The organism is Turicibacter sp. St.80E1 (assembly GCF_059728495.1).
This window is the reverse complement of sequence record NZ_AP039386.1, coordinates 1,577,501-1,635,171: the sequence shown is the minus strand read 5'-3', so window position 1 is coordinate 1,635,171 and position 57,671 is coordinate 1,577,501. Positions and strand designations below refer to the sequence as shown.

The following is a 57,671-nucleotide window of genomic DNA, read 5'->3' as shown; positions in this document are numbered from 1 at the left end:
GGGGCACGTAATATGCAGAACTTTTCCCTGCTAAAAGCATTAGGGCATATTAACAAACCGGTTTTATTAAAGCGCGGATTAAGTGCAACCATTGAAGAGTTTGTCAATGCTGCGGAATATATTGCGATGCATGGAAATCCAAATGTGATGTTATGCGAACGTGGAATTCGTACATATGAAAAGGCAACACGTAATACATTAGATATTTCAGCAGTGCCTATTTTAAAACGTGAAACGCATTTACCTGTTTTTGTTGATATTACCCACTCAACAGGACGTAAGGATATTTTATTACCGATTGCAAAGGCGGCTTTAGCGGTTGGAGCTGATGGAATTATGGCTGAGGTACATCCAAACCCAATGTTGGCGTTATCGGATGCTAATCAGCAAATGAGTTTAGAAGAATTTGATTTATTTTACAAAAAACTACGCAACTAGAATAAGTTAAACATTTCCTGTCCATACTAAAAATAAGTAGAAAAAGCAAGCGATTTAAAAATGAAAATTTTCATTAAAATGTTGATAAATAAGTACAATTCTTATAAAATGGTAGAGAGAGTTGAATAAACAGACAATATTAGTGCTTACAATGTCGATAATTGTGAGTAATCAAAATAAAAAAGTGCAGGAAATTTTAAAGCAGTAGGAGTGTATGATATGTCTAAAGTAACCATTTATGACGTGGCACGTGTTGCAGATGTTTCATTAGCGACCGTTTCACGCGTGTTAAATAACCCTGAAAAGGTAAAACCAAAAACACGTGAGCGTGTTTTAACAGCAATTAAGGAGTTGGGATATCGTCCTAATGCGATTGCACGAGGATTAGCGAGTCGCCGTTCAACTAATGTTGGACTGATTGTCCCAACATGTTCACGTGCATCAGCATCGGAAATGATCGATGGGGTAGCTGATATTGCGGATAAATATCGCTATTCTGTGTTCTTAAATGTCACACATAATGAAAATGATATTGCGAATAATGCGTGGCAAAATATGATTGCTTCTCAGGTTGATGGTGTTTTAATGATGGCCGATAAATTAACAGATGATGAGGTTGAGCGATTAGCTACGGACACGGTTCCAACTGTATTATTATCAGTTAAAGATTTAGAAGGTCGTTTACCCGCTGTTTTAATTGATTATGAATTAGCTGCTTATGAAGCAACTAAAAAGTTAATTGAAAACGGAAATAAAGATATCGCGTTTATTACTTCAAGTTCACACCATGCGATGAACGATTTAAAAGAACAAGGGTATCGTCGAGCATTAGAGGAAGCGGGATTAGAACCTCGTGTCTTAGGTTTATATACTAAATTTGAAAGTTCATTAAATGCGTTTAAAGAGTTTTTTGATAATAATAAAGCGCCAGAAGCAGCTTTAGCGGTTCGTGATTCGGTAGCTGTCATGTTTATGAATGCGGCCATTGATCATGGAATTAATGTTCCTCAAGATTTAGAAATTATCGGATTCCAAAATACAAAATATGCGATTATGTCACGCCCACAATTAAGTACAATTAACATTCCGACTTATGATATTGGGGCTGTTGCCATGCGCTTATTAACTAAATTGATGAAAGAGGAAGAAATTACGGAAACTCAAATTACGTTACCTCACTCATTTGTTTGGCGTCAAACGACTCGATAATCTTGACAGTATAAGATATAATTTGTTATAATCCAAACGTTAATAATAATGCAATGATAAGACACAAGTAATGATTATTAAAGGGCAGTGACAGAGACTTAGTGATTGGTGAGAACTAAGGCCGTGATAATCACGAATTACATTCTTGGAGCATGTTCGTTAGAACCGGTTTTTACCGTTATCAACTTGAGTGGTTAAATAGACGATATTTAACAAGTAGGGTGGTACCGCGACATTTCGTCCCTTCATGATGTTTTTAAACATCTGAAGGGTTTTTTTTATGGCGCGAAGAAGAGGTTCGAATCTAGCATGCTTTAAGGAAGTGAATGATCTAAAAATGATTAAATGAGGTGAACCTATGAAGAATGAATTTTTAAAAGAATTACAGTGGCGTGGTTTAATTAACGACTGTACAGATTTAGAAGCATTAGATGCATTAATGGAAGAAGGAAATATTAAACTTTATTGTGGATTTGACCCAACGGCAGATAGTTTACATATTGGATCATTACTTCCTATTTTAACGTTAAAGAGATTTCAACGAGCAGGGCATAAGCCACTTCCACTTGTAGGAGGGGCTACAGGATTAATTGGAGACCCAACAGGACGTTCAGCAGAACGCCAAGAAAATAGCCATGAGACGGTTATTAAATGGTCAGAAAGTATTAAACGTCAGTTGTCGCAGTTTCTTGAGTTTGGTGATCAATCAAACGCGGCTGAGTTAGTAAATAACTATGATTGGACATCAAATTTAAGTATGATTGAATTTTTACGTGACTTCGGAAAATACTTTAATATTAATTATATTTTGGCGAAAGATACGGTATGCTCTCGTTTAGATCACGGAATGACATTTACCGAGTTTTCATACACAATTTTACAAGGGATGGATTTTAAACACTTATACGAGACTAAAAAATGTGTTCTTCAAATTGGTGGATCAGATCAATGGGGGAATATTACATCAGGGTTAGAATTAATCCGTAAAACGATGGGCCATGAGGCGAAAGCAGTTGGGTTAACGATGCCATTAGTGACAAAGTCTGATGGAACAAAATTCGGAAAAACTGCTGGTGGAGCGATTTGGCTAGATCGTACGAAAACAACTCCTTATGAAATGTATCAGTTTTTAATTAATACGGCGGATGAAGATGCGATTAAATTCTTAAAATATTTTACTTTCTTATCACAGGAAGAAATTAATGCGATTGAAGAAGCATTTACAGCGGCACCACATGAACGTTTAGCACAAAAGGCATTAGCGAAAGAAGTGGTGACACTTGTTCACGGGTACGAGGCTTATGAGCAAGCTTTAAAAATTACTCAAGCATTATTTAGCGGGAATTTATCAGATCTATCAGCTGAAGAGATTGAAGTTGGGTTTAAAGATGTGCCTTCAGTTGAATTAGCAGAAGATTTAAACTTAGTTGATGCCCTTGTTTTTGCGAAAGCAGCAAGCTCAAAACGTGAATCACGTGAGTTCATTAATAATAACTCAATTTCTATTAACGGTGAAAAGGTGAAGGACTTAGACTATGTAGTTTCTAAAGAACAAGCCATTGGTGGTAAATTTACAGTTATTCGTCGTGGAAAGAAAAAATATTTCTTAATTAAACATGTTTAAAAGGAAAGATAAATTCTTTCCTTTTTTTATTGAATTGAATAAAAAAAAGACTTCGATTGCTCGAAGTCTTTTTTACCGTTAGATTAAAGATTAACGGCTGTAGAACTCTACGATTAAGTTTTCGTGGATATCAGCGAATACTTCAGAACGTTCTGGTAAACGTACGAATGTTCCAGTCATTGTAGCTTCATCGAATGATACGAAGTCTGGACGGTGAACAGTTCCTTCTAAAGCAGCTTTGATAATAGCTAAGTTAGCTGATTTTTCACGAACGCTGATTGTTTGTCCTGGTTTTACTGAGTAAGATGGGATATCAACGCGTTGTCCATCTACTAAGATGTGACCATGGTTAACTAACTGACGTGCTTGACGACGAGTGTTAGCTAATCCTAAACGGTATACTAAGTTATCAAGACGAGATTCTAATAAGTATAAGAAGTTCTCACCATGTTTACCTTGTAATTTACCAGCGCGGTCGTATGTACGACGGAATTGACGCTCAGTCATTCCATATGCATGACGTAATTTTTGTTTTTCTTGTAATTGTAATCCGTATTCAGAGATTTTTTTACGTGCTTGTCCGTGTTGCCCAGGTGCATAAGGGCGTTTTTGTAATTCTTTACCGTTTTCTAAGATTGAGTATCCTAAACGACGAGAAATTTTCCAGCTTGGTCCAGTATAACGAGCCATGCTATGACCTCCTTTTAATTTGTCAGAATTTTGATTTTGCATATCAAAAAAGGAGAAAATTTATCCGATACTATAAGTTAGATTAAAATCCCATATCCTCGCCTTTGCAGCCAAAAGGTTATACGATATGCCATCAATTCCTTTAAAGGGAATATTGAGGTTTAATCTAATCATCACAGTTAGATAAAAAGCTGCCTTTCATCAACGCACTCCAGTATAATATCAAGATTCAATATTATTGTCAACAAAAAATCAAAGTTCTAAACAATTTCTAAAAATTTCATCATAAATTCTATCAATTTGAATGGTTTCGACAATTAGTTGCAGAAAGTGTTGCTATAAATGTGTTTTAATGTCTTCAAGATGGAGATTGTGTTTTCCAAATCCCTCTCGTTTTGGGTATTTCGTGAAAGTTTTCTATCTTCGGGTCTAATATAAGAAGTGAAGAGACCGAGGATGAGTCGACCTATAGGGGTTGGATAGGATAAGAAAAGCAATCATTTTCTTCATTTAGAAAAGAAAAAAATGAGAGGTTAATGATCAGTGTCGTTTCTTAAAAAGTCAGTAGAAAACCGTAGAAAGCATAGGATTTTTTATCAAATTATGATATGATTATTTAACAATAACTCATTTATAAAACATGGTGGGAGGATACTATGATAGATTTTAAATTACTTATTTTGATCCTAATGATTGTTATATTGGCCATTGTATTAATTTATTCAGTCATTATTGTCTCAAAGAAGAAGCAATATTATGCGAAAATTGATGATTTAGATTATATGAAACATGAGATTTCTAATCAGACCGTTCCATTTGAATTAGCTAAGCTTCGCAGTACTAAAAAGAGTGAGCGAATTGTCAAATTGGTTCAACAATGGGAACGTCGTTGGGGAAAATTAGAGTCAGATTTTATTATGGTAACCGAACAAATTATTTATACGGAGGAACTCGTTGCAGATAAAAGCTTCTCAGAAGCCGATGAGCAATTAATGGAGTTACAACAAACGCTTGATGGATTAAAAGAAGAAGTTGAACAATTAATTGAAGAAATTAAAGCGTTAAAGAAATCAGAAGAGCGTAATCGTTCAAATGTCATCGCTTTAAAAGATTCTTTTGAACAACTTAAATTTCGCTATGAAACGGAAGAGGAAAAATACTCTGATTTTAAAGAAGAAATGAAGACCTTATTTAAAGATGTTGAAGTTTTCTTTTTGAAATTTAATGAATGTATGGATGATTGCAACTACGATTTGGCAGATGAAACATTAGAATTAATTAAATCACATATCGAAACAATTACTTATATGTTTGAACGGGCGCCTCTTTACAAGGAAACATTGACAAATGAGTTAAAACCTTTATTAAGAGAAGTATTAAAAAGTTATGAAACGATTATTTCATCTGGAGTTTACCTCAAGCATTTACAGATAAAAGAAACGATTTCTTATTATCATGGTCAGTTAGAAGAGATTCCTCAGTGGATTAAACGTTTTGATTTTGAAAGAATTGAAGCGACGTTATTAGAGATTCATGATAATGCAAAGCAAATGATTGAATTTATGAAAAAAGAGTACGATCTTCAAACGACGATCAAAGAAATGGTCATGAAGATGAAGGTGACCATGCAACAGATTAAGGAGCAAGGAGAAACATTAAACGCTCGTTACGAAAATATAAAGGATAATTATCGTCTTCCAGAGGAGGAAGAGCAACAATTTAATTTACTTTTAAATGAGCTGAAAATTGTAAATAATGAGTTTACTTATTTACTGGGTCGAATAGAGGAAAATCAAACGGCTAATTCAACACTTGTTCGAGAACTCACATCAATGGGGCAACAAGGCATTGAATTAAAAGAGCAATTACGATTATTTGATGGTGAGATTGAAGGACTTTATGCAGGGGAAAAGGAATGTCGTCAAAAAGCGTTAATGTTGTTAAAGACGTTTAATCAGTTAAAAGGGATGTATCATCAAGTTCGTTTTCCAATTGAGAATGAAGAAACAGTAGAGCTAATTAAACGAGCGAATTTTTCTGTTCAATTGCTTTTTGATACGATCGGTCGTCTTCCGATTAATATTGCGGAAATTGATAAACAATTGACGCTTGTTCAGGCATCGATTGATGAGCTTTCAACGCGTGTAGAGACAGAGGTTTTAGAGGCACAACTTGCGGAACGATTAATGATTTATGGTCATCGATATATCGAGCGTGAGGGAATGTACGTCGTGGATTTGACCATTGCAGAGGATCAATTTCGTCAAGGAAATTATGCCACAGTTATAAAAAAAATGTATGAGTTATTAAAAGAGGTTGAGGGAGCATCCTTTGAAATAACATTTAAACAATTTAAACAACAAGTAAAAATGGGATTGGTTTAGGGGGAAAACTATCTATGTCGTTCGTTAACGAGTAGATAGTTTTTCTTTTTATTAGTAAAAGGTCCTTCTCTAAGCATTCACTTGAATTTAAAAGGAAAAAAATAATGATTTCAATGCAATAAGTGAAGTGAATTTTTTACAGATGCATATTATAATAGTAAGAGACCAACCATGCCTTTTTATATCAGGTGAATCGTAATTTTTTTGACATTTTTACGTCGAATTTCATATTTTATAGTGTAAGCAGATCATAAAACAACCATTTTGTATGTCATAAACTCAGAAAATATTGCGATTTGAGATTATATGCGTTATGTGGTATAATGTCGAAACAATAAGGTAGCACGTGAAGAGGTTATTGAATTCGTCTCATTTAAAAAAGAATTCATCCGAGTTAAAAAGTTTAAAATGGTTCTGAGATGTTTATGTCGGAAGGAGAATCAAAATGATTTATTTAGATAATAGTGCAACAACTCCTGTCGATCCAGAAGTATTAAAAGCCTTTGTAAAAGTTAATGAAAATTTTTGGGGAAATCCGAGTTCATTACATGCGTTTGGGGCGAGAGCCGAACAACTTCTTATTCAAGCAGAAAAACAAGTTCTAACGCTTTTAAACGCCAAAAACCATAAGGTTATTTTCAATTCTGGAGCAACAGAAAGTAACAACTTAGCGATTCGTGGGTTTTGTCATGCTTACAAAAAACGTGGGAACCATATTATTACCACTCCTATTGAGCACGCATCAGTTCATGAAACGATTGAGGAATTAGAGCAAGAAGGTTTCCGAGTCACTTATATTGACGTTACGGCAACGAAAGAGGGGATCCTTCAACAAATTCAAGAGGCGATTTGTGAAGATACGATTTTAATTTCATGTATGCATGTCAATAATGAAATGGGAATGATCCTCCCTATTTATGAAATTGGACAATTACTTAAAAAGTATCCAAAAGTTAAGTTTCATGTGGATGCTGTTCAAAGTATTGGGAAAATTCCTGTGGATATAGATAAAATGAATATTGACTTATTATCATTGTCTGCTCATAAGTTTCACGGTGTTAAAGGGTGTGGGGCTTTGATTATGAATCAATATTTAACTCTAGCTCCAGAAATTACAGGTGGGCATCAAATGTATGGCCTTCGTTCAGGAACGATCAACGTTGCTGGAGCTGTTTCTTTAGCCAAAGCATTACGATTAGTGATTGAGCCACTAGATAGTAATTATCGTCATGTTAAAAGTCTTTTTGACTACGCGATACAAGAATTAGAAAAAATAGACGGTGTTGTCATCAATAGTAACCGTGAAGAACAGACCCCATATATCATTAATTTTGCCGCAGTTCCAATTAAAGGGGAAACGTTAGTCCATGCGCTTGAAGAATACGACGTGTATATCTCTGCGAAGTCCGCTTGTTCTTCAAAATCGGCGGCTGCCTCAAGAATTTTGATGGCACTAGGAATTGGTGAAGACATCGCCTTAGAAAGTGTGCGAGTTAGTTTCTCTGATCGTTCTACTAAAGAAGATGTCGATCAGTTAATTAAAGCTTTAAAAGTAGTCATCGCTCAATTAAAATATTAATCATCTTAGCAAAATCATAGTTTTAGACGAGGAAGGAAATGATGAAATGATTTATGATCGTATTTTAGTCCGTTATGGTGAATTATCGATTAAAGGGAAAAATCGTAAGTATTTTAAAAATGCCTTACATAAAATAATTAGACGTAAATTAAGTGATTTGAAGCAATTAAAGTATGAAGTGACTCGTGATCGTTTTTATATTATTTTAAATGGGACAAATCCTGACCTTGTGACGGAGCAACTAGATAAAGTATTCGGATTACAATCATACAGTTTGACGGCACGTTGTGAAAATGATATTGATGCGATTAAAGCATTAGCTTTAGAGATCATTAATGAGCAACCAGCTGTTAAAACAACATTCAAGGTTGAAACTAAACGTTCAGATAAGCAATTTCCGATGCAATCGGGTGAAATTTCACGTGCAGTTGGTGCTCATCTTCTTATTAATACGTCTCATCTAAGTGTTGATGTGCATCATCCTGATATGACTGTTTTTGTAGAGGTTCGTCGCGAAGGAACATTTATTATGGCTGAACATATTAAAGGATTAGGTGGGTTCCCAGTAGGAATTAGCGGGAAAGGTCTTCTCATGATTTCAGGAGGAATTGATAGTCCTGTTGCCGGTTATTTAATGCAAAAACGCGGGGTTGAAGTAGAGGCCATTCACTTTGCTTCTCCACCTTATACATCTATTCGTTCAAAGCAAAAAGTTCTTGATTTAATGGAAAAAAATGCACATTATGCGCCTGAAGGTCGTATTGATGTACATATCGTTCCATTTACGCAATTACAAACCGCGATTTACGAGAACATTCCGAGCAGTTATACGATGACGGTTATGCGCCGTATGATGTATCGTATTGCTGAAGGAATTGCCAAAAAACGTGAAATTTTAGTTTTAGCAAATGGGGAAAGTTTAGGACAGGTAGCGTCTCAAACGTTGGCAAGCATGTATGCAATTAATGCCGTTACTAATATGCCGATTATTCGTCCAGTGGCCACCCTTGATAAAAATGAAATTATTGAAATTGCGAAAAAAATCGATACTTATGATATCTCAATTCGTCCATATGAAGATTGTTGTACGGTCTTTGTTCCTGAACATCCGGCGACAAATCCATCGCTTGAAAAGTGTGTGGAATTTGAACAAAACTTTGATTTTGACTCTCTTGTACAACAATGTATTGATCAAACAGAAATCATTACAGTGAGTGCAGGAGAAATGATTGAACTTGAAGATAATACAGCATGTGCACTGAATGATTTATTTTAAAAGGGCAGACAAATTCATTTAATACGAGTGAGTAGACGGGCAAGTCAGAATCCACGAGGTGAGTGGATTCCGACTTGCCTTTTTTATTTGCCGCTAGACGGTCATAACGAGTTGAACGTTTATGGAAAGGGAGTATCGTCTTAAGAATGACTCGCCTCTTACAGGATGGTGAGACCTACTTAAAAGCGATAAGGTTAGCCATCCATTAAGAGAGGATAATAAGGACCTAAACAGAGGGAGCGAATAAAGGGGGGAAATGAGTCATGAAGTGTCGGACGAAAAACAAGTTGAGCTAGGTTCTTCTAGTGTAAAATGGAAGGAGCGTAGTAATAAGCTAAGTGTCTAATTATTACTAATTTGTGAAAAAAATATAATTAAATCGCGTTTTTGTTAGACAAATAATTCACAATGTAGTATACTTAAGAGGAATCAAAGTGAATCTATTCACAATTTTGAGGAGGAGTCGGAATGACAAATAGAATTACAAATGTTGAGGAATTAATGTCAACTCTTGAAACGATGAGAGCTGCTCAACGTGAGTTTGCAACATTTACACAAGAACAAGTAGACGAATTATTTTACAAGGCGGCAATGGCAATCAATAATTTGCGCATTCCGTTAGCACAAATGGCAGTTGAAGAAACAGGAATGGGGTTAGTTGAGGATAAGATCATTAAGAATCACTATGCATCTGAGTACATCTATAATAAATATCGTGATGTAAAAACGTGTGGAGTGTTATCAGAGGACTTATCATTTGGAATTCAAAAAATTGCTGAACCAGTGGGGGTAATTGGTGCAGTCATCCCGACAACAAATCCAACGTCAACAGCATGTTTTAAATGTTTAATGGCGATTAAAACGCGTAACGCGATTGTTATTTCAGCCCATCCTCGTGCAAAAAATTGTACGAATTATACGGCTCAAGTGATTCGTGAAACAATTGAGGCAGCGGGGGCTCCAAAAGGATTAATCGCATGGATTGATGCGCCAAGTATTGAATTAACAAATACAGTAATGCGCGAAGTGGATCTGATTTTAGCAACAGGTGGTCCAGGAATGGTAAAATCAGCTTACTCTTCAGGAACGCCAGCTATTGGAGTAGGTGCAGGAAATACACCAGTTATTTTCCATAAAACATGTAATGTTCCAATGGCAGTAAACTCTTTACTACTTTCAAAAACGTTTGATTACGGTGTGATTTGTGCATCTGAGCAATCAATTATTGTTGATGAGGCAATTTATGAAGGTGTTAAATCGGAACTTAAAAAACGTAGGGCATTAATTTTAAATGATGAACAATTAGAGGCAGTTCGTCGTACGATTATTATCAATGGGGCATTAAATGCTAAAATTGTAGGACAACCTGCTTATAAAATTGCTGAATTAGCTGGATTTGAAGTTCCAAAGGATACTAAAATCTTAGTTGGTGAAGTAACGGATACCTCTTTAGAAGAACCTTTTGCTCATGAAAAATTGTCTGTTGTTTTAGCAATGTACAAATCTTCAAATCATGAAGAAGCAGTAGAAATGGCCGAAACATTAGTGAACCATAGTGGATTAGGACATACGTCGGCTATTTATGCGGATGAATTACGTGCGAAAGCAGATATTGAAGCAATGATGTTACGTATGCGTACAACAACTGTTTTAATTAATCAACCGACGGCACACGGAGGAATTGGAGATATCTTCAACTTTGCTTTAGCCCCATCATTAACATTAGGTTGTGGATCTTGGGGAAATAACTCAGTATCAGAAAACGTTGGTCCGCAACATTTAATTAATATTAAGACAGTGGCTAAAAGGAGAGAAAATATGCTTTGGTTTAAAGTGCCAGCAAAAGTTTACTATAAATTTGGATGCTTACCAGTAGCATTAGAAGATTTAAAATTTGATGGGAAAAAACGAGCATTCATCGTAACGGATAAAGTATTATTTGATTTAGGATATACGAAACATGTGACAGATGAGTTAGATCGTTATAATATTCAATACACGATGTTTACTGATGTTCACCCAGATCCATTATTATCAGATGCTAAAAAAGGTGCCGAAGCAATGGCTAATTTCCAACCAGATGTAATCATTGCCCTAGGTGGAGGATCTGCGATGGATGCCGCTAAAATTATGTGGGTTTTATATGAACACCCACAAACAGATTTTGCTGATTTAGCGATGCGTTTCATGGATGTTCGCAAACGTATTTATCGTTTCCCTAAAATGGGACAAAAATCTAGCCTTGTATGTATTGCAACATCAGCAGGGACTGGATCAGAGGTTACGCCATTTGCCGTTATTACGGATGATGAAACAGGAATTAAGTATCCATTAGCGGATTATGAATTAACGCCAACGATGGCCATTGTTGACCCAGCTTTAATGTTATCAATGCCAAAAGGGTTATGTGCAGCTTCAGGGATTGATGTTTTAACACATGCTCTTGAATCTTTAGTAGCGACTGTTGCAACGGAATACACAATTCCATTATCACTCGAGTCTGCAAAATTAGTTTTTGAATATCTTCCAGAGTCTTACCATGGAGGAGCTGAGGCGAAGGTGGCAAAAGAAAGAATGGCCAATGCTTCATGTATGGCAGGAATGGCATTTTCTAATGCAATGTTAGGATTATGTCACTCAATGGCACATAAATTAGGAGCAAGATTCCATATTCCTCATGGAATTGCGAATGCCTTACTTATTAATGAAGTCATTAAATATAACGCGACAGATGCACCATTTAAACAAGGAACATTCCCACAATATGAAACACCTCAAGCAATTGAGCGTTATGCAAAAGCAGCAGATTATCTAGGATTAACAGGAAATACGGATGAAGAAAAAGTAGAAGCTTTAATTCGTAAAATTAACGAATTAAAACAAGAAATTAATATTCCGGCAAGCATTTCAGAATGTAATGTATCAGAAGAGGAGTTCTTAGCATCACTTGATAGCTTAGCTGTAGAAGCATTTGATGATCAATGTACAGCAGCAAATCCTCGCTATCCATTAATTCAAGATATCAAACAATTATATTTAAATGCTTTCTATGGAGAAGCAAAATAAGTTTTTTATTTTAAATTTCGCATACTTACTCTGACAAAAAAGGCGGTCTACCTTAGGGTGGATCGCCTTTTTATGTGGGAGAATGAGTCATTACAGAGGGAATTAATCAATGAAAGAAGACGCAAGGTGTGTTTGATTTATAATTTCAATCAATGGTAAACGATAAATGTTGTTTGCGAGTCAGACTTCACTATTTATTTTTAAGAGGGACAACGCGCCTTCAGTTCATTTCATGGCTTGGCGGTATAAAATGATTTTAATTTTAAGAGACATAGATATCCCTTTTTATACATTTTTTTATTAAAAAAAACATAAATCACAAAAAAAAACACAATTAGGGAAATAAAGGTAGTATAATGGAGGTAACAAGTTGATAGGCAAGATGAGAAGAGAGTCAGCATGAATAACTTGTCATTGGACCATGTAAGTCATGTATCAAAACCGGTAAGAATGTCTTAAGAAAATGAAAGTTATAAAATCATTAGATAATATACAATTGTCGATTTAAAACTATCCTTTGAAATTAGTTTCTTAAAGTGTAGTTTTTTATTAATATCTAGGAGAGTTTTTAGGATAACTTCACGGTTCTAATGACAACACCAATGGTTGATATGATAGAGGAGTAGGCAAAGGAGGATTAATTGTGTGGGAGTTGTATCTTAACGAATTGAGGAAAGGGTTTCGTCGGATTGAGGTTAGATTTATTTCGATGCTATTTCTTTTGATTTGTATTTTAGCATTTTTAGTTAATTGCTTGGAGTTTTATGGGACATCCTTTTCGTTTATTCGAAGGGCAAGTCAAATGACGATTATGATTAGTTGTTATAGTAGTTATTTTCTTAGTCTTATTACAATGTTGTTGCCATTATTGGCAGGTTTTTTATATTCAGATAATTTTATTTTAGAAAAAAACAATGGGACATTATCGCTTCTTTTAACGAGGACGTCATTAAAGCGAATTATGGTATCTAAAGTTTTTGCTGTCATGACGCTCCCATTTGTCATTTCTTTTTTTAGTTTAAGCGTTAATATCCTATTAACTTATTTTACTTTTCCAAGTATTGCTGGGGATAGTGACCTTAGTTTTCCAGCATACGATATTGGATTGAATCAATACTCTTCCCTTTACGCTTTTGATTTGCTAAGGTTAAATTCAGAATGGGGATATACGTATTTTTATGTTTTATTAATTAGCCTTTTTGCGAGCGTCCTCGCCGTATTCATTTTTTCCGTGGTTAACTGGGTAGGGAAAAATAGTTATTTAACCATCATTGGTATTTTTATCGGATTTATTATGGGGGGATTAGCATTAGCGCTAACTGGAATGGAACGTTGGAGTTGGCATATTGCGTTTAGACCCTATGCTCTTGGCAGTGCAATTACCCCTTTTCTATGGCTCATTGGTTTAGTTGTGATTGCTATTGGCCTTCTTATTATTTATACTCGGCGAGTGGAGTTGATTGAGTCATGATCTTTGAGAAAAATTTGTTGAAACGCATTTGGTTAGGGGGATTTGGAAGGACCTTATTAATGGTAAGTTTCACGCTCTCGGTTCTTTATTCCTTCCTTGCATTTAGGAGTTATTCGGGGCTATTTTATCAATTTGAAAGATTATACTCTATTCAATCTAACACAGTTATTATAAATTTTTTTATCTGTCCTTTATTTTTAGTTATTTTAATGTGGTTTTGGAATCAATATACAAATATTCAGGTTCTTCTAAGATTTAAAGGTAGTCGAAAAAAATTGATGGGGCAATTAAAGTTAATCATGATAAACGCTTGTCTGTTTGTTACGTTGTTTAACTTGCCGTTTTTTCTTTTAGGAGTGTGGATTTTAGTAGCCGACCAATCGCCAGTAGTCCTCATTTTAATTTTATTCTCGAGTTGCCTACAATTTATTGGTTTTAATCTATTAGGAAATTTACAGCTATTAATCCAATTAAAAACAAACCAATCCATTGTTTCATTTTTAATAGGGGTCGTCCTACTCCAAATTCCAGAATTGCTAGGGGATCTTCTTCGCCAACCTAATCTTTCAATCAGTCGGATCATCTATTTAAACAATTGGTTTCTTCCAGGTGGAGATATACAAGATAATTTAGTCGCATTGGTTGTGATGAGTTTCCTTTGGCTGGGTACTTTTATTTTATTACAGCGTATGCATCGGGAGCGAGGACGTCTTCAGAGACAACGTTATTTTCTAAAAAGGGTGGGCTTATTTAATCATAAAAGATTACTTATTCATGCCCTAATTTGTGCTATTGTTTTAACGGTATATTCCTATTTAATTGGGAATCTTCAACAAGAAGGAAGTATGTTTGAAGCAACCTTGTCGATGTTTAATGTCGTAGAATTTGATTTTTTACAAACCATTATTCCGATATTTATCTTTTCCCTGCCGTTTATTTCTTTTATCTCCTTAAATGGAGACAAGATATATCGTGATTATTTTGAGAGGGGAGAGCTTGTTCTCACAAGAATTCAACGTAAAAGGATTTGGTTCGTCAAAATGATGAGTGAATTGCTAAAAGAAAGTACTCTTTTTTGTTCGGGGCTTATCATGATGACCTTGGGGCTCTCTGTCTTTTTGGGTTATCATTTCGAGTTGTATTTATTTGAAGAAGTTGCAATTCTTTTCGGATTACTCGTACTATTTTTTAGTTTGATGACTCTTCTTTCTAATCTTGTATGTTTTTTAACGAAAAGTAGTTTAGGAGGAATCGTTACCATTACGGTGTTTTATGCGTCTTTTCTTATGGTGGCTTATTTGTATGAATGGCATCCATCATTTTTATTTATGATAAAATGGCTTCCTGTCTCGCAAATTGTGATGTCGTGGCATACTGAATTAATGGCGTTAACCCATACAAGTTTTACATTTAGTTTTTCTTTTGTTTATCTGTTAGTGGGTCTTCTTGTTTGTAGTGGAGTATTATATCACGTGTTTAAAAAGACAGAAAATTATTAAATAGTAAAAAAATGAAGTGAACATTTAAATTTTTAATTGGGGTGAAAAAAATGCATAATGTAGTTTTAATGAATGTTTCTAAAACAATAGGTCATGACGATGTTTTAAAAAATATTTCTGCAACATTTGAATCAGGAAAGATTTATGGTATTTTTGGAAGAAATGGGTCGGGTAAAACGATGCTTTTTCGTGCGATTTGTGGATTAATTAAAATAACAACAGGGGAGATCCATTTCAACGATCTCAAACTTCATCGGGATGTTTCGTATGCTCCTAATGTAGGAGTCATTATTGAAACTCCGTCATTTTGGAAAGAGTTTAGTGGATTTGAAAATTTAAAGATGTTAGCATCTATTCAGGGAAAAATAACTGATGTGGAAATCATAGAATCTTTACGAAGAGTTGGGCTTGACCCGCAGGATAAACGACCAGTAAAAAAATACTCTTTGGGAATGAAACAAAGATTAGCGATTGCCCAGGGGATTATGGAAAACCCGGATTTGATTGTTTTTGACGAGCCTACAAATGCCTTAGATGAAGAGGCGGTCCAATTGTTAAGACAAATTCTAATTGAGGAAAAAGAGCGAGGGGCAATTGTCTTAATTGCAAGTCATAATAAAGATGACATCCGATTATTGGCCGATGTTTTTATGAAAATGGAGAGCGGAAGACTTTCAGAGGTGACGACGTATGAGTAAAGGAACAAAATTATTCATTTTTACCATCATCTTACTCATTGGTGGAGCTTTTATTTTTGGGCAAGTGACAAGAAAATCTTTCGATTTGAATAATAAAATTGCAAATTTTGAGGAATTTCAACACTTTCAAGCAGAATCCTTTTCTTATCGGCCGATGAATTATTTTAATGATGATATTCAAACAGTAGAGGAGTTGGAGAAAGCATCGGATTTAATCGTGACAGTTTCTGAGGTTCGAGAAAGGGAATTAGTCAAACAGGCAACGAAAACGACTCTAGTTATCGATAAAGTATTAAAGGGGGAGGTTAATTCAGGGGATGAAATTATCCTTTACGAACCGGCGTATTTCATCAAATGGATGGATGATCATCAAAATGGCTACTTTGACTCATCGGGTTATCAATTGATTCAAGATGGGAATAAATACATCTTGTTTTTGAGCCATTTACAAGCTCCACAGGGTTATAAGTGGTCAGAGGAAGAGAAACGATCATTCTTACCAACTTCGCAATTATACGCTAAATATCCGTTAACTATAAATACAGAGGTCGAATCTCAGTTAATGGATGAGGGTCAATTGTTAGAGACGTGGGGGCAAACCCGGGATTACGAACTTTTAATAAACGATAAGCAAATACTTAACCACTATATTAGCTTAAAAAATCAGATTCTTACTAAATATTTAAAAAAGTAAGGGGCGTCCTAATAATAGGATAAACCTCCTTTTTTAAATATAAAAAAAGGTAATCTGTACCCTTTGTCAAGGACAAAGAAAAAAACCTAAGCAACTTGAAGCTGATTTCTGTATCCTACAGGAGTCAGCTTTTTTAAATTCCATTGATATCTAAAGCTGTTATGATAATCTATATATTCTTCAATTTCAATGAGTAAATCATCAAATGTCAGTTGATTGGTTATATCTGCTTCATCTTTTAGATGCCCAAAAAATGATTCTTGTGGAGCGTTATCCCAACAATTCCCCTTCCTAGACATTGATTGTTGAATTCCTAATTCCTTTAATTGATTCGAAAATTGCGGACTCGTATAATGCACGCCCTGATCGGAGTGAATAATCGTTTCCTTCGTTAATTGGACAGTCGGATTTTCTTGAAGTTGGTTCAGTGTTTGGAGAACAAAATCTATCTTTAAATGCTCACTTAATTGAAAAGCTAAAACTTCATTTGTTGCACTATCTAAGATGGTCGAGAGATAGGCAGTCTGACCCTTTCCATATTTTAAATAAGTGATATCGGTTAATAGAACTTTATAAGGTTCTAATGGCCTAAATTGACGATTAACAAGATTTGGACAGACACGATGTGCTTGTGTCGCTTTAGCGAGTTTACGATAGGGATTGCTTCGACGAACTTGACTCAATAGTCCATACTTTTTCATGATTCGATGAATAGATTTTAGGTTAAAGATAATGTTGAATTCCCCTTTAAGAACCATCGCTACTTGGCGAATTCCCTTGTTTTTTCGTCCCTTAAAACAAATGGCCTTTTGAATAACTTCTAAACGATGTTGTTCCTCCTTTAATCGCTTTAAACGAGCTTCTTCAGCACATAACGAAAAATAACGATAATAACCTGATCTTGAAACACCAAGACTATCGCATAAATGAGAAATTAAAGATTTAAATTTAGTTGATGTCTGATTCACTACTTGATGAATCATTTGAAACTTTACTTCTTTAGAGACTATTCGAGCATTTTTCTCATGAGTCTCAACTTTTTTAATAATTCGTTCTCAATCTTTAAAACTTCTAATTTAGCCTGCGTGCGTAATAATTGTTCTTCTAGCGTTAACTCTCGTTTTAGGGACCTTCCAGAATTCTTAGTACGACTATCATCCAATCCTAATGGGCCCTGGGTTTTAAAGGCTTGTTTCCAACGTTTAGCTGCAGAATTCACACGCTGCATGCCAAGCACCGTAACATTAAATCCATAGTATTCGAATATCTCTCGCGGAAACTTTCCTTTCTCGCTCATCATAATAAAGTTCTCCTTAAATTCTTTCGTATAAGTAATCCCTTTTTCAGATACTGACTTAACATATTCGTTTTGTTTGAGTTGTTCAATCTCTTGTGGTGTAAATAACTTCTTGCTCATTTAAAATCCTCCTAAAATCTAATAGTTAATATTATAACAAAAAGGCCCTAGAAGGTAGACTTTTTTTATTTGTCTACTCTCTAGGGTACATTTTATCATGATAGATCGTCTTTTTCTGATAAGGAGCCCTCTCCTAAGAAACAAAAAAAGTAGCACAGCATGCTGTGCTACTTTTACTATGGTAGATTCGGATAGATTTAAAGTTAAACCAGTCCAACGGGAACACCTCATTTACTAACAGAAGTTAATAGAAATCGGTTAACTTAAAGCTTAAAGACTCCAATGGGAACACCTCATTTACTAACAGAAGTTAATAGAAATCGGTTAACTTAAAGCTTAAAGACTCCAACGGGAACACCTCATTTACTAACAGAAGTTAATAGAAATCGGTCAACTTAAAGCTTAAAGACTCCAATGGGAACACCTCATTTACTAACAGAAGTTAATAGAAATCGGTTAACTTAAAGCTTAAAGACTCCAACGGGAACACCTCATTTACTAACAGAAGTTAATAGAAATCGGTTAACTTAAAGCTTAAAGACTCCAACGGAAACACCTCATTTACTAACGGAAGTTAATAGAAATCGGTTAACTTAAAGCTCAAAGACTCCAATGGGAACACCTCATTTATAAATATAAAGTGTAGTTGTTTGGAAAGAATCTACATAGTAGGCGGATTAGTTGTCATAGTTATCCCTCACATTTTTATTAGGATGAAAGTCATCATTTTTTATAGACTAGAAGAAGGAGAAGTCCTTTCTTCTAGTCGGGGGAGGGGATTCTTTATGAGTGAGAAGACCCTCATTAACTTCATCTACTGATACATGTATAAGGATAAGGTTCTTTTATTATTCTTGGCTTTGAGCCCCTAATTGTTGTTGGGCTTGTTTAACTAAACGTTTAGTAATTTCTCCACCAACAGAACCGTTTTGGCGAGCTGTTGCATCGGCACCTAATTGAACACCTTGTTCACTCGCAATCTCATATTTCATTTGATCGATTGCATTTTTTGCTCCAGGCACTACTAATTTATTTTTTGATTGACTAGCCATTTGAATGACCTCCTTATAAAGTAGCGAGTGCCGATTATTTTATGACAGATGTCTTTGAACTGGCACCCTGCTACCCGTATTTAAATAAATCGTATGAATAACTAAACTAGATTACTCTTGAGAGTTACCGCTTAATTGTTGTTGAGCTTGTTTAACTAAGCGTTTTGTAATTTCTCCACCGACAGAACCATTTTGGCGTGAAGAAGTATCAGGGCCTAAATTTACACCGAATTCTTTAGCAATCTCAGCTTTCATTTGATCAATTGCATTTTGAGCACCAGGAACCACTAATTTATTACGTGTTGACATATAAATAACCTCCTGACATACCATTAAGGGAAAATGTAATTTTTAAACGCTGTTACAACTCTAAATCGGAAAAATGGAATTATTTAGTTAAACTTTGTTTAGCCTTTGCAATTAAACGTTTAGTAATTTCGCCACCAACTGCACCATTTTCTTTAGCTGTTGCATGACGGCCAAAGTTTACACCAAGTTCTTTAGCAATTTCGGCTTTCATTTGATCAATTGCATTTTGAGCACCAGGAACCACTAATTTATTACGTGTTGCCATGATGATAACCTCCTAACCTAACATTTTGTATAAAACTTAAGAAATAGAGGATAAATACTACTTAATCAGAGCCATTTTTTACTTAAAGAATGACGTTAAATTCTATTCTTGGCTGAATTGTTGTTGTGCTTGTTTAACGAGACGTTTAGTGATTTCACCACCAACTGAACCGTTTTGACGAGCAGTTGCATCAGCTCCAAGTTGAACACCGAATTCGTTTGCAATTTCGGCTTTCATTTGGTTGACGGCATCTTTTGCACCAGGAACCACTAATTTATTTTTGCTTGATTGGTTTGCCATGTTTATCACCTCCTGACAATCATAATTTGTGCACTATCGACAAAAAGATACACGAAAAAATAATTTTTTTTATTTTTTTATCTCGTTCACTTGAAAAAGATGAAGAAATAGTTCATTTAACTTCACAAGAATGTCTTGATAAATCAGATAAATGTCTAAAATAATCTGGATAAAAGGTTAAAAAGATAGGGACGAATAGTGTAAAATAGTGTATGAAAAAGGAATTCTATAAATAATAGGTGATTAAATGCTAATCGAATCAAGTAATAATTCAAATGTAAAACGATGGATGAAATTAAAACAGAAGAAATATCGTTCCCAATTCAATCAATTTATTGTTGAAGGGGAACATTTAGTTTTAGAGGCCCTAAAAGCAAAAGTGGTAAAGGAGATCATTATAAGGGAACATAGTCAGTTGCCTGATTCAATTCAACCTCACGAGTGTACGGTGTACCAATTAAAAGAGAGTTTATTTATCCAATTGGCATCTACTCAGGCACCTCAATCGGTGATGGCCGTTTGTGAGATGAAACAAAAGCCCGTAACAGAAATGAACCGATTATTACTCCTAGACCGTGTTCAAGATCCAGGAAATTTAGGAACGTTATTAAGAAGTGCGGTTGCCTTCGGTTTTGATGGGGTTATCTTAGGTGAGGGTTGTGTCGATGTTTATAATGAAAAAGTGATTCGATCAACACAGGGTGCCATTTTTACCTTGGCCATAGAATCTCATTCGTTATCGGACTATATTAAAAGACTGATGGAACAAGGAATCCATGTTTTTGGAACAAGCCTTTATCACGGATCTCCGCTTTCAACCATCGAGGAATTTCCACGAATGGCCTTTATGTTAGGAAATGAGGGAAGTGGCGTGCAAACGGAATTATTAGAGTTAACGCATCAAAATATTTTTATTGAAATGAGTGAAAATATTGAATCTTTAAATGTTTCGATTGCGGGAAGTATTATAATGTATCATTTTCGTCAATAATAAGGAGGAAAGACCTTCGTCTTCCTTCCTCGAAAAAGATAATTATTCATCAATGCCTTTACTCATGGATGAAAGTGTGTTACAATAATTTCACATAGTATTTCGAGAAAGAGTGGGGTTTCCCACTCTTTTGTATTATGGTTAAAATGTTTGAAAGAGGTGAAATCCTAATGTCAAATATCGTAGCTCAAACAGAAATGTTGGTTCAACCGATTTGTGAAGCGGCGGGTGTTGAACTTGTGGATGTCGAATATGTAAAAGAAGGGCAGTCGTTTTTTCTTCGCGTGTATGTAGATACACCAGAGGGAATTGATATCGATCAGTGCGCAGACGTTGCTGAGGCATTAAGTCAACAATTAGATCAACAGGATTATATAGAAGGTGAGTATGTATTAGAGGTTTCATCACCGGGTGCTGAGCGTCCGTTAAAGACGCAAGAGGCGGTGAAGGGTGCCCTAGGATCTTATATTAATGTAAGAACATATAAAGCGATTGATGGTCAAAAAGAATTTGAAGGATATTTAACAAATTTTGAAGACGAAATCATGCAATTAGAAATCATGGTTAAAACACGTAAAAAAATAGTTGAAATTCCTTATGACATGGCATCTAAGGTTCGACTTGCAATTAAGTTTTAAGGAGGATATATCAGAATGAATACGAAAGAGTTTTTTGCTGCTCTTGAATTATTAGAAAAAGAAAAAGGTATTTCAAAAGATATTATTATCGAGGCTTTTGAACATGCTTTAATTAGTGCATATAAGAAAAATTTTAATCAAGCGACAAATGTTAAAGTCGAAATTAATGAACACACAGGAACTGTTAAATTATATCAACAAAAAACAGTAACAGAAGACGTCACACGTCCGCAAGAACAAATTAGCCTTTCAGAAGCGATGAGAATTAATCCTCATTACGAAGAAGGAGATATTATCAACTTTGAGGTAACGCCAAAAGATTTTGGACGTATTGCAACGCAAACGGCTAAACAAGTGGTGAAACAACGTATTCGCCAAGCAGAACGCGATAACTTACTTCAAGAGTTTAAAGATCGCGAAGGTGAGATTGTAACTGGGATTGTCGTAAAAGATGATGGAAAACATGTGTTTGTTGACTTAGGAAAAATTGAAGCCTTACTTCCAATGCGTGAAATTATGAATCCAGATGAGATTAAACCTAATTCACGTATTAAAGTTTATATTAGTAAAATCGAATCAAAAAATAAAGGACCTGTTGTTTACGTTTCACGTAAAGATCCTAATTTAATTAAACGTTTATTTGAGTTAGAAGTTCCTGAAATTTATGATGGAACGGTTGAAATTATGTCAGTTGCTCGTGATGCAGGGGACCGTACAAAAATTTGTGTCTTCTCTGAGGACCCAAATGTGGATCCGGTTGGAGCTTGCGTTGGACCATCAGGACAACGTGTTCAAAACATTGTTGACGAGTTAAACGGAGAGAAAATTGATATTATTCACTACTCAAAAGATCCAGAAGTATTAGTTGCTAATGCGTTAAGCCCAGCACAAGTAACAAAGGTTGTTGTAGATGAATCAAGAAAAGCGACAACGGTGTTAGTTCCAGATAATCAATTATCTTTAGCGATTGGAAAACGCGGTCAAAATGCTCGACTTGCTGCCCAATTAACAGGATGGAAAATTGATATTAAACCGGAATCAGAGGCTGCTAATTTAGATATTGAATTATAGGAAAAGGTCACGCAAGGAGGTCATGGAATGAAACAAAGAAAAATCCCGATGCGTAAATGTGTGATTACAGGTGAGAAAAAGCCAAAGAAGGAATTAATTCGTATTGTTCGTGGAACAGATGGTGAGGTATCGGTTGATACGACAGGTAAAAAAAATGGTCGTGGTGTTTACCTTCACTTAACGGAGGAAGTTGTAGCGCTTGCTCGTAAAAAAAATGTTTTAAGCCGTCATTTAGAAGTTGAAGTTCCTGAATCTATTTATGAGGAATTGGCTAAACAGGCTCAAAAACAAGTGAAATAGGTGAAGACGATGAATAATCGGCAATGGTTAAATTTTTTAGGATTAGCATTTAGCGCCGGAGCAGTTATAACAGGTGAACAGTTAGTCGTTGGAGCTATCCAAAGTAAAAAAGTTCATTTCGTTATATTAGCAGAGGATATCGGTGGAAATACGTTTAAAAAAGTAACGGATAAATGCAAGTTTTATGGAATAGAGTGGGTTCAAAAAGGACAGAGCGATGAGCTTGGTCATGCTTTAGGGAAAGACTTCCGTAAAGTCATTGGAATCACGGATCCTAATTTTTCGAAAGCTTTAAAGAATAAGATTCATGCACAGATGCATACATTAAATGAGACGACAAACTAAGAATTTATCAGTGAATTAACGATTAGAAGTTACGAGTTAACGGATAATTTTAAAGATTAAATTCTTAATCAAACATGTCATGTTAGGAGACGATGTTATATTGATGTTAGATAAAAATTTAAAGAATAAAGATCATGTACAAGCAAAGGGCGGAAAAGATTCATCTCATGATGATGATTTATTTAAATACGATGAATATGTAGAAGTAAAACGTCCGAAAATTACGAAAAAGAAAAAATCAAATCAAAAGAAAACAAAAAATGAAAAAAGCGATCGTATTGCAAACGTGCCTGTTAAAGAAGATAAAGATGCGGCTATTGTTTATTACAGTGAGGAGTTAACAGTAGGTGATTTAGCAGAACGTTTAGGAAAATCAACAGGCGAAATTGTTAAGCAATTATTAATGCTTGGAATGATGGCGACAGTTAATCAAACATTAGATCGTGAAACAGTAGAATTATTAGCAGAAGAAGCAGGGTTTGAAGTTAAAGATAAGATTTTTACCGATGTTACAGAGTTTGAGAAAATTGTGATTGAAGATTCAGAAGAAGATTTAGAAAAACGTCCACCGGTTGTTACAATTATGGGACACGTTGACCATGGAAAAACAACATTATTAGATGCTATTCGTAATTCACGCGTTGTTACAGGTGAAGCAGGAGGAATTACTCAGCATATCGGGGCGTACCAAGTTAATCATGGTGGAAATGTTATTACATTCTTAGATACACCAGGCCATGCTGCATTCACATCGATGCGTGCTCGTGGTGCTCAAGTGACAGATATCTGTGTTCTTGTTGTTGCATCTGATGATGGGGTTATGCCACAAACAAAAGAAGCCATCGATCATGCTAAGGCAGCGGGAGTTCCAATTATTGTTGCCATTAATAAAATGGATAAGCCAACGGCAAACCCAGAACGTGTTATGCAAGAATTACTTGAATTCTCATTAGTTCCTGAAGATTGGGGAGGAGATACGATTTATGTTAAGTTATCTGCTTTACAAGGAGAAGGAATTGATGATTTATTAGAAATGATTAACCTTGTGTCTGAAATGAATGAATATAAAGCAAATCCAAAACGTTTAGCAACGGGAACAGTTATCGAAGCGAAATTAGATAAAGGTCGTGGGCCAGTTGCCACTTTATTAGTAGAAAACGGAACATTACGTATTGGAGATGCAATTGTTGTTGGGAATACACACGGACGTGTGCGTGCCATGGTTAATGATTTAAATCAACGTATTGACACAGCGGGACCATCAACACCAATTGAAATTACGGGATTAAATGATGTGCCTCAAGCTGGAGATCGTTTCATGGTCTTCCCAAGTGAAAAAGAGGCTCGCCAAATTGCAGACCAACGTGCGGCAAACGCTCGTGAGTTAGGAAATAAACCTGGTAAGGCCGTTTCATTAGATGAACTTTTCTCACAAATTCAAGAGGGAGAAATGAAAGAATTAAATGTGATCATCAAAGGGGACGTGCAAGGTTCAGTCGAAGCTTTAAGTGGATCACTTCAAAAAATTGATGTTGAAGGGGTTAAAATTAATATTATTCGCGGATCAGTCGGAACGATTACAGAAACAGACGTGACGTTAGCAGCGGCTTCAAATGCGATTATTATTGGATTTAACGTTCGTCCATCGGCAACAACTCGTAATCAAGCAGATGCAGAAGGCGTAGATATCCGTTTACACTCAATTATTTACAAAGTAATTGAAGAAATCGAAGCAGCGATGAAAGGGATGTTAGACCCAATCTTCGAAGAAAAAGTAACTGGACAATTAGAAGTTCGTCAGACATTTAAAGTGTCTAAAGTGGGAACAATCGCCGGATGTTATGTAACAGATGGATCTGTGTCTCGTAATGCAAGTGTTCGTGTTATTCGAGATGGAATTGTTGTCTTCGAAGGACAATTAGGTTCATTAAAACGTTTTAAAGACGAAGTTAAAGAAGTAAATTACGGTTATGAGTGTGGAATCACAATCGAACGTTATAATGATATTAAAGAAGGCGACATTATTGAAGCTTACGTGATGGAAGAAGTTAAGCGCGCATAGTTAAGATAGAATTAGATGAAAAAGGGTGATTGAAGATGTCACAGATTCGAGTACAAAAACTTTCAAAACAAATTGAACGTGATGTAACAGATATCATCATGAATGAAATTAAGGATACTAAAGTAGGATTTGTAACGGTCACAGGGGCAGAGGTAACAAGTGATTTATCATTTTGTAAAATCTATTATTCTGTGTTAGGTGGAGAAAACCGTCGTGAAGCAGCAACGAAGGCCCTAACTCGTGCGAAAGGATTTATTCGTAGCGAATTAGGAAAACGTATGTCTACACGTAAGGTTCCTGATTTAATTTTTGAAATTGATGAATCAATTGCGTACGGAAATAAAATTGATACTATGTTGGCAGATTTACGTCGACAAGGAAAAATGTAAAAAGTGCGAGGACATCTAGATGGTAGATGTCCTCTTTTTTATAGTAGGAACTGACGCATGCCACTTTTCTCACCGAGGTGGTGAAAAAGGTAGAGACACGGTGGCATTTTTACAAAATGTCTCATGAAAATAAAAAAGTTCTATTGTTTTTCTAAAAAAAGAAAAGAGTCCATAAATAACTTCAATTATCGTTTAAATCTAACGTAAACGAATAAAATAATGGAATTATATCAACAATTAGGGAATTACGCTCAGGAATCTCTTGTTTTCGACAGTTAGTGAATGATAAAATAATAGTATAAGTGACACAATAGGCGGTGGGAATTTGTGAAAAAAGCAGGAGTCAGTGTTGGCGTTGTCATGATTTTAATGTTAGTAGGGAGTTTCTTTTTTAAAGGAAATACTAATTTACTTGTTAGCGCCCATGAAACATATGATATTGTACAAGGGGAGTTAGACGGTCATGTGATTCAACAAGACGGAAAAGTGTTGAATTTAGCTCGTCTAGAGCGATTCTATAAACAGATGCGTCGTGGAAATGATGATCATATCATCATGGCTTTATCCCAGGCAGGAAAGTATGAAATTTATGAATTACATTTTTCAAATGGGAAGTTAAAACTCTTTTATGATATGAATGATGATGGTCAGGGACGAAAAGAGTATAAAGTTAAAGTTTACGAATCGATGAAAAAAATTTATAAGAAAGATAAAATTACGTATCTCTTAGTAAATGGTGAAGAAGAACGAGCAATTTTATCATATAATTTAAATGAATAATCCACACTAATCCTAGGAACCTTTCATGAATGGTGAAAGAAAGCTAGGATTTTTTAGTGTGAAGTTAAAGGCAATTGAATAAGTAAAGAGGTGATTAGATTATGAATCAACTATTAAAGGATAAGTTATCTTTACTTCCGATGAATCCAGGATGCTATTTGATGAAGGATGCAAAGGGACAAGTCATCTATGTTGGAAAAGCAAAACGATTAAAAAACCGAGTGAAATCCTATTTTACGGGTTCTCATAATGGAAAGACGGCGCGTTTAGTTCGTGAAATTGTTGATTTTGAATATATTATTACGACGAGTGAACTTGAGGCACTCGTCTTAGAAATTAATCTCATCAAGAAATATGACCCGAAGTATAACATTATGTTAACGGATGATAAACATTATCCTTATATTAAAATTACAAATGAGCAGCATCCACGCCTGGTGATTACGCGTAAAATAAAAAAAGACGGTGGTAAATATTTTGGGCCATACCCTAATGCAACGGCAGCCAATGAAACCTTACGTTTATTAAATAAACTTTACCCTTTGAGAAAATGTCATACGATTCCGAAGAAGGTTTGTTTGTACTATCATATTCATCAATGTTTAGGACCTTGCGAGTATGAAGTGTCATCCGCTGTCTATAAGCCGTATCTCGATGAAATATCACGTGTTTTAAAGGGGGATTATTCAAAGATAAAAGCGGATTTAGTGAAGCGAATGGAAGCGGCAGCTGAAAATTTAGAGTTTGAACGTGCTAAAGAGTATCGGGACTTAATGTATCATATTGAGGCAACGATTGAAAAGCAGAAAATGACACTCAATGACTTTATTGATCGTGATGTTTTCGGCTATGCCGAAGAGGACGGACGGGTGTGTGTGCAGGTCTTTTTTATTCGCCAAGGAAAAGTCATTGAACGAGAGGTTTCTATCTTTGACGGAATTTCTGATGTTCATGAGGCGGTTATGACGTTTATCGGACGTTTTTATCAAGGAAGTAATACGTTAAAGCCAAAGGAGATATTTATTCCGGCAACGCTTGATCAGGAGCTTTTAAGCGCGTTATTGGATGTCAAAGTGGTTGTTCCAAAACAGGGTGAAAAAAAAGAACTTGTTGAGTTAGCGATGAAAAATGCTCAAATGGCTTTGAGTGAAAAAATGCAGTTAATTGAAAAGCAGGAGGAGCGGACCTTAAAAGCGGTTGAAAAGTTAGGGGAGTTATTAAATTTACCGACGCCACATCGCATTGAAGCGTTTGATAATTCTCATCACCAAGGAATGGACACAGTTTCTGCAATGGTAGTGTTTACAGATGGTCGTCCAGATAAAAAGGAATATCGTAAATATAAAATTACAACTACATCAGATGGCGATGATTACCAAGCAATGAAAGAGGTTGTTTATCGCCGATATTTTAAGGTGTTAAATGAGGGACTACCGGCACCGGATTTAATTGTGATGGATGGGGGAAAAGGTCAGGTAAGAGTGGCTATGGAGGTTTTAGCGTCGTTAAACTTAGCTATTCCTGTTGTTGGCTTGGTGAAGGATGAGAGGCATCGAACGTCTATTTTACTTGATGGACGTGATATGGAGGAAATTGATTTAAAGAAAAAAGGGCGAGCCAATGTGTTTAACCTATTGACGCGAATTCAGGATGAAGTTCACCGATTTGTATTAAGTTTCCACCATCAAAGTTCAAAGAACCGTCAGCTAACGTCTATTTTGGATGAAATTCCGGGGATTGGACCGAAGAGAAAACGGGTTCTGATTCAAAATTTCGGCTCACTTGAAAAGATGTTAGAGGCGGATGATCAACAATATCAGCAACTGGGATTTTCTAACGAGTTAATTAGCCGAATTAAATTATTTATCAGCGAGGAGTTACAAAAAAAGGATGAGATCTCTCGCTAATTATAGGCACTTATTTAAGTTTTTCTCATAGGATATATTAGATGTGGTGAACAGGTCACCATGTCAATGAGGAAAATGACTACCTCAACAGAATAAGGGGGTAGAAAGCTTGAATAAAGGTCAGTCAATTTTAACGAAACGTGAAAAAGAAATATTTGATTTACTGGTTCATAACTTGACCACTCGCGAGATTGCCGATCAACTATCAATCAGTGAAAAAACCGTTCGAAATCATATTTCGAATGTGATTTTAAAATTAAATGTTAAGGGACGCTCTCAAGCTATTGTTGAGCTTTTAAGACTTGGTGTTATTACACTATAAGGCGATCCCTTAATGTTAGTTTATCCTAAAGAATTAAACCCTGTCTTTTTCCAAGGTCGAGCGAATAGGGAAAAAGAGCAGGATAAGTCCCATAAATAAGATAAATACTTTCATCAGTCATAAAAAAACCGTCCTTCGTCTTATTAGGAAGAGGGAATGCGGATAGATGCTCATGAAAGTATTTTTTTATGTGCGCTAAAAGAAGCGGTAAACAGTGGACGTGAGGTCATTCTTTTGTTCGACTTCCTTCAGACGGGCCCCAGGATCGGTGGGCATTTTTTTGCCGCATGAACGAGAGACAATCAAGACCAATGAGCGCTATCACCTGTTTCTTATTTTTTGGACGTGTTATTTTTTCAGAAGATAGATAGGAAAAAAATGGGTTAGTTATAAGAAAAAAGTAGGCTCTTAGTAGATTAAAGGCAAAAAATGTACTATAATAGTAGTAAACGAGGAGCCGAAAGGTTCAAACTTTAGAAAATGAGGGTCCCACTCCACGCATGAGAGGGGACGACTAGATGGAAGTGATAAGAATGCTCGGACATACCGGTGTTGTTTTGAAAATAAATGGTGAAGAACATAAAATATTTATAAATGAAACGTGGTTTTCGTTTGATCCGAAACTAACGGTATCGCCTTCTTTAATAGGGCAGTCCGTGCAATATAGTTTAGGGGCAAAGAATCGGGTGAATCATTTAGAATTAATGGTACAACCGATGAAGGAATTAAAGGGTAAGATACAGTCGCTAAATTTAGCTATTCCGCGAATCTCTTTACATATCAATGGCAAACTTTTACACTTTTATATTCCTTATAAACATTTTAATACAATTAAATATCAATACAAACCAGGGGACTTTTTACACTTTACGTATAATCCCATGGAATTTAAGTTAAAGAACGCTTCTTACTATGCCTTAACTTCTATTATAACGGATCCTAAGAAAAAGGGTGAAAATACACAAGGAGTGAAGCGGGAATTGCAACGGACGTTAAAGACGTTAGTCGAATCCCCATATTATGCTTTTTTAGATTTAGAATTTTCAATGAGTGGTCCAGAATATCGGGGAATGAAGTTTCAACCGGAAATTATCCAGTTTGGATTGATTGTGGCAGATTCGGATGGAAATTTAGTTGAAAAATTTTCAGCCTATGTGAGACCAACATTATTTCCTCATTTAACGATGAAAGCACAAGAATTTTTGAAGATTACGCCATCAGCCGTTGCGTACGGAATGAGCTATCGCAATTTTTATGACTGCATTAAGGAAGTGATTTTAAAATATAATCCTGTGTTCTTGGTCTGGGGCGTTTCCGATGGATTTATTTTAGAAAATTCTTACCAAATTAATCATGTGAGTCCTTTGTTTGAACCTGAACGCTTGATTGATTTACAACGAATTCATCGTCAATATTATCAAATCGGGCAGGATATTGGACTTTACAATGCGATGCGAAGTTATGAAATGTTTAACGGGGCGCAGATTCATGATGCATTAGTGGACGCTCTTGTCTTACGAAATATTTTTTATAAATTTAAGTCTATTTTATTAACGAAAGAAAACTATCCATTTAAGGAGAATTACTTAATGATGATGACCAATCGGGCACTCCGCTAGCAAGGACGTTGCTTGTTCATCCTGTGTGGTTTTGTCGACTTATGAGATAACCTGTTCAAAAGGTTATCTTTTTTTTATTCCCTCATATAGTAGGTATATATTGAAAAAGAGGTGAAAAAAATGCAAACAAAATGGATCAAACGATTAACGTTACCTGTCCTTGCCATGTTATTTATTTATTATGCGAGTCATTCTTCAGATCCTGCAACGAGTAACTTAGTGAATACGATGAGTGAACAAAAGCAAGAACAAACGATGTATTCATCAGAAGACTATTACGCGGTTTATGCGCTCCATGATTCAAATAATTTAGTGAAAACTTATGTGAAAAAAGGGGAGCAGACAGACCGCATTGAGGAGATTTTTAGTCTTTTAACAACGAATGCCAATCAGTTACCAACGAATACGACATCCCTTGTTTCGCCTGATGCAAAATTAAATGATTATAAATTGAAAAATGGAACATTAACGTTAGATTTATCATCAGAATTTTTAGATTATACCTCTGATGACGAAGCCGATTTATTATCATCAATTGTTTGGACTTATACGGAATTACCGGATGTTGATAAGGTAAAATTTGAAATTGATGGAAAGGCAATGTCTAATTTAAATGGGGCAATGTCAGTTGAGCGTGGTCTTGATCGTTCAATGGGAATTAACTTAGAGATCGATACGATGAGTTTAGATCATACGCAATTAGTGACGCTATATTTTATGACGGATGATAGTAAAGAAGGGTTACTTGTTCCAGTGACGCGTTTAATCTCTGATACCATCGATCCAATCACTTATGCTGTTTCAGCTTTAATTCAAGGGCCAGCTGGTGAAAATTATGTGAGTGTTTTTGATCAAAATACAACGTTATTAGAGGATCCGGTGTTAACAGATGGGCTGCTTTCTTTAAACTTTAGCTCGGATTTATATTATAATAATGATCAAACGGAGGTTTCGTCGACGATGTTAAAGCAATTAGTTATGACGTTAACGGAAGTGGATGAAGTTGAGATGGTTTCTGTTTCGATTGATGGTAATATTAAAGTCATGGATGATACGTCTCGTTCGATTGCGGTTCCAACGGCACGAACAAACGTGGAATCATTTATTGAGGCTCACTAAAAAGGATTATGTTATAATAGAGGATGAACGTTTTAATTTGGCAAGTAAGGTGATAATATGAGAACAAACGAACGTAAAAATAATGAACGTAGAACTGTCGAATTCATTCCTCACTATATAACACATCCAGAAGGAGCTGTCCTTGTTTCTTTTGGAAACACCAAGGTGATTTGTACGGCGACGATTGAAAATAAGTTACCACCATTTATGCGTGGTCAAGGAAAAGGCTGGATTACAGCTGAATATTCGATGTTACCGCGAGCGACGAATACCCGAAATATTCGCGAGTCTGCTCGTGGAAAACAAAGTGGGAGAACGATGGAAATACAACGTCTAATTGGTCGTTCACTTCGCGCAGCTGTTGATCTTGAGGCATTAGGTGAACGCACCATTTGGATTGACTGCGATGTTATCCAAGCAGATGGAGGAACACGAACAGCTTCTATTACGGGGGCAATGGTCGCCTTAAAATTAGCATTTGACCGCTTAGTTGCTGATCAAGTGTTAGAAAAGTCGCCGTTAAAAGAATACGTGGCTGCTATTTCAGTTGGAATTTTAAATGGTGAAGTTATTCTTGATCTTGATTACGATGAGGATTCTGTCGCCGAAGTTGATATGAATGTCATTATGACTGAGGGCGGACAATTTGTAGAGATTCAAGGAACGGGAGAGGAAGCGACATACTCGCATGCCGAGTTACTTAAGATGCTTGACGTTGCTAGTCAAGGAATCCGAGAATTGATTGATTTACAAAAACAGGTGAATTAAGGAGTCGTTAAGATGAAAGAAATAATTATTGCAACGAAAAATGCAGGTAAAGCCAAAGAATTTGAACACATATTTAAACCGTATAACGTCCGTGTGAAATCTCTTCTTGATTTTGAAGAAATGGATGACATCGTTGAAGATGGTAAAACATTTGAAGCTAATGCTTTAATTAAAGCGCGAGCGATTGCCAATCAATTTAATCAGATGGTGCTTGCTGATGACTCGGGGCTTGAAGTCGATGCTCTTGATGGACGTCCTGGCGTGTATAGTGCACGTTATGCCGGTGAGGGACGAAATGATGAGGATAATATTTTAAAAGTCCTTCATGAATTAGAAGGCGTTCCAACAGATGAGCGCGGGGCGCGTTTTGTTTGTGCGTTAGCTATTGTGACCCCTCAAGGTGACGAAGTGGTTGTTCGTGGAACATGCGAAGGTCGCATTTTAACGGAATGTTTAGGAACCGAGGGATTCGGTTATGATCCTATTTTTTATCTCCCTCATTTATCAAAAACAATGGCACAACTTCCAAAAAGCGAAAAGAATGTGCTAAGTCATCGTGCAGATGCTTTTGTGAAGCTTCAACCTTACTTAGAGAAACTATTATAAGGGGGCGCACAGATGAAAATTGTTGTTGTGAGTGATAGTCATGGAAATGATTGGGACCTTTTAGCGATTCGCGAACGTCATTTACAGGAGGCCGATTTATTCATTCACTGTGGGGATAGCGAACTCCTTGATGACGATGCTGCGATGCAAGGCTATTTGAGTGTTTGTGGAAACTGTGACTATCGGTCACAGGCCCCGTTAAAGCGAGTGGAGTCTTTGGCGCATGACGTCACCTTATTTATGACACATGGCCATACGTATGGAGTGAAATACTCCTTACAAAAATTATACTATCAAGCCTTAGAGGTAGGAGCCAACTTGGTTTGTTATGGACATTCGCACTATGTCGGAGCTGAAATGATAGAGGGGATTTTATTTATGAATCCTGGAAGTCTTTCTTTTCCCCGGAATACACGAGAAAAAACGTATGCTATCATTACGGTGTCCAATCGAGCGTTTGAAGTGGCTTATCTAGAAGGGGGCACTGGCGAGACCTTAATTCGTCAAACATTTAAACGTTAAATGAGAAAGGTAGGGGGGACTCGTGACAGAACAAACTTACCAGTATTATTTAAATCAAAAAGCAGTCGGAGCCCATTATTTAGAAATTGGTAATCCGATGAAAGCATTAGAACATTTTATTAATGCGTATCAAACCACCTATGGGTGTGAAGATTTAGATCTCATGTTAGAATTAGCCTTTTTGTATGATGAGGTTGAAAATCCGGAACAAGCAATCGCCATCTTTTCACAAATGATTGAGGTGGATCCTACGTTTCCAACGTCATATTATGGACTAGCGACTATTTATGATGATCATGAAGATTATGAACGAGCGATTTATTATTATCAAAAAACCATTGAACTTGATCCGGAATACGAAACAGCCCACTTTTTCTTAGCTAATATTTATGATGAATTGGGCGACAATCAAAAGGCGATTGCTCACTATGAAAAAACCATTGAAATCGATCCCTCATATTACTACGCGTATATCAATTTAGGATGCATTTATGAGGCGGAAGATAAAAACTTGAAGGCGTATCATTATTTTTACCGTGCGCATCAAGTTAATCCAGCAGACTATACGGCATTATTCAACTTAGGTGTGGCATGCCGTAAACTTGGACAAGTAAAAGAAGCTATCCGTTATTATAGAAAGTCACTGGGTGCGAATCCTCAATATGCGTTTACTTATTTGAATCTTGCGCTGATTTATAAAGAAGTATTTGAGGACTATGAAGAAAGTATCAAGTTGTATACGGAGGGGATTAAATATAATCCGCAAATGTCGGTGCTTTATTATAATCGAGCGTGTTGCTATGCGTTACTCAATGAATTTGAAAAGTCATTAGATGACATCCAGATTGCGACGCAGATTAGTCCAAGTTTACTGGATTATATGAAATCAGACGATGAGTTAGTGCAGGTGAAAAAGTTACCTCGCTATCAGGCGATGTATCAATAAAATTAAATCAATGAAAAGGCGGGTTTTCGTTTAAGAGAGCCCGCCTTTTAAACAACCCAAAACTTATCGTGTTTGTAAAGCTTTACAGACAATAGGGGAGATGGTATGTTAGAATTAACCCCGTTAAATGTAAAAATAAGGGATGATCATTGAATGAGGAAGAGACTAAAGCATTTTAGGACGGTTTATTTCATAGAACTCAGGGGGATAGTCCAATAGTTGGAGAATGCGGATGTGATACCAAATATCGGTGTCACAAAAAGGGGGAGCCGAGGATGATATCATTTATTAAACAGTTTTTAGCCCTTCTTGCGGCGTTTTGTTGTTTTCTTGGTTATATTTTTACTGGCGAAACAGTTTGGATTGTTTTAGGGTTTGCGTTCATTGTACTGGATGGGTATTGCAAGACATCTAAAAATTCTAAGGATGAATAGGTTGCGTTAAAGGAGTAAGGGGAGGCGAGAAACAAGATAAAAAGGTGGGAACATGATTCCCACCTTTTTGAAGAGGATTAAGATTGTACGGGCATATACGTCTTGAGATACTCAACGACTGTTTCCATGAATTGTTGAAAGACCTTATCATCATTTTGAACCCCATGTCCCGAATGAGGAGCTTCAAAATAGGCGTAGTCTACCTGATGCTTTTCTAGAGCGTCGACGAGGTGTCGAACGCCTTGATACGGTTGTACTTTATCATGGGTTCCATATAATAAAACACTTGGAACTGAGTGTTCATTGACCCATTGGTAAGCAGAAATGGGTTTCATGTGCGTGAGATATTCCTGTGATTTTACCATGTCTGAGGTTAATTTAACTCCAGACATGACACCAAATAAACCAGCTGCCGCTGTGTAGGCCTCCTCTGTTTGTTGATCGAGTCCATAAATTCCCCAATCTTCAACGTGGAAACTCGCCGGACCGACCATCTCAAACATCAATTTGACGGGTAACGGTGATTGATCTGCGTCTCGATATGCGTATAACATGGCTAACGTTCCCCCAGCTGATCCCCCGCTAATAGCCATTTCATTTAAGTGATAGCCACGCTTTTGAGCCTCTTCAACAATAAAAGGAATGCTTTGTTTAATTTCAAGTGATTGGCTATAAACGCTCGCCTCGTTTTCTTCTGTCCGAAGGGTGTAATTGATACCGGCTGCCACATAGCCTTTAGAACATAGCCATTGTAAGATTTCTGCATCGTCTGCTTTATCTCCCGAAGTAAATCCTCCCGCATGTAAATAGACAACGAGTCCATAGTTTTCCTTTGTGTTATCGCTTGGGACATATAAATCGAATGTGTTGGCGGGCTGATCCCCATAAGATAAGTCGTGATAAACAGTCCCAATCCAGTCATTCCATTCTACGGAAAATTCCTTTGCCCAGGCCGGCTTATGGGTTATTTTAAATAGGGCCGATCCGATAAATGAGAGGGTAAAGATGAGAAAACAGAGGAAGATAAACATAACTTTTCCCTTCTTTCGTTCGTTTTTTTTCATAAGTTTCCTCCAAATAGCGTTCCCCCGAGCAGGAGATTTAAAACAAATCGAACAGCTAGTCGACCGAGAATAATCCCTGCTATCATTAAAATTCCTAAAATAATGAGACGTTGTTTCGTTAAGACCAAATGACTCCCTCCCTTGACGTTGATCATGAGTTTTGTTATATTTCTAACATCGCCATTATAACGAAGGGTATCGCTTAAAACAAGCAGTTGGCGATGGACTGTTAGAAAGGGAGTTTATTTATAACATGGAGACAACAAGCGAGTTATCAAAGCTATACTTATCCGAAGCTTTGATTCAATTAATGAAAACGAAAGACTTTGCGAAGATTACGAATAAAAATATTACCGATCGGGCGGGTCTTTCTCATATTACGATTTATCGTCACTTTGATACGAAGGAAGAGATTTTAAGTTATTATTTAGCGAGAATGTTTAAACAATGGAAGGAAGATTGGCAAGAGGGGGAAAATATGGCGTATCAATTCTTTACTTTTTTTCAACGCCATCAAGAAATCATTGATTTGTTATACCGTGCGGGAAAACAGTACCTTCTGATTGATCAGCTGTTAGCTAGCTATGATTATGGTCGAGAAGATAGCAATGCGGTGGCTTATTCTAAAGTTACGGTAGCTTACTTTATTTTTGGCTGGTGCGACGAGTGGTATAAACGAGGGATGGTTGAAACACCGGAGGAAATGGCGCAGTTGTGTCAGCTGCATTAAGTGAGGGAGACCTCTGTAAAGACTAGAGTGAAGTGTCACCAGTTAACAGAAAACCATTTAAGTCATCTCAAATGATATCGAGTGATATTTCTATTCTAAATATTGTTTATTTAAAATAGACTGTTATTGAACTATTCATCAGATAGACTCTCCACATGATGGGTTAATTAAGGAGAAGATGAAGATTAATGTTTAATAAAATTTGAATCAAAGGGAAGTGTTTGAATGGGGAATTTAGAAAGAAGGATTTTTACCAAGCATTGGGTGTTTAATACGTTAACAATTTTCTCTATTTTTGTGTACATGGGGCTTCATACATGGATTCATTTAGAAATCATTTACTTATTTGACGCTGTTTTAGAGGGAAATTATAGCCAATTTATGAAGAAAGTTTTGATTTTTTTGGGACTTATCATTTTATTTTGTCTTATTCAGTTTATTTCTCAAACGATGAGGGCAAAAGCGGTTGAGAAAATGAATAGAGTGTTAAGATTTCACATTCATAAAAACTTGTCCTGTCTATCGTCCCAAAGATTTTATAAAGAAGAAGTTGGGACCTATATCTCCTGGTTGACTAATGATATTAAACAAATTGAAGAGTCGAGTTTTAAAAAAATATTTGAATTATTTAGCTATATGGCAACGGCTATTTTTAATTGTATTGCTTTATACTCTATTCATTATGGGTTATTATTAACAGCTATTATTTCAGCATTGATTTTATGTGTTTCTCCGCTTATCTTTAAAAAAAAGATGCAACAAAATGCTTTAAATCTTTCAGAGAGTCAGGAACAATTTACAGCTCAAATTAAAGATATAATGTGTGGCTTTGGGGTGATGAAAAATTACAATTTAATGCCCCTCTTTTTTGATAAACTCCAAAGGTCTGGGCATTTTGTGGAGCATGAAAAGTTTAAATGTACATATAAAAATCAAAAATATCTAGTCGTGCTTATGTTTATTAACTTTTTAACTCAAATGGCCTGTGTGATTGTTGGGGCAGCATTAGCATTATTTAATTTGATTTCCGCCGCCGTTATTATGTCTTTAGGTACGTTTGCAGGCTCATTTTGTAATGCAGTTAGCGGATTCGTGACGACTTTAATGAGTTTAGGGGCAGGTCGCGCGGTTATTGCGAAGTTTGATGTCGAGGAAGAACCACTGACAGGATGTCCGTTAGAACAATTTGAGGACGCAATCAAACTCGAAAATCTCGCTTACGATTACGATGGCACAGAAATTTTTTCAGATGTGAATCTTTCATTTGAAAAAGGTAAAAAATATGCGATTGTTGGACCGAGTGGATGCGGGAAATCAACGATTCTTAAAATTATCATGAGAGATTTAGAGGATTTTTCAGGAAACGTCACCATTGATGGGAAAGATATTAAGGCCTATCATCCGAACTCCATTTATGATCACGTGGCGTATATTAGTCAAGAGACGTACCTTTTTGACGCGACAATCAAAGATAACATCACCTTGTTTAAGGGCGATTGTGATGAGGCGCGCTTAGCCAACGTATTAGAAGATAGCGCCCTTGGTCACGAAGAAATTATTTTAGAACGAATGAACGAAACCGTCGGGGAAGGTGGAAAAAATCTTTCAGGGGGACAACGGCAACGAATTGCCATTGCTAGAGCCTTATTTAATCAAAAATCAGTGATTATTATGGATGAGGGGACGTCGGCGCTAGATGTTGAGAACGCCAAACTGATTGAAGAAAAACTGTTAACGAATAAAAACTTGACCGTTATTTTAGTCACACATCATATGAATGACGACTTAAAAGACCTCTTTGATGAGGTTTATGAAATGGGGGCCACGGCCTAAAAGTAAAAAGCGATAAGGGTGCTGTCTTATCGCTTTTTTGTATGACTCAACGAAAAAAGCTCATAATAGATGTGGATAACTTTTGTTGGAATTTTTTCTTTTTTTAGGGGAAAACTTTCGGTACAATAAAGGAAGTTTAATCGAGGAGGATGCTATGAAACAACTTTTAGTGATTGAAGATGATTTAACATTAGCGAAAGAAATCAAGCGAAGTTTAGAAGGATGGGGGTTCGATGTTCAAATGGTAACCGACTTTGAAAAAATAATGGAAACTTTTCAATTGGTTCAACCCGTACTCGTTTTGTTGGATATTAACCTTCCTGTTGAGGATGGTTTTTATTGGTGCCGTCAAATCAGAAAGCAGTCAACGGTTCCCATTATATTTCTTTCCTCAAGGGATTCAAATTTAGATATCATTTTAGCGATTCAACAAGGTGGGGATGATTATTTAACGAAGCCTTTTTCTAGTGATATTTTAGTGACTAAAATTAATGCACTTTTGCGCAGAACGTATGACTATGTCGCCGGACAATCCGTCCTGTACATCGATCAACTCATGTTTGATAAAGAGAGTGGAAAGATTCGCTCGGGCGATCAAGAGGGAGAACTGACAAAAAATGAAATTAAAATTTTAAGTACGCTTCTGAAGCATCGAGGAAAAATTGTTAGTCGGGAGCAATTAATGATGAGTCTTTGGAATAGCGATGAATTCATTAGTGACAATACGTTAACCGTCAATGTGAATCGGCTGAGACATTCATTAAAGGATATTGGGATGAATGATTTTATTCAGACGAAGAAAGGGATCGGGTACATTATCCCATGACAATTCTAGATTATATTAAAGGTAGACGTATTTTATTGAGTGGCTATGGATTAGGAATCATTATTTTGACGTTATACTTAGAAGCACTCCCAATCTTTCGACGAAGTCAAGGGGACATTGTTTACTTGGATTTGTTATTGATTAGCTTATTGCTCTTTGTTACCGTTATTGATTATTGTCTCTTTAAACGAAAATATCAACCATTAGTCACCGCCGTTCAGAAAGAATCCCCCCTTTTATTAGAGGATATACCTTTAGAAGAGCCGGATTTAAGGATGATTTATGAGGTGCTTGAATTACAGAAGGGAGTCGATGAACAAAAGCGTGTCGAATTAGAGCGGGCCTTGATGGACATGGAGGAGTATTTGACGCAATGGGTGCATGAGATTAAGCTACCGTTAGCCACACTTCAGATGATGTTGGAGCGGGAAGAAGACTATGAACTCCAATTGGCGATGCGTCAAGAATGGGAGCAGATAAATGTGTTGGTGAACGGTGTTTTATTTGGGAGCCGAACGACTTGTTTACGAGAAGATTTAGTGATTCGAGAAGAGAATTTGAAAAAAATGATTCAGCAGTCTATTAAACATAACGCCTTTTTTTTAATTAAGTATCGATTTGAGGTGCAGTTAGAATTTGAGTCAGTCACGGTGTGGACGGATCGAAAATGGTTAGTCTACGTGCTTGATCAACTCCTTTTAAACGCGATTAAATATCGGTCCAAGACGCCGATGTTAACGTTTAGTGTGGTGACTGAACCGGGAGTCGTCCATTTAACGGTACACGATAATGGATGTGGGATTAAGGAAGAGGAGATTCCACGAATTTTTAACAAAGGTTTTACGGGAAGTAATGGACGGAAGGAAACGTATAAATCGACAGGAATGGGGCTATACTTTTCAAAACGAATATTAGATCGCTTAGGGCATCCAATCGTTGTTCAATCAGAAGTGTCAAAGTCAACGGATATGACGATTTCGTTTTACCAGTTATCCGATTACGCGAATCTTACAAAAGTGTCACATTAACGGATGAAATGTCACCTTAAGCGAAGGATTCTCACGAAGTGAATCGTTATAATAGAGGTATCAACGAAGGAGGGATGTATCATGACGTCAGTTTTACAAGTCATCGGAGTTCAAAAAGATTATGGTAGAAAAGGATTTCGGACGAAAGTCTTAAAAGGGATTGATTTAACGGTAGAAAAGGGTGATTTCATTTCTATTATGGGCCCATCAGGAGCCGGAAAAACGACACTTTTAAATTTAATGTCAACACTTGATGTGGCGACGAGTGGGCAGATTATTTTGGATGGGACCGATTTATCAACGGTGAATCATAAAAAATTATCAACGATTCGTCGAGAAAAAATCGGGTTTATTTTTCAAGATTATAGTTTGCTTGATAACATGAGTATTCGTGATAATATCGCGCTTCCGCTTGCGCTTGGGCGTAAGAAGACACAGGCTATATTAGATAAGGTGGAGGAAATGGCCCAACTATTTGGAATAACGCATCAGTTAGATAAATATCCTTATGAATTATCAGGGGGACAAAAACAACGAGCGGCTGCGGCCCGGGCCTTAATTACGAATCCAAGTGTTATTTTTGCTGATGAACCAACAGGGGCACTAGACTCTCGTTCATCGACTGATTTATTAGAATGCTTAAAGCGATTAAACGAAACAACAGGAGCAACGATTGTGATGGTTACGCATGATCCGTTTAGTGCGAGCTACTCCAAACGTGTGTACATGTTAAGCGACGGAAAGGTGAAATGCCAACTCGATAAAGGGGAAAGCCGAAAAGTCTTTTACAATCAAATACTCGATTTACTCGCCGTGATGGGAGGCGATATTGAATGAGTTTATTTGAATTAGCTTTTAACAATTGTAAAAGTAATATTAAATCTTATTTAATGCTCTTTATCTCAATGGTATTTTCTGTCATCGTGTTATGCAATATGCAAATTCTATGTCACGGTGAAACGATGAATGCGCTGCGGGAGATGAATCCGTATATTATGGATGCCATTTTTCAAATTATGGTTGTCCTACTGACGTTATTTATTCTCTTTTTTACCTGGTATGCCTCAAACACGTTTTTGCGCAAACGAAAAAAGGAAATCGGAATTTACTTGTTTATGGGGGTCGATATTCGCACCATTAGTCGCCTTTATTTACTCGAAAACCTGTTTCTTGGGATATTTGCGTGTGTGTTAGGTGAAGGGATTGGGGCCCTTTTTTCAAAATTTTTTCAAGTTCTGGTGATTAGATTAGCAGGCTTTGACTTAGATCTCGTGTATGATGTCAGACCCGAGGCGTTGATTCAAACCTTTATTATTTTTATGGTTATTTTTCTTTTAATTAGTATCAAAGGAATGATTTCAATCCAAAGAAGTCAGGTGATTGAATTATTAACGGCGAACAAACAGGAAGAAAAAACACCTAAAATTGGACTGATTTATTATGTTGAAGCGATCGTGGCGATTCTTATTTTGTCTTATGGCTATTATTTATCGACGCTGGCTGGGACGAATGCACGTTATATTTTACCGACCGTGCTGTTAGTTTTAATCGGAACCTATGGCGTTTATCAAGGGCTCTTTCCGATCATCTTTAAGGGTCTCAGTCAAAATAAGCATTTTTTGTACCGAGGTGAAACGATTCTTACGATTAATAATTTAGTTTACCGATTGCGAAGTAATTACCGTTTTTACACGATGGTTTCTATTACGATTGCGGTGACCATTTGTGTACTTGGCGGTGCATTCACGATGAAGGCTGTATATAACGAACAACAGTCACAAGCATTTGTATATCCTGTTGCCGCAATCACTGAGGAAGAAGTAGAGGTTCCTGATGAGTGGTTGAAGCATGAAGTGAAATTATTAGGTTTAGAAGGAATCGGGAATGGGTTCATGTCTTCTAATCAGGTGCTTTTGATGAAGCAAAGTGATTTCATTCAATTAGTAACGGAAAATGGTTATAAAAACCAGTTGTCTTCTTTACCGCATAAGTTAGCGGATCATCAGATAATTCAAATTGAGCGCCCAGGAACGCTTATGTCAATTGCCACACCGGTGAGTGAGTATGAAATTGAGAATCAGGTGTATGAGGTGGTGGTTAATAGCCGAGTTGTGACGCTTGGGGGAGGAATCAATTGTCAAATTCAAGTGGTGAGTGATGCGACGTATGAGTCACTGAGCCCGTCAGCGACGCCGCTTTATTTTTATGGTATGAGGGCTGAAACGGAGGAGGAAGCGAACCAACGCGCGATGGCTTTGTCAACGTTAGTAGGGACACAAGAGGCTAGTATTTTTAATGGCTATTCGTATTTAGCTTCTGTTTCTTGGGTGAAATTAGTGTATGCGATTGGTGCGTTTCTCTTTTTTGTGGTGATGATGGCCACGGGAAGTATTATTTATATGAAACTCTATCATGATGGATCGGAGGATAAGGAAAAGTACCAGGTTTTATTGAAAATTGGGGTACGGCCGTCAGAGTTAGGGCAAGCGATTGTGCGTGAAGTTGTCCTCTTTTATTTGATTCCATTAGGGGTCGGTGTTTTACATAGTTATTTTGCAATTTCCGCTTTAGGGGATTTAATGACCGCAGACTTAACGCCAACTTTCTTTATTGCCGTAATCGTTTGTCTTGTTATTTTTACCTTATTATGCATCTGCTCAATCCAAACGTTTAAACGCCTCATTGGCATTAAACGTTCCTCCCTTTAACGGATGATAAATCTTTGATCACTTAACTAAGGTAGCCAACGGGCTACCTTTTTCTTTTTAATCCGATAAAAAAAGCTCTCATCTCTCTCAACAAAGGAGAGAGGATGAAAGCTTCTTATAAATGAATGAATCGTTAGATGTTTTTTTTATCGGATATTTTATCTTGTTAACTAATCTGTTGGTCACTAAAAACTTTATCCAATTTTTCGTCTTCTTTGAGAAACGAGTTGGGTAAGAATCATAAATAGAACGCTAAATCCGAAGATGATGACCATGTTAATCAGAATGGGTTTGAGGGTATCAAGGTGAAAGGCTTCTACAGTTTTCAGTAATTCATTCGTTTTGATGTAATAAAACGTAGGAATCGCATGGGCAATCGTGAGGACGGAATCGGGTAACCACTCCATCGGAACGAAGGCGCCGCATAAAAAACTAGAACCGAGTGCAATCACATTGACAATCCCGCTAATGGCATTTGGACTGCGAACGAGGGTTCCAATCAAAAAGGCGAGACTTGTCGCACATAGAGTTAACATGAAAGCATTGATGATATAAATCAGACCATGAGGACTCCACATGATGTCGCCGACCAAAAGGAAGCTAATAGCGACATAAATAAGCCAGATGAGCAGGGCATATAAACCATTCGAAAGAAGCAAAATTCGATTATGTTTATTTTCTCCAATTGGGCTAATCAGGCGTCGCTTTTTAACAGTCGGTTGATTAAAATGATTAAGAAGTAAGCTAACGATAAAAATGAGACAGGCAAGAATACTATAACTTGCAAAGTTATAATAAGAAGTAGCTTTCGTTAACTGATCGACATCAAGCAAAGAGACCATGTTGACTTTCACTGTTTGGGCAAGTGTTTCGTCAACGAAGGTTGTTAATTCGTGGGCATCCATCCCCATTTTCTGATAGATTGAGGCCTTGTTTAGATAGCGAGACAAAATCATCTCTGCTAAAGAAGCCTGGTAGTCCCCCGTACTCTTCACCGTTAGTTCAGGAGCACTCCCCGCCATAAAGTTTTCACTATAGTCATCAGGAATATCAATCACATAGTTGGCCTCTCGATAAAAGAGCGCATCATTGATCTGTTCTTCTTCAGAAGACGTTGCCACCTTTAAGTGACTTGCCGTTTTTAAATAGTCGATAAGATGACGACTGATGGTCCCTTGTTCATCCTGATTAATGACGATGATATTAGGCTTGCTAGCGACGAAGTCCAAGTTTTTTTCATTCGTTTTCATATTCGCCGCCGCGAATCCGATTAATATGACGGTATAAAGAATCACCAGTGGAAGGTTTCTTTTTAAAAGTTTCCAATACGTTTTAAATACGGTCATACGTTTGCCCCCTTAAACTGAAGATTGAGATTCCGATGAGAACAACAGAAACCATTAATAAATGGAAGATGTTAGCCCAATAACGATCAAATGTTTCGTAATAATATAATGAATAAAGCCCATCTGTAATCATACTGGCAGGGTTCAGTTGATTTAAGAGTGGGAGATGCGTATCAATCACATACTTCATCGTAATTCCCATCATTCCGGAAAGGAAACAGCCAAGCATGGTGAGCGAGATCAAGATGCCGATTTTTATATTTTCATTGACTTTAAATAAAACGCCGACGGCCATCCCCAGTGTAAGACCACAAAAACTTCCGATGATGGCGAGCAATACAATTAAAGGAAGGTGCTCCCCATAATCGACCTTTAAAATAAAGACCGTATAGGCAAATAATAGGGCAAGTCCGAGAAGTTGAACGAAATAACTAGCAAGTAAATGGCTAAAAATAAGACGCCATTTTTTCACCGGTGAGATGGATGTCCGCTTTCCTTGAGGGGACATGTTAGCTAAAATCCGATTGATAGAAATCATACTTAAGGTTCCCCCATAAAGACAAGTCATTGCCACCAACGTATAAAATTCAACTTGAGTGTAGCTTAAATGCTCACTAGAGCGATCAACAACCCTGACGTTGTTTTCATTGACCAAGTTGATGACGTCTTGGTAAATTTCTTCCGGATTGGGCGCTATTTCAGGGGCTTCACTTATTTTCTTTTCAATAAGATGAGAAATGAGTTGACTGCGTTGATTCATTTCTTCGGTGACAAACTGGAAGATGGTTTCGTCAATTCCATTGGTGTTAAATGTCAATTGGGGTTCTTGTTCTTTCAGTTGTAAATAACCCACGATGGCGTTATCTTCTAATAATTTTTTTGCTTCTTCCGCTGTCGTATAGCGGGTTTGAAATAGCTGGTGGTCGCTCTTTGGTGAGCTCAGTGTATCGAAGGCGGTTTTAAAAATACTGTTTTTGGTTAATTCTTCATCCTCTACAATGGCAATCGGAATGATGGATAATTTTTCACTATTTTCAATATTGGAAAAGGCAAGGTAAAAAAAAGTTCCAAGAATCAGAGGAAAGGCGAAGGTCCAAAAAATGAGCATTTTATCTTTGATGAGCATTTTAAACGCATAGTTCAAATGACGCATATTAATCACGCAACTCCTTTCCAGTTAAGGTTAGGAAGACATCGTTAAGAGTTGGACGTTGAGAATAAATCGTCGTGTAATGGAGTGGGGTTTGTTTAAGGTATTCAATCATCTCAATTAGGTTGTTTTTTCCTGATTTATAAGTGATGATGAGATGTGGTGCTTGATAACGAACATCATCGACGTTTTTAAGCGTCTTTAGCTTATTTAGTTCATCTAAAGGTAAATCATGAATTTCAACTATAACTTTTTCTTCAATTTGCGTTTTCTCTTTTAGTTCGTCGGTCGTCCCCATGGCAATAATTTTCCCCTTATCAAGAATGATGACACGGTCACAAAGTTGCTCAACCTCTTCCATATAATGAGTGGTGTAAATGATGGTAGCACCGTTCTTTCTTAATTGTTTGATGCCGTTTAGAATATGGTTCCGACTCTGAGGATCAACCGCAACGGTTGGTTCGTCTAAAAAAATTAATTTAGGGCGGTGGGCAATCCCACAGGCAATATTGAGTCGTCTTAAGAGACCTCCGGATAATTTTTTGGGATAAAATTTTTTATAATCTTCGAGTCCAACGAGTTGAATGGCCTCTTCAATGGCTTGTCGCCGTGTCGCTTGATCTTTGATGTAGAGTCCGCAAAAATAATCGATATTTTCATAGACGGTGAGTTCATCGAAGACGGCAACTTCTTGAAAGATGACGCCAATTTGTGCTTTTAAATCATAAGCATCGGGTTTCATTTTTTTGTCAAAGAGTTCAATCGTTCCGTTGTTAAAGTTGAGGAGGGAGAGGAGACAGTTAATCGTGGTTGATTTCCCGCTTCCATTTGGACCGAGTAATCCGACAATTTCTCCCTCATAGACACGAAATGACAAGTCATCTACAGCTAAAACCTCCTGATATTGTTTCGTTAAATGCTCGACGTTAATCATAGTCTTCATGTTTAGGCTCCTTTCACTTAATGGATTGATAATGAAATATATGAGAAAAAAAGGCCATCTAGTACGGATAAGGACGAAAAATGAGGAGGTGTAGTTGGAAGAACGAGGAATCGCTTTTAGATACTGGAGTCTTTTTGATGAGCGAGTGGCATCCTTTTTGTCTGTACATCTTTAATGGAATCGAAGATCAGGAGGCATAGTGGGAAAGACAGGGGGATAGAATATATTGAGCCCTCGCTCATCGATGGATTGGAAAAGAGAAACCGTTATTTCTTTTCACGGATCATGAAAAGAAACCCGTGGAATGATAATTGACTATGAGGAGGGAGAAAAGGTGTCTATGCTTTGGAAGGTGGGTGATTTGTCGTGGAGGTCATCATTTTTTTAGGATTACTCCTGCTTTATTTTAAAATGGGAAGGTTAGAGAAACGGTTAAAAGGAAGGAAATTAGGAGAGGAGGAGGGAATGAAAATGTCAAAAATTTTACAGTCCTTAGTCAATCAATCATGTCGGATGACATTTGATGAGGAATGGTACGGGGATGCCGTTTTACCAGTTGGTGCGACGTTAGTGACCGTGCTTGAAGTCGATGAGCAGTGGATCAAAATTTCGTATCAGGATAAGAAAAAGGGTGAAGTGACTAAAATTGTTCGAATTGAACGTGTTGAGGGGATTGAACTCTTAAAGGAATAAAAAAAACTTGCGAAAAATCGCAAGTTTTTTTATTCTTCAGATTTTAAACAGATAAAGTTCATCATGCGTCCTGTTTCTTTATTTCGTCTGAAGCTAAAGAATAAATCATCATCCGTATATGTGCAATAAGAAGTAGTTAAAATATTTTCTGCTGGAACGCCTTCATAAAGGGCTTGTTTGTAGTTGAGTAGTTTTGGGTCAAATTTATATTGTCCATTTCCAAGTTCAACAAAGGTTTCTTCCCATCCATCAACGTTCGATTTTTCGATTTCATTGATGACTAAATCATCGACGCGATACGCATCACGACCAATACAAGGTCCAATGGATACCCAAATATCTTTTGGATCAATCTGTTCAACCTCTTTTAATGTTCGTAACATTTCATGCATCATTCCGTCAACCGTTCCGCGCCATCCGGCATGAGCAACTCCTATGAGCTCACGCGTTGGAACGTAAAAATAAAGTGGGGTACAGTCTGCATAAAACGTGGCTAAGACGATATCCTTTTCTGTTGTATAGAGTCCGTCGGTCGCTTTAATCCCTGATTCAAAATTATAAACACCGGCTCCTAAATCATCGTGTGTGACTTTATGGACATTTGTCGTATGTAATTGTTCAGCAAATACCCATTTTTCTAACGGTAATTTTAAGTGATCCGCGACAAGTTGACGATTTTTTAAAACAGCTTCTGGTTTGTCGCCCACATGATAGGCAATATTTAGCCCTTCAAATGCTCCAACGGATACGCCCCCCTTGTTCGTACTAAACCCGGCAACTAAGTGTTTGTTTTGACTCATCCATGGATTTAAAAAGAGTAAGTGTTCGTTTAAAATAAATGGTTCCTTCATTTTATCACCTCATGTTTTATTATAGCAGAGACCACTGAATTTATAAAAAAACTTCGCCTGATTGCAATAGAAATTTGTGATGAATCGTGTTAAAATAGGTGAGAATATAAAATAATCAGATCAGATTAAATATGAGGTGCCATGTGTTAGTAAAAGACGCACCGGTAATAAAGAGGGATTATTTATGGAAAAGAAAGATACAACGTTTGCCGTCATTGGATGTGGGCAATTTGGTGGAAGTGTCGTTGAGGAATTAGCTCGCCAAGGAGCGGACGTCTTAGCGATTGATTGTAATGAAGAAGTGATTAAAAAATACGTAAATATTGCGACACAAGCCATTATTTTAGACTCGACAGATGAAGAGGCGCTAAGAAGTATCGGAATTCGTAACATTGATCATGTTATTGTTGGAATCGGCCAAAATATTCAGGCGAGTATTTTAACGGCGCTGTTATTAAAGGAAATTGGTGTCAATAAAGTGACCGTTAAAGTTGTAAATGACTATCATAAGAAAGTAATTTTGAAAATTGGAGCCGACTCGGTTATTCAACCCGAAAAGGATACTGGAAAGCGATTAGCTCATCAAATGTTATCGGATTTCGTTTTAGATTACTTAGTGTTATCTGATAACTATAGTATCGTCGAAGTATTAGCAGCGGGGCCGATTATCGGACAAACCTTGATTGATTTAAATATTCCTCAACGATTTGGAATTAATATTGCTGCGATTAAACGTAACTACAATATTGTCGTTCCTCAAGCTAATACTGAAATTAAAGAAGGCGATGTATTGCTTGTTATTGGCGCAAATAAAGATATTAGTGAATTTGATCACTGGCTTTTACATACTTAAGTGAAGAAAAGGGGAGGCTTTTGTCCTCCTTTTTTTGATGATAACTGTTTAGGAAATGCATTAAATCATGAATAAAATGTAAAAATGTGGTGAAAAATATAAAAGAGACACAAAAAGAACAAGTATCAGTCAGGTTATATGGTATACTGAAAAAAAGATAAATGAAATGAGGAGTTAGATTATGCAAAAAAAAATAAAATGGGCCGCTTGTGCCATGATGAGTCTTCTTTTAGTCACAGGATGTAGTGGCGCTAAATTACCAGAAGGTGATGTTAAAGTTGTCAATCAACAGGTGAGTGGTGTCATCGATTTATTATTACAATCGGCTGACTATGGTGGAAATCAGAGTACGGTGACTTCGATGTTATTACCTACAGGTTCATCGTACGACATTAAAATGGCAGTTGAGCAGTATGAAGCTGGTCAATTAGTGAATACGATTGAAGTTCCAACTTATACAACTGAAGAGATGGAGAAAAATTCTCTGATTCATTTAATTCTCAATATTGGGAAAGAGGATGTAAAATCAATTTTTTCAATTGCTGAAGTAGACAATGAAAAAACAACCGATAAAAAAAATCCAGAATATAAAATGGAGAAAACAAACGCACCAGCCATTAATTTTGAAAAACGAGTAACCCTTGATCAATATGGGGGTGAACTTGGAAAAGAGTTTGTCTTAGCTGCCTATACAACAGGTGGATCATCAGATATGAATTTAGAGACGTATCAAGATGAGCTTGCTAATTACGAGACAGCATCGATTGTTAAAGTAACAATCACAAAAAAATAAGATAAAAAGCGTGTCATCTCCTGGCACGCTTTTTATCTTGAAATGGAATGCCTTTTAACCGTTTCGTGTCCGCTTCGATAAAAACGTTGACGTCTTCAAGGTTTTTCTAAAGCAATCAGTCAACGAGGCAACTTGAATGGATTCGCCTACTTTTAAGGCCCCGTTAGGCCTCTTCGCGTCAGCGATGAGATGAAAATTTATACGTTGAGATGGGGAATCACATTCGATGTGCAACAAGCATCAGCGGATACGCTGCCGCCTCGTTAGGGACAACACGACCAGTTTACGGTTCGAGTTGAATCTACTTGAAAGGGACCTATGCCGTTTCTTTCAAGTAAGCCATTCTATTTTAACGGGGATTGATTAACGAATAGATTTGGTGTCGGATGAAGGAAAGACTAAGAGAAATGGAGCAATGATTTATGAGTCAAACGAGTTCAGAAATTTCTCATCTAGAAAAAGAAAAAGGCCGTTCTATTTGAACGGTCTTTTTCTTTATTTAAATTTCCATAATAATCGGTAAAATCATCGGGCGACGTTGGGTTTTGCTAAATAAAAATGGAGAAACAACGTCACAGATAGCAGATTTTAATTCTTCAGTTGAGAAGTGCTTAGAAGATTGTAATTTATGTAATACAACTTCTCGTACAGCACTTTCAGTATTTTTAATTAAATCTTCAGATTCTTTCATGTAGACAAATCCACGTGACACAACATTAGGTCCATTGAGGAGACGTTTCTCCGAGCGTTTGATTGATACAGCGACAATGACGAGACCGTCTTCAGATAACACCTTACGGTCACGGATGATTTCTGTCCCTACATCACCTAAACCACTATTATCTGTATAAACAGTTCCTGATGGCACACGTCCCGCTAATCGGGCACCATGTTGATTAAAGGCAAGAACTTCTCCGTTGTTAATGACAAAGCAATTTTCTTCCTTAACGCCACATTGCATACCTAATTGGGCGTGAACGCTTAACATGCGGTATTCCCCGTGGATAGGTAGGAAGTATTTAGGACGCATGAGGCTTAACATGAGTTTTAACTCTTCTTGTCCAGCATGTCCTGAAGTATGAATGTCAGTAAGAGGACTATGTGTGATTACTTCAGCCCCTGCACGATATAAAGCATTGATGGTGCGACCTACACTTAGCGCATTCCCTGGAATCGGTGAGGAAGAAAAAATAACGGTATCACCAGGAATAATTTGAATTTGACGGTGTGTTCCATTAGCGATGCGAGAGAGCGCTGCTAACGGTTCACCTTGAGATCCTGTACATAAAATTGTAACTTCTTCCTGAGGTAAATGTTTAATTTCATTCGCAGCAATAAAGGTATCTTCAGGACAGCGGATATAACCGTACTCTAATCCAATTTTAATCGTTGCTTCCATACTGCGACCGAAAATAGCAATTTTACGATTAGTGGCAATACACGCCTCAACGATTTGTTGAACACGGTGAACATTTGAAGCAAAGGTTGCAATAATGATGCGTCCTTTAATTTTTTTGAACGTGTCACCTAAATTTTCACCGACGCGACGTTCAGAAATAGTGAAAATCGGCAATTCGCTATTTGTACTATCTGACAATAGACATAAAACACCCTCTTCACCTAAGCGTGCCATTTTGGCATAGTCTGCAGGAGGTCCGATAGGTGTAAAGTCAAATTTGAAGTCCCCTGTATGGACAATTGTTCCATGAGGTGTTTTGATTGCGATTCCGTATGAATCAGGAATACTGTGATTGGTACGGAAGAATTCAAATGTAAAATGTTTCGATTTGATTACCGTGTCGGAATTAAATTCAACAATATTTGCCTGACGCATTAACTTGCGCTCTTCAAGTTTATTTTTAATAAGTCCAATGGCTAGTTTTCCAGCATAGATTTTAGGAATCGTCAATTGACGAAGTAAAAATGGGATTCCACCGATATGGTCTTCATGACCATGCGTAATGAATAAACCAACAATCTTTTCTTGATTATCAATTAAATACTGATAATCAGGAATGACGTAGTCAACCCCAAGTAAATAATCTTCAGGGAATTTAATTCCCGCATCAATAATACAGATTTCATCTTTGTACTGGACACAGTACATATTCTTTCCAACTTCACCTAAACCACCGAGCGCAAAAACTGCGACATCATTAGGTTTAATGTGAGAGTTTTTTTTACGTTGACTCATAAAGCACTCCCTTTCAATCAATATCATGAGTATTTTTTCAAAAAATTAATCCATATGACGTAAAGCAAAATAAATGTTTTTCTCAAACGTCTTTGGTCCTAACCTTATTTTGGACATCTTTTAAAGATTATATCACGTGACTTCAAAAAGGTCGAAAAAATAATTTTTAAATTAAAATCTCATTAAAGTGTGTTATCTTTATTATTATACCATTACATCAAAGGAATATCATCGATTAGCACTTGAATTTCTTCAATAAATTTACTATCATGATGAAAAAGAAGAAAAATGGCAATGATAGTAGAAGGAGATAGAAGATACGACGTTATTGAAAAATAGACACAGTTGTTTTTAAAAAGGAAGGATGGGTCATATGACGAAAGATTTAATTTTATTTGATATCGATGGGACGCTTTTACAGAGCGAAAAAAATACGATTCCAATAAGTACAATCGAAGCCCTTCAAAAGTTAAAAGAGGCTGGGCATGAGTTGGCTATTGCAACAGGGCGTGCCTTATTTTTAGTAGATGAACAAATTCGTTCGTTACCGTTTGAGACGTTTGTGACGGCCAATGGGCAACATATTTTACATCGAGGGCAAGTCATCTACGAAAATGCCATTTCAAAAGAGGTAATTGAACGATTAATTGAAAAATCGCATGCCCGTAATCAAGGGATTGGGCTACTATCTGCAACGCGTTCTGGTTTGACAAAATATACGGATGAACTAGCGAAATCTTTTGATCGCGTGTCAATTCCAATTCCCGATGTGATCGATGACCTTCATCATCAGGATGCCATTTTACAGGCCTGGTATTTCTCTGAGGATTTTGAACAGTTATCTGACGAATTTAAGGAAGACTTACGCTTTGTTCCGTGGATTGATTTTGGCGCTGATATTGTTCCACTTAATGGATCAAAAGCGGAAGGAATCAGACAATTAGTGTCGCATCTTAAACAGAAGCCTAGACGTGTGATTGCCTTTGGTGATGGGTATAATGACATTGAAATGTTGCAATTAGCCGATATCGGAGTCGCGATGGGGAATGCGAGTGAGGAAGTGAAAGCACACGCTGATTTTGTGACTAAGCGTATCGATGAAGACGGAATATTTTATGCGTGTGAACAATTAGGGTTATTTTAATAGGAAAAGAGGAGAATCAGCATGAGTGACTTATCACCTTTAGAGTATGTTGAACAGTTGTTAGACGAGAAGCGCTTTGATGAAGCAGAATCATTGTTGCTTGAGCAGCTTAATAATCATCCTGATTTAGCAGCTGTTTATAATGCTTTGGCCATTATTTGTATCGAATCATATCAAGACTATACGCGTGCTGAAAAATATTATCGTGAGGCTATTGTGCATCAACCGGATTCAGCAACCCTATATTTTAATTTAGCTATTTTATATGAGCAGTTTTTGAATCGACCTGCTGAGGCGGTCATTAGCTATGAAAAGGCCATCTCTCTTGATGAGGGGTATGTTGATGCCTACTTGAACCTTGCAGAACTTTGTATTGAGTGGAATGAAGATGTCGATTTAGCTTTAAAGTGCAGTCATCAGGTCGAAACATTGGAGTTCGAGAATGCGAGAAATCTTAACAACTTAGGGTGCTTATATTTGAAGTATCGGCAGGACGTTGACCAAGCGATTGCTTATTTTGAAAAAGCGGTCGAATTCTCTTCTAATCCGGCCACGGCCTTAGCCAATTTAGCGGATGCTTATGTTCGAAATGATCAACTGGAGGAAGCCAAGGAAGCCTATGAAAAATCATTAGCGTTGGAACCTAATCATTCTCTTGTTAATCATAATTACGCGCATATTTTACGACATCATTTTGGCGCGTATGAGGAGGCCATTGTTTTTTATAAAAAGGCGATCGAATGTGACCCCTTCTCATTGGTGTCTTATCAAGGGTTACGAGGTCTGTACGCTTATGATTTGCACGATCCTAAACGAGGGGTTGAGGTATTGGTTGAGGCCCTGACATATTTTAAAAATGAAGAGGGATTGGTGTTAGAAATTGCTAATATTTATGATTTTGAGTTAAACGATTATAAAGAGGCGATGCATTACTATGAATATGTGTTGACGATTAATCCAAATAATTTATTAGCACTTAATGCCCTGGCTTATTTAGACGTGGAGATATTCAAAAACTATTCAAAAGCTCTTGAATATTATTTACGGGTTCTAGAAGTTGATCCCCATACGCCAAGTACCTTGGTGAATATCGGGCATCTTTACTTCTACCATTTATCCGACTACAAAGAGGCGAAGCGTTATTACTTACAGGCAGACGAACTCATTCGTCAAAAAAATACTCCCGTTAAATATGCAGGGGAGTTATACTATAATTTAGGAATTCTTTATGAAAACTATTTAGGTGATAATTATCACGCCGTGGAGTCTTATGAGAAGGCTGTTTCTTACGGGCAGGATAAAAACGCCGAGAAACGATTAATTCGCTTATACGAAAAACTTCCACAACGTATTCAATAAAAAAAAAGCCAAGAATCTCCTTGGCTTTTTAAAATTCTAATGGTTGCGCATTAGCGATTGGAGCTAATGGCTGCTCTTTATTAATGCGGTCCGTGAAGAGGTGACCGTTTAAGTGATCGATTTCATGTTGGAAAACGACAGCAACGTAGTCGCGAACACGAAACTTAACTAATTGACCTTTGACGTTATAACCTTGGATGGTTACGCGGCGGTGTCTTGGAACAAATCCTTCTACTTCACGGTCAATAGAGAGACATCCTTCACCTGTTGGAAGATAGGTCATTTCTTCAGAATAGCTAACAATCTTAGGATTGGCTAAAGCAATGGAATAAAGTTTTCCTTTTTCATCCTCCGTGTGCACGGCGATAATGCGTTTATCTAAGTTTAACTGAGGGGCCGCTAAGCCTACGCTCTCGCGAAGTTGATATTTTTTTGCGATTTCGGGTGATTGACTATTAATAATAAATTGTAGCATGTTATTCATTAATTTTACATCGTCTTTGCTTAGTGGAACTGAAACTTCAGTTGCGACTTTTGCTAATGTTGGATGTCCCTCGCGAATAATGTCTTGCATTGTAATCATTAAGAACTCTCCCTTCTAATGTCGTTTCTATTATAACAAACAAACGATCATTTGGCTAATAAGTCAAAAAGGAAATTTATACAAACGAAAAGAGGTGCAAAGTAGCACCTCTTTTTTATGATGAGACATATTTACTATTTTTATTCATAAGCTGTTATTAACGACAGCAGCAGCAACCGATGATAACAAGTAAAATAAATAATACTAAGAAAAATGCACATCCACCACCAAAATTACTTTCACCACAACACATTGTACATACCTCCTTGATTAACGCTCACTATATCATACGTTTTTTTATTTGTTTCGTTCCACATTCCTAATGGACTTGAACGATTCATTTTTTAATTAGTAGCCGCAACCGCAACCACATCCGCCGAAACCGCAGCCTCCAAATCCACCGCAGCCACAACCGCAACCGCAAAGAATAATTAAGATAAAGAGAACTAAGATGAAAGCGCAGCAACATCCACCGAAACCGCAACCTCCACCACAACCTGCAACTGGCATGACTGGTACGCAAGGTTGAGCGCAATTATAACCTACTCCATTGTAATACATGAGTAATTCCTCCTTTTAAATTTAGGCTCACTATATCATACGTTAGAAGAAGGAAATGGTTATTAGAAAATGAATCATTCCATTAATTTGAGGAATTTATCATTCCTCGGGGGAATTAGCAGCCACAGTCACAGTTGCTAGCGCAACCTCTACCGAATCCACCGCAACCGCAGATGATAGCTAATAAGATGAATAAGACTAAGATGAAGGCGAATCCACCGCAACCTCCACCACAATTTGATACTGGTGCTACAGGAGCACAAGGTGTATAGCAGTTATATCCGTAATTATACATAAAACATTCTCCTTTCGTTTTTAACAACTTCAAGATATCATACGCAAAAGGAAGGATAATGGTTAATGAATTTAGGAAAAAGATATTTTTTCTTTTAATGGACGATTAAAAAGGCCCCCATAAGGGGGCCCTCCACACTATAATCTGTCAGTTACTTTTGCAAGAAGTGAGGACTAGCAACCACAACCGCTACCGAATCCGAATCCACCGCAGCTACAAATAATAGCTAATAAGATGAATAGAACTAAGATGAAGGCAAATCCACATCCAGTACCTCCACAAGCAGCTCCAGAATAGCAAGGTGTATAGCAGTTATATCCATAATTATACATTTTAATTTCCTCCTTAAGATGATTACCTCAATATATCATATGTCAGTTTATCGAAATGGTTCGTTTGTAAATGAATCACTTCGATTTTTTGTGTATCAGTTTACAAAGGATGATTTACAATCCTAAACTATTCTCTATTAGCATCGGTCTGCTAAAAAGCAATATCCGAGAACGACTAATAGGATGAATAGAACGAGGATAAGAGCGAAACTGTTACTTCGACCAGTTGTGACAGTGTTTTGATAAGTAACAGGTGCATATCCACCAACGTATCCTCCGTAGTTATAGGCACATCCTGTTCCATAGTTGTACATCTTTTGTCCCTCCCTCATTCCTGATTACACTGTATTATACGCTCCTAATCAAACTTAGTTCATGCCAATCACCTATTTTTTATCGAAATATAGCGTTCTGTAATTTGGGGAAACATGTTAAAATAAAGTAACGACTAATGGAGAAGTTGAGGAGGAGAGACAGGATTATGAGCGGTTTAAAAAGGAGAAAAAGGATGACCGGTATGATGAATCGAGCCAAAGTCTATATCCGCGAGCTAGCAGAACGATTAGAGGGATTGGATAAATTAACACTAACCTTAGCCATTATACTATTCGCGATTGGGATTATCATGGTCTATAGTATTACAAGTATTTCTATTTATAATGGGGTGAACGGAGATCCTTCGAATATTGTCATAAAGACGTTAATATTCGGAGTGATTGGTCTGGTTGCGATGATCATTATCCTTCTTATCCCGTATAAGTGGATAAAAAATTTAAGTGTGATAGCAGTGGTCATTTGTCCGCTCCTTTTACTTTTTACACTGATGTTCGCAAGAGGGTCTTCAAGTTCTGATGTTCGCAGTTGGTTTGAAATTGGCTCAATAAAGATTCAACCGGCGGAGTTTGTTAAAATCGGAATGATTATGGCAATCGCTTGGTTATTTGATAAACATGCGCAAAAGGGTGTTTATTATATTCGGGGGTATAAAAAGACACATTGGTCTATTCAACGCATCTGGCAAAGCTTTTTGGGAATCCTCATTTATGTTGGACTTTGTTCGGGGCTTGTGTTACTTCAGCCTGACTTTGGGTCATCCTTGATCATTGGCCTTATTGGTTTAATCATGTTTTTAGCGACGGGTGTGCAATGGAAGATTTTCAAACCTGTCTTTTGGATAGGGGTTGCCGGTGTGTTGGTAGTCGGTCTTTTGGCGGCTAAGTTTTTCCCTTATCAATTAGAACGTTTTACGATTTGGGCGGATCCATTTAATCATCCGAAAGGATTCCAAAACGTGATGGGTTACACAGCGATTGCCCTAGGGGGGCTAGGTGGTGTAGGCGTTGGAAAAAGCACACAGAAGTACGGGTATGTTTTAGAGCCTCACAACGATATGATTTCAACGATACTGGCCGAAGAGTTAGGCGTTTTTGTTGTTTTTTTAATTATGGTGGTTTATTTTATTATGGCGACACGTTGTTTCTTAACCGCACTTCGATGTAAAGACCGTTTTTCAGCGCTAGTTGCGGTGGGAGTGGGCGCTATCTTTTTAGCCCAACCTTTTATTAACCTAGGGGGCGCTAGTGGGGCGATTCCAT

The 57,671-nt window shown here is 36.9% G+C and carries 59 protein-coding genes and 1 other annotated feature (2 of these 60 running past the window's edge); of the genes, 40 read left to right on the top strand and 19 right to left on the bottom strand.

The window, feature by feature from the left end; translation table 11 throughout:
• The 3 genes from AC6I0I_RS07940 to tyrS all read left to right on the top strand — a co-directional run.
• Positions 1–438, top strand: partial view of a bifunctional 3-deoxy-7-phosphoheptulonate synthase/chorismate mutase gene (locus tag AC6I0I_RS07940; protein WP_161831971.1) — the final stretch only. It extends 624 nt beyond the left edge of the window; the window shows 438 of its 1,062 coding nt (coding positions 625–1,062); its start codon lies off the left edge, out of view; it ends in the stop codon at positions 436–438.
• A 219-nt stretch (positions 439–657) separates the two neighbouring features.
• On the top strand, positions 658–1,647 hold the full coding sequence (locus tag AC6I0I_RS07935; protein WP_161831972.1) for a substrate-binding domain-containing protein: 990 nt from the start codon (positions 658–660) through the stop codon (positions 1,645–1,647).
• A 44-nt stretch (positions 1,648–1,691) separates the two neighbouring features.
• Positions 1,692–1,895: a binding site (T-box leader), on the top strand.
• 110 nt (positions 1,896–2,005) lie between these two features.
• On the top strand, positions 2,006–3,271 hold the full coding sequence (gene tyrS / locus AC6I0I_RS07930) for a tyrosine--tRNA ligase (RefSeq protein ID WP_161831973.1): 1,266 nt from the start codon (positions 2,006–2,008) through the stop codon (positions 3,269–3,271).
• A gap of 90 nt (positions 3,272–3,361) precedes the next feature.
• On the opposite strand, the gene rpsD is transcribed toward tyrS, so the two are convergent.
• On the bottom strand, positions 3,362–3,961 hold the full coding sequence (rpsD, locus tag AC6I0I_RS07925; protein WP_055241189.1) for a 30S ribosomal protein S4: 600 nt from the start codon (positions 3,959–3,961) through the stop codon (positions 3,362–3,364).
• Between the two features lie 656 nt (positions 3,962–4,617).
• Between rpsD and AC6I0I_RS07920 the strand changes: the two genes are divergently transcribed.
• The 8 genes from AC6I0I_RS07920 (at position 4,618) to AC6I0I_RS07885 (ending at position 16,628) form a co-directional block, all read left to right on the top strand.
• A complete protein-coding gene (locus AC6I0I_RS07920) occupies positions 4,618–6,345 on the top strand; it encodes a septation ring formation regulator EzrA (RefSeq protein WP_161831974.1) in 1,728 nt (575 codons plus the stop codon).
• 445 nt (positions 6,346–6,790) lie between these two features.
• The gene (locus tag AC6I0I_RS07915) at positions 6,791–7,924 is read left to right on the top strand and encodes a cysteine desulfurase family protein (RefSeq protein WP_262950451.1); all 1,134 of its coding nucleotides are present in this window, start codon (positions 6,791–6,793) and stop codon (positions 7,922–7,924) included.
• Between the two features lie 46 nt (positions 7,925–7,970).
• On the top strand, positions 7,971–9,200 hold the full coding sequence (gene thiI, locus AC6I0I_RS07910; protein WP_161832837.1) for a tRNA uracil 4-sulfurtransferase ThiI: 1,230 nt from the start codon (positions 7,971–7,973) through the stop codon (positions 9,198–9,200).
• A gap of 468 nt (positions 9,201–9,668) precedes the next feature.
• Positions 9,669–12,266, top strand: a complete 2,598-nt coding sequence (gene adhE / locus AC6I0I_RS07905; RefSeq protein WP_262953919.1) for a bifunctional acetaldehyde-CoA/alcohol dehydrogenase — start codon at positions 9,669–9,671, stop codon at positions 12,264–12,266.
• Positions 12,267–12,909: 643 nt separating this feature from the next.
• On the top strand, positions 12,910–13,737 hold the full coding sequence (locus AC6I0I_RS07900; RefSeq protein WP_161832835.1) for a hypothetical protein: 828 nt from the start codon (positions 12,910–12,912) through the stop codon (positions 13,735–13,737).
• Positions 13,738–14,015: 278 nt separating this feature from the next.
• Positions 14,016–15,236, top strand: a complete 1,221-nt coding sequence (locus tag AC6I0I_RS07895) for a hypothetical protein (protein ID WP_262953920.1) — start codon at positions 14,016–14,018, stop codon at positions 15,234–15,236.
• A gap of 50 nt (positions 15,237–15,286) precedes the next feature.
• On the top strand, positions 15,287–15,934 hold the full coding sequence (locus tag AC6I0I_RS07890) for an ATP-binding cassette domain-containing protein (protein ID WP_161832833.1): 648 nt from the start codon (positions 15,287–15,289) through the stop codon (positions 15,932–15,934).
• A complete protein-coding gene (locus tag AC6I0I_RS07885) occupies positions 15,927–16,628 on the top strand; it encodes a hypothetical protein (protein WP_161832832.1) in 702 nt (233 codons plus the stop codon). The genes AC6I0I_RS07890 and AC6I0I_RS07885 overlap by 8 nt, the downstream gene beginning before the upstream one ends.
• 86 nt (positions 16,629–16,714) lie before the next feature.
• On the opposite strand, the gene AC6I0I_RS07880 is transcribed toward AC6I0I_RS07885, so the two are convergent.
• The 5 genes from AC6I0I_RS07880 to AC6I0I_RS07860 all read right to left on the bottom strand — a co-directional run bounded on the left by AC6I0I_RS07880 (position 16,715) and on the right by AC6I0I_RS07860 (position 19,971).
• Positions 16,715–18,045, bottom strand: a protein-coding gene (locus AC6I0I_RS07880) for an IS3 family transposase (RefSeq protein WP_497993557.1) whose coding sequence is annotated in 2 segments (ribosomal slippage) — positions 16,715–17,641 and positions 17,644–18,045 — 1,329 coding nt in all. Because the reading frame shifts where the segments join, the coding sequence is not laid out codon by codon here.
• A gap of 848 nt (positions 18,046–18,893) precedes the next feature.
• Complete coding sequence (locus AC6I0I_RS07875) at positions 18,894–19,097, bottom strand: alpha/beta-type small acid-soluble spore protein (protein WP_161832367.1); 204 nt, start codon at positions 19,095–19,097, stop codon at positions 18,894–18,896.
• Positions 19,098–19,208: 111 nt separating this feature from the next.
• On the bottom strand, positions 19,209–19,406 hold the full coding sequence (locus AC6I0I_RS07870) for an alpha/beta-type small acid-soluble spore protein (RefSeq protein WP_161832366.1): 198 nt from the start codon (positions 19,404–19,406) through the stop codon (positions 19,209–19,211).
• A gap of 79 nt (positions 19,407–19,485) precedes the next feature.
• Positions 19,486–19,671, bottom strand: coding sequence for an alpha/beta-type small acid-soluble spore protein (locus AC6I0I_RS07865; protein WP_161832365.1), 186 nt, complete (start codon positions 19,669–19,671; stop codon positions 19,486–19,488).
• A 102-nt stretch (positions 19,672–19,773) separates the two neighbouring features.
• Entirely contained in the window at positions 19,774–19,971 is a 198-nt protein-coding gene (locus tag AC6I0I_RS07860; RefSeq protein ID WP_161832364.1) for an alpha/beta-type small acid-soluble spore protein, read from the bottom strand.
• A gap of 247 nt (positions 19,972–20,218) precedes the next feature.
• Between AC6I0I_RS07860 and AC6I0I_RS07855 the strand changes: the two genes are divergently transcribed.
• The 17 genes from AC6I0I_RS07855 (at position 20,219) to AC6I0I_RS07775 (ending at position 34,790) form a co-directional block, all read left to right on the top strand.
• On the top strand, positions 20,219–20,962 hold the full coding sequence (locus tag AC6I0I_RS07855) for a TrmH family RNA methyltransferase (protein ID WP_161832363.1): 744 nt from the start codon (positions 20,219–20,221) through the stop codon (positions 20,960–20,962).
• 170 nt (positions 20,963–21,132) lie between these two features.
• Positions 21,133–21,600, top strand: coding sequence for a ribosome maturation factor RimP (rimP, locus tag AC6I0I_RS07850; protein ID WP_161832362.1), 468 nt, complete (start codon positions 21,133–21,135; stop codon positions 21,598–21,600).
• Between the two features lie 15 nt (positions 21,601–21,615).
• Positions 21,616–22,671 (top strand): transcription termination factor NusA, encoded by a 1,056-nt coding sequence (nusA, locus tag AC6I0I_RS07845; RefSeq protein ID WP_161832361.1) that lies wholly within the window; start codon positions 21,616–21,618, stop codon positions 22,669–22,671.
• A gap of 27 nt (positions 22,672–22,698) precedes the next feature.
• On the top strand, positions 22,699–22,971 hold the full coding sequence (gene rnpM, locus AC6I0I_RS07840; RefSeq protein WP_161832360.1) for an RNase P modulator RnpM: 273 nt from the start codon (positions 22,699–22,701) through the stop codon (positions 22,969–22,971).
• 9 nt (positions 22,972–22,980) lie between these two features.
• Positions 22,981–23,316, top strand: a complete 336-nt coding sequence (locus tag AC6I0I_RS07835; protein ID WP_161832359.1) for a L7Ae/L30e/S12e/Gadd45 family ribosomal protein — start codon at positions 22,981–22,983, stop codon at positions 23,314–23,316.
• Positions 23,317–23,419: 103 nt separating this feature from the next.
• A complete protein-coding gene (gene infB, locus AC6I0I_RS07830; RefSeq protein WP_370512590.1) occupies positions 23,420–25,378 on the top strand; it encodes a translation initiation factor IF-2 in 1,959 nt (652 codons plus the stop codon).
• Between the two features lie 35 nt (positions 25,379–25,413).
• The gene (rbfA, locus tag AC6I0I_RS07825) at positions 25,414–25,767 is read left to right on the top strand and encodes a 30S ribosome-binding factor RbfA (RefSeq protein WP_161832357.1); all 354 of its coding nucleotides are present in this window, start codon (positions 25,414–25,416) and stop codon (positions 25,765–25,767) included.
• A 327-nt stretch (positions 25,768–26,094) separates the two neighbouring features.
• Positions 26,095–26,547 (top strand): DUF4362 domain-containing protein, encoded by a 453-nt coding sequence (locus AC6I0I_RS07820; RefSeq protein WP_161832356.1) that lies wholly within the window; start codon positions 26,095–26,097, stop codon positions 26,545–26,547.
• A 101-nt stretch (positions 26,548–26,648) separates the two neighbouring features.
• Positions 26,649–28,454, top strand: a complete 1,806-nt coding sequence (gene uvrC / locus AC6I0I_RS07815; protein ID WP_262950954.1) for an excinuclease ABC subunit UvrC — start codon at positions 26,649–26,651, stop codon at positions 28,452–28,454.
• Between the two features lie 109 nt (positions 28,455–28,563).
• Positions 28,564–28,776 carry a helix-turn-helix domain-containing protein gene (locus AC6I0I_RS07810; protein ID WP_161832354.1) on the top strand — a complete coding sequence of 71 codons (213 nt, stop codon included), beginning with the start codon at positions 28,564–28,566 and terminating at the stop codon, positions 28,774–28,776.
• A gap of 518 nt (positions 28,777–29,294) precedes the next feature.
• Positions 29,295–30,395 (top strand): 3'-5' exonuclease, encoded by a 1,101-nt coding sequence (locus tag AC6I0I_RS07805; RefSeq protein WP_161832353.1) that lies wholly within the window; start codon positions 29,295–29,297, stop codon positions 30,393–30,395.
• 120 nt (positions 30,396–30,515) lie between these two features.
• Positions 30,516–31,514, top strand: a complete 999-nt coding sequence (locus AC6I0I_RS07800) for a GerMN domain-containing protein (RefSeq protein WP_161832352.1) — start codon at positions 30,516–30,518, stop codon at positions 31,512–31,514.
• A gap of 57 nt (positions 31,515–31,571) precedes the next feature.
• Positions 31,572–32,282, top strand: a complete 711-nt coding sequence (gene rph, locus AC6I0I_RS07795; protein WP_161832351.1) for a ribonuclease PH — start codon at positions 31,572–31,574, stop codon at positions 32,280–32,282.
• A gap of 12 nt (positions 32,283–32,294) precedes the next feature.
• Positions 32,295–32,888 carry an XTP/dITP diphosphatase gene (locus AC6I0I_RS07790; protein WP_262950953.1) on the top strand — a complete coding sequence of 198 codons (594 nt, stop codon included), beginning with the start codon at positions 32,295–32,297 and terminating at the stop codon, positions 32,886–32,888.
• 12 nt (positions 32,889–32,900) lie between these two features.
• Positions 32,901–33,410 carry a metallophosphoesterase family protein gene (locus AC6I0I_RS07785; RefSeq protein WP_262953445.1) on the top strand — a complete coding sequence of 170 codons (510 nt, stop codon included), beginning with the start codon at positions 32,901–32,903 and terminating at the stop codon, positions 33,408–33,410.
• A 22-nt stretch (positions 33,411–33,432) separates the two neighbouring features.
• Positions 33,433–34,356, top strand: coding sequence for a tetratricopeptide repeat protein (locus tag AC6I0I_RS07780; protein WP_262950952.1), 924 nt, complete (start codon positions 33,433–33,435; stop codon positions 34,354–34,356).
• A 275-nt stretch (positions 34,357–34,631) separates the two neighbouring features.
• Positions 34,632–34,790: a hypothetical protein gene (locus AC6I0I_RS07775; protein ID WP_161832348.1), complete on the top strand. Its 159-nt coding sequence runs from the start codon at positions 34,632–34,634 to the stop codon at positions 34,788–34,790.
• A 77-nt stretch (positions 34,791–34,867) separates the two neighbouring features.
• Here the strand turns inward: AC6I0I_RS07775 and AC6I0I_RS07770 are convergent, their stop codons facing one another.
• A complete protein-coding gene (locus tag AC6I0I_RS07770) occupies positions 34,868–35,854 on the bottom strand; it encodes an alpha/beta hydrolase (RefSeq protein WP_262953446.1) in 987 nt (328 codons plus the stop codon).
• Positions 35,851–35,982: a hypothetical protein gene (locus tag AC6I0I_RS07765; RefSeq protein WP_255421483.1), complete on the bottom strand. Its 132-nt coding sequence runs from the start codon at positions 35,980–35,982 to the stop codon at positions 35,851–35,853. The genes AC6I0I_RS07770 and AC6I0I_RS07765 overlap by 4 nt, the downstream gene beginning before the upstream one ends.
• A gap of 125 nt (positions 35,983–36,107) precedes the next feature.
• Here AC6I0I_RS07765 and AC6I0I_RS07760 point away from each other — a divergent pair, with 125 nt between their 5' ends.
• The 6 genes from AC6I0I_RS07760 to AC6I0I_RS07735 all read left to right on the top strand — a co-directional run bounded on the left by AC6I0I_RS07760 (position 36,108) and on the right by AC6I0I_RS07735 (position 42,979).
• A complete protein-coding gene (locus AC6I0I_RS07760) occupies positions 36,108–36,584 on the top strand; it encodes a TetR/AcrR family transcriptional regulator (protein WP_262953447.1) in 477 nt (158 codons plus the stop codon).
• Positions 36,585–36,809: 225 nt separating this feature from the next.
• A complete protein-coding gene (locus AC6I0I_RS07755) occupies positions 36,810–38,417 on the top strand; it encodes an ABC transporter ATP-binding protein (RefSeq protein ID WP_262953448.1) in 1,608 nt (535 codons plus the stop codon).
• 154 nt (positions 38,418–38,571) lie between these two features.
• Positions 38,572–39,243 carry a response regulator transcription factor gene (locus tag AC6I0I_RS07750; RefSeq protein WP_161832345.1) on the top strand — a complete coding sequence of 224 codons (672 nt, stop codon included), beginning with the start codon at positions 38,572–38,574 and terminating at the stop codon, positions 39,241–39,243.
• The gene (locus tag AC6I0I_RS07745) at positions 39,240–40,271 is read left to right on the top strand and encodes a sensor histidine kinase (RefSeq protein WP_161832344.1); all 1,032 of its coding nucleotides are present in this window, start codon (positions 39,240–39,242) and stop codon (positions 40,269–40,271) included. Before AC6I0I_RS07750 ends, AC6I0I_RS07745 begins: the two co-directional genes overlap by 4 nt.
• An 81-nt stretch (positions 40,272–40,352) precedes the next feature.
• Complete coding sequence (locus AC6I0I_RS07740) at positions 40,353–41,108, top strand: ABC transporter ATP-binding protein (RefSeq protein WP_262950948.1); 756 nt, start codon at positions 40,353–40,355, stop codon at positions 41,106–41,108.
• Positions 41,105–42,979: an FtsX-like permease family protein gene (locus tag AC6I0I_RS07735; protein ID WP_262953449.1), complete on the top strand. Its 1,875-nt coding sequence runs from the start codon at positions 41,105–41,107 to the stop codon at positions 42,977–42,979. The genes AC6I0I_RS07740 and AC6I0I_RS07735 overlap by 4 nt, the downstream gene beginning before the upstream one ends.
• 194 nt (positions 42,980–43,173) lie before the next feature.
• On the opposite strand, the gene AC6I0I_RS07730 is transcribed toward AC6I0I_RS07735, so the two are convergent.
• The 3 genes from AC6I0I_RS07730 to AC6I0I_RS07720 are packed head-to-tail and all read right to left on the bottom strand — an operon-like array spanning position 43,174 to position 46,418.
• The gene (locus tag AC6I0I_RS07730; protein WP_262953450.1) at positions 43,174–44,325 is read right to left on the bottom strand and encodes an ABC transporter permease; all 1,152 of its coding nucleotides are present in this window, start codon (positions 44,323–44,325) and stop codon (positions 43,174–43,176) included.
• On the bottom strand, positions 44,312–45,478 hold the full coding sequence (locus AC6I0I_RS07725; RefSeq protein ID WP_161832340.1) for an ABC transporter permease: 1,167 nt from the start codon (positions 45,476–45,478) through the stop codon (positions 44,312–44,314). The genes AC6I0I_RS07730 and AC6I0I_RS07725 overlap by 14 nt, the downstream gene beginning before the upstream one ends.
• A gap of 1 nt (position 45,479) precedes the next feature.
• Entirely contained in the window at positions 45,480–46,418 is a 939-nt protein-coding gene (locus AC6I0I_RS07720) for an ABC transporter ATP-binding protein (protein ID WP_161832339.1), read from the bottom strand.
• A gap of 471 nt (positions 46,419–46,889) precedes the next feature.
• Between AC6I0I_RS07720 and AC6I0I_RS07715 the strand changes: the two genes are divergently transcribed.
• Complete coding sequence (locus AC6I0I_RS07715; RefSeq protein WP_161832338.1) at positions 46,890–47,111, top strand: hypothetical protein; 222 nt, start codon at positions 46,890–46,892, stop codon at positions 47,109–47,111.
• 29 nt (positions 47,112–47,140) lie between these two features.
• On the opposite strand, the gene pgeF is transcribed toward AC6I0I_RS07715, so the two are convergent.
• On the bottom strand, positions 47,141–47,962 hold the full coding sequence (pgeF, locus tag AC6I0I_RS07710) for a peptidoglycan editing factor PgeF (protein ID WP_262953451.1): 822 nt from the start codon (positions 47,960–47,962) through the stop codon (positions 47,141–47,143).
• Positions 47,963–48,146: 184 nt separating this feature from the next.
• Between pgeF and AC6I0I_RS07705 the strand changes: the two genes are divergently transcribed.
• Both AC6I0I_RS07705 and AC6I0I_RS07700 read left to right on the top strand, forming a co-directional pair.
• Positions 48,147–48,815 carry a potassium channel family protein gene (locus tag AC6I0I_RS07705; protein WP_161832758.1) on the top strand — a complete coding sequence of 223 codons (669 nt, stop codon included), beginning with the start codon at positions 48,147–48,149 and terminating at the stop codon, positions 48,813–48,815.
• 181 nt (positions 48,816–48,996) lie between these two features.
• Positions 48,997–49,608 (top strand): hypothetical protein, encoded by a 612-nt coding sequence (locus AC6I0I_RS07700; protein WP_161832759.1) that lies wholly within the window; start codon positions 48,997–48,999, stop codon positions 49,606–49,608.
• 499 nt (positions 49,609–50,107) lie between these two features.
• On the opposite strand, the gene rnjA is transcribed toward AC6I0I_RS07700, so the two are convergent.
• A complete protein-coding gene (gene rnjA, locus AC6I0I_RS07695; protein ID WP_161832760.1) occupies positions 50,108–51,802 on the bottom strand; it encodes a ribonuclease J1 in 1,695 nt (564 codons plus the stop codon).
• 373 nt (positions 51,803–52,175) lie between these two features.
• On the opposite strand from rnjA, the gene AC6I0I_RS07690 reads away from it, so the two are divergent.
• Both AC6I0I_RS07690 and AC6I0I_RS07685 read left to right on the top strand, forming a co-directional pair.
• Positions 52,176–52,946 carry a Cof-type HAD-IIB family hydrolase gene (locus AC6I0I_RS07690; protein WP_161832761.1) on the top strand — a complete coding sequence of 257 codons (771 nt, stop codon included), beginning with the start codon at positions 52,176–52,178 and terminating at the stop codon, positions 52,944–52,946.
• 21 nt (positions 52,947–52,967) lie between these two features.
• Positions 52,968–54,305: a tetratricopeptide repeat protein gene (locus AC6I0I_RS07685; protein WP_262951020.1), complete on the top strand. Its 1,338-nt coding sequence runs from the start codon at positions 52,968–52,970 to the stop codon at positions 54,303–54,305.
• Between the two features lie 28 nt (positions 54,306–54,333).
• Here the strand turns inward: AC6I0I_RS07685 and def are convergent, their stop codons facing one another.
• The 6 genes from def to AC6I0I_RS07655 all read right to left on the bottom strand — a co-directional run bounded on the left by def (position 54,334) and on the right by AC6I0I_RS07655 (position 56,390).
• Positions 54,334–54,888, bottom strand: a complete 555-nt coding sequence (gene def / locus AC6I0I_RS07680; protein ID WP_161832763.1) for a peptide deformylase — start codon at positions 54,886–54,888, stop codon at positions 54,334–54,336.
• Positions 54,889–55,045: 157 nt separating this feature from the next.
• Entirely contained in the window at positions 55,046–55,141 is a 96-nt protein-coding gene (locus AC6I0I_RS07675) for a YjcZ family sporulation protein (RefSeq protein ID WP_161832764.1), read from the bottom strand.
• Between the two features lie 95 nt (positions 55,142–55,236).
• Positions 55,237–55,449, bottom strand: a complete 213-nt coding sequence (locus AC6I0I_RS07670) for a hypothetical protein (protein WP_161832765.1) — start codon at positions 55,447–55,449, stop codon at positions 55,237–55,239.
• A gap of 115 nt (positions 55,450–55,564) precedes the next feature.
• Complete coding sequence (locus AC6I0I_RS07665; protein ID WP_161832766.1) at positions 55,565–55,744, bottom strand: sporulation protein YjcZ; 180 nt, start codon at positions 55,742–55,744, stop codon at positions 55,565–55,567.
• A 173-nt stretch (positions 55,745–55,917) separates the two neighbouring features.
• Positions 55,918–56,076: a YjcZ family sporulation protein gene (locus AC6I0I_RS07660; protein WP_161832767.1), complete on the bottom strand. Its 159-nt coding sequence runs from the start codon at positions 56,074–56,076 to the stop codon at positions 55,918–55,920.
• Positions 56,077–56,213: 137 nt separating this feature from the next.
• Positions 56,214–56,390 (bottom strand): YjcZ family sporulation protein, encoded by a 177-nt coding sequence (locus AC6I0I_RS07655; RefSeq protein ID WP_262953452.1) that lies wholly within the window; start codon positions 56,388–56,390, stop codon positions 56,214–56,216.
• A 206-nt stretch (positions 56,391–56,596) separates the two neighbouring features.
• Here AC6I0I_RS07655 and AC6I0I_RS07650 point away from each other — a divergent pair, with 206 nt between their 5' ends.
• Positions 56,597–57,671 carry the 5' portion of an FtsW/RodA/SpoVE family cell cycle protein gene (locus AC6I0I_RS07650; RefSeq protein ID WP_237658986.1) on the top strand. It continues 176 nt past the right edge of the window, so only the first 1,075 of its 1,251 coding nucleotides appear in the window; it begins with the start codon at positions 56,597–56,599; its stop codon lies off the right edge, out of view.

Coding starts and splice junctions, on each gene's coding strand:
- AC6I0I_RS07935 (WP_161831972.1), top strand. CDS start 658: ATGTCTAAAGTAACCATTTATGACGTGGCACGTGTTGCAGATGTTTCA.
- tyrS (WP_161831973.1), top strand. CDS start 2,006: ATGAAGAATGAATTTTTAAAAGAATTACAGTGGCGTGGTTTAATTAAC.
- rpsD (WP_055241189.1), bottom strand. CDS start 3,961: ATGGCTCGTTATACTGGACCAAGCTGGAAAATTTCTCGTCGTTTAGGA.
- AC6I0I_RS07920 (WP_161831974.1), top strand. CDS start 4,618: ATGATAGATTTTAAATTACTTATTTTGATCCTAATGATTGTTATATTG.
- AC6I0I_RS07915 (WP_262950451.1), top strand. CDS start 6,791: ATGATTTATTTAGATAATAGTGCAACAACTCCTGTCGATCCAGAAGTA.
- thiI (WP_161832837.1), top strand. CDS start 7,971: ATGATTTATGATCGTATTTTAGTCCGTTATGGTGAATTATCGATTAAA.
- adhE (WP_262953919.1), top strand. CDS start 9,669: ATGACAAATAGAATTACAAATGTTGAGGAATTAATGTCAACTCTTGAA.
- AC6I0I_RS07895 (WP_262953920.1), top strand. CDS start 14,016: ATGGGGCAATTAAAGTTAATCATGATAAACGCTTGTCTGTTTGTTACG.
- AC6I0I_RS07890 (WP_161832833.1), top strand. CDS start 15,287: ATGCATAATGTAGTTTTAATGAATGTTTCTAAAACAATAGGTCATGAC.
- AC6I0I_RS07885 (WP_161832832.1), top strand. CDS start 15,927: ATGAGTAAAGGAACAAAATTATTCATTTTTACCATCATCTTACTCATT.
- AC6I0I_RS07875 (WP_161832367.1), bottom strand. CDS start 19,097: ATGGCTAGTCAATCAAAAAATAAATTAGTAGTGCCTGGAGCAAAAAAT.
- AC6I0I_RS07870 (WP_161832366.1), bottom strand. CDS start 19,406: ATGTCAACACGTAATAAATTAGTGGTTCCTGGTGCTCAAAATGCAATT.
- AC6I0I_RS07865 (WP_161832365.1), bottom strand. CDS start 19,671: ATGGCAACACGTAATAAATTAGTGGTTCCTGGTGCTCAAAATGCAATT.
- AC6I0I_RS07860 (WP_161832364.1), bottom strand. CDS start 19,971: ATGGCAAACCAATCAAGCAAAAATAAATTAGTGGTTCCTGGTGCAAAA.
- AC6I0I_RS07855 (WP_161832363.1), top strand. CDS start 20,219: ATGCTAATCGAATCAAGTAATAATTCAAATGTAAAACGATGGATGAAA.
- rimP (WP_161832362.1), top strand. CDS start 21,133: ATGTCAAATATCGTAGCTCAAACAGAAATGTTGGTTCAACCGATTTGT.
- nusA (WP_161832361.1), top strand. CDS start 21,616: ATGAATACGAAAGAGTTTTTTGCTGCTCTTGAATTATTAGAAAAAGAA.
- rnpM (WP_161832360.1), top strand. CDS start 22,699: ATGAAACAAAGAAAAATCCCGATGCGTAAATGTGTGATTACAGGTGAG.
- AC6I0I_RS07835 (WP_161832359.1), top strand. CDS start 22,981: ATGAATAATCGGCAATGGTTAAATTTTTTAGGATTAGCATTTAGCGCC.
- infB (WP_370512590.1), top strand. CDS start 23,420: ATGTTAGATAAAAATTTAAAGAATAAAGATCATGTACAAGCAAAGGGC.
- rbfA (WP_161832357.1), top strand. CDS start 25,414: ATGTCACAGATTCGAGTACAAAAACTTTCAAAACAAATTGAACGTGAT.
- uvrC (WP_262950954.1), top strand. CDS start 26,649: ATGAATCAACTATTAAAGGATAAGTTATCTTTACTTCCGATGAATCCA.
- AC6I0I_RS07805 (WP_161832353.1), top strand. CDS start 29,295: ATGGAAGTGATAAGAATGCTCGGACATACCGGTGTTGTTTTGAAAATA.
- AC6I0I_RS07800 (WP_161832352.1), top strand. CDS start 30,516: ATGCAAACAAAATGGATCAAACGATTAACGTTACCTGTCCTTGCCATG.
- rph (WP_161832351.1), top strand. CDS start 31,572: ATGAGAACAAACGAACGTAAAAATAATGAACGTAGAACTGTCGAATTC.
- AC6I0I_RS07790 (WP_262950953.1), top strand. CDS start 32,295: ATGAAAGAAATAATTATTGCAACGAAAAATGCAGGTAAAGCCAAAGAA.
- AC6I0I_RS07785 (WP_262953445.1), top strand. CDS start 32,901: ATGAAAATTGTTGTTGTGAGTGATAGTCATGGAAATGATTGGGACCTT.
- AC6I0I_RS07775 (WP_161832348.1), top strand. CDS start 34,632: ATGATATCATTTATTAAACAGTTTTTAGCCCTTCTTGCGGCGTTTTGT.
- AC6I0I_RS07770 (WP_262953446.1), bottom strand. CDS start 35,854: ATGAAAAAAAACGAACGAAAGAAGGGAAAAGTTATGTTTATCTTCCTC.
- AC6I0I_RS07760 (WP_262953447.1), top strand. CDS start 36,108: ATGGAGACAACAAGCGAGTTATCAAAGCTATACTTATCCGAAGCTTTG.
- AC6I0I_RS07755 (WP_262953448.1), top strand. CDS start 36,810: ATGGGGAATTTAGAAAGAAGGATTTTTACCAAGCATTGGGTGTTTAAT.
- AC6I0I_RS07750 (WP_161832345.1), top strand. CDS start 38,572: ATGAAACAACTTTTAGTGATTGAAGATGATTTAACATTAGCGAAAGAA.
- AC6I0I_RS07745 (WP_161832344.1), top strand. CDS start 39,240: ATGACAATTCTAGATTATATTAAAGGTAGACGTATTTTATTGAGTGGC.
- AC6I0I_RS07740 (WP_262950948.1), top strand. CDS start 40,353: ATGACGTCAGTTTTACAAGTCATCGGAGTTCAAAAAGATTATGGTAGA.
- AC6I0I_RS07735 (WP_262953449.1), top strand. CDS start 41,105: ATGAGTTTATTTGAATTAGCTTTTAACAATTGTAAAAGTAATATTAAA.
- AC6I0I_RS07730 (WP_262953450.1), bottom strand. CDS start 44,325: ATGACCGTATTTAAAACGTATTGGAAACTTTTAAAAAGAAACCTTCCA.
- AC6I0I_RS07725 (WP_161832340.1), bottom strand. CDS start 45,478: ATGCGTCATTTGAACTATGCGTTTAAAATGCTCATCAAAGATAAAATG.
- AC6I0I_RS07720 (WP_161832339.1), bottom strand. CDS start 46,418: ATGAAGACTATGATTAACGTCGAGCATTTAACGAAACAATATCAGGAG.
- AC6I0I_RS07715 (WP_161832338.1), top strand. CDS start 46,890: ATGTCAAAAATTTTACAGTCCTTAGTCAATCAATCATGTCGGATGACA.
- pgeF (WP_262953451.1), bottom strand. CDS start 47,962: ATGAAGGAACCATTTATTTTAAACGAACACTTACTCTTTTTAAATCCA.
- AC6I0I_RS07705 (WP_161832758.1), top strand. CDS start 48,147: ATGGAAAAGAAAGATACAACGTTTGCCGTCATTGGATGTGGGCAATTT.
- AC6I0I_RS07700 (WP_161832759.1), top strand. CDS start 48,997: ATGCAAAAAAAAATAAAATGGGCCGCTTGTGCCATGATGAGTCTTCTT.
- rnjA (WP_161832760.1), bottom strand. CDS start 51,802: ATGAGTCAACGTAAAAAAAACTCTCACATTAAACCTAATGATGTCGCA.
- AC6I0I_RS07690 (WP_161832761.1), top strand. CDS start 52,176: ATGACGAAAGATTTAATTTTATTTGATATCGATGGGACGCTTTTACAG.
- AC6I0I_RS07685 (WP_262951020.1), top strand. CDS start 52,968: ATGAGTGACTTATCACCTTTAGAGTATGTTGAACAGTTGTTAGACGAG.
- def (WP_161832763.1), bottom strand. CDS start 54,888: ATGATTACAATGCAAGACATTATTCGCGAGGGACATCCAACATTAGCA.
- AC6I0I_RS07675 (WP_161832764.1), bottom strand. CDS start 55,141: ATGTGTTGTGGTGAAAGTAATTTTGGTGGTGGATGTGCATTTTTCTTA.
- AC6I0I_RS07670 (WP_161832765.1), bottom strand. CDS start 55,449: ATGTATTACAATGGAGTAGGTTATAATTGCGCTCAACCTTGCGTACCA.
- AC6I0I_RS07665 (WP_161832766.1), bottom strand. CDS start 55,744: ATGTATAATTACGGATATAACTGCTATACACCTTGTGCTCCTGTAGCA.
- AC6I0I_RS07660 (WP_161832767.1), bottom strand. CDS start 56,076: ATGTATAATTATGGATATAACTGCTATACACCTTGCTATTCTGGAGCT.
- AC6I0I_RS07655 (WP_262953452.1), bottom strand. CDS start 56,390: ATGTACAACTATGGAACAGGATGTGCCTATAACTACGGAGGATACGTT.